Genomic DNA, 57,671 nt, shown 5'->3' on the forward strand with positions numbered 1-57,671 from the left:
CCTCGCTGGCTTCCGGCTTGAGGAGTGTGTGGTCGATGTAGGCGGCGATGCTAGCAGGGGCGACGGCTTCGTAGCTCATGGGATCCTTCCGTGCAGGGCGTGGCCGGCCCGGTGGCCGCAGGGTTGTCACAGCCCTTCAGATGACCATCTTGCCACACCTGCCATGGTGGATTTGGGCGACGCCGGACGTTCTCACGCCGCTTGAAGGGCCTCCCGTTCGGCACCCATCGCAGCTGACAGGATGCCCGAAGCGCACAGCATCGCCGAGGACTCCGCTGAGAGGAGCAAACCGAGCCGGAAGCCGTCACAGGACGCGGCATCGCCGATAGCCCAGATTCCAGGCAGAGAGGTGGCGAGGTTGCGCCCGACTGCGATGCCGCCGTCGTGCCCGATGTCGAGGCCGGCACTCAAGGCGAGCTCATTGCGGGCGACTCTTTCCTCGGCGATGACCACAAGGTCGCCCTTCATGCTGCTGCCGTCCTCGAAGAGGATGCCAGTGGCCCGGGTAGCGGGAACGACCTCGGGAACCGCTGCGGAGTTGACGACGGCGGCTGGCCGAAGCGTTGTCCGCACGGGACGGACGCCGCGGGCCCGCAACACAGCCTCGGCCTGGCCCGCAGCCGGTCCGGTGCCAACGAGGATGCCCAGAGGTCGGCGCCCCACGGTGCCGGCGATGTCCTTCACAGCCTCGCCGAGGCCGGCGGCGTCGTCGATGGTGGAGTAGCTGAGGCCTGCCTCGGCACCAGCCACCGGTGGGAGCACGGGCGCCGAACCGGTGGCGATGACGAGCTGATCGTAGGAGAACTCCATTCCGTCAGTTGTGGTCACGATCTTGGCCCCTGCATCGATGAAGCTTGCTGCCTGGCCGAAGCGGACGGAGACGTGGGGAAGTTCCGCGATTTCAAGGAGGGCCTGCGGGTAGTCGTCCCTGTTGCTGAGCAGCGTGATGCTTCCCCTGAAGGTGCGGTCGCCGCCGTCGGCTGTTCCTGCGAGCCTCCGCACCAAAGCCTGCGCGGCGGGACCCGCCCCAGCAATGACGACGTGAGGAAAAACTTCGGACGGGGTAGCGGACATGTCTGGCCCTTTCGCTATGACCTGTTTGGTGCTGTTGGTCATCAGCGTAGGGGGACTGCTTTTCGCGGGTGTTTCCGCGCTGTTGCCATTGATGGCCGGTCCGTAGTGAGTTGTTTACCCGGCGGTAATAAGCTGCGTCACACCGCTGCGTCAGGCGGCGACGGGGACTATGCGACGGGGACTATTCGTAACGCAGGGAGTCGATCGGATTTTGGCGCGCGGCACGGGCAGCCGGAAGCGTACCGGCGATGAAAGCTATGGCCATGACCAGGATGATCACTCCGGCCACGGGTGCGGGAGCGAAGCTGAGGATCTGCAGTCCGGAGAGATCGCTGAGCGGGCCACGGGCGAGGACGCCGCTGACCACAGTACCCAGGCCGATAGCTACGGCTGATCCGATCAGGCTGCCCAGGAGCCCAATGAACGCGGCTTCCGTGCTGAACAGGGCAAAGACAGATCCGCTGCCCATCCCCATGGCCTTCATGAGTCCGATTTCGCGGGTGCGTTCCTGAACGGACATCAGCAAGGTATTGACGATACCGAACCCTGCGGCCACCAGCGCGATGATCGCGAAGGCGTCCAGGACGCCGATGATTCCATTGATGACCGTTTTCACGGTGCCGATGCGGTCATCCAACGTCTGGGCCGTGTATCCAGCGGCACTTAGTTGGGACTTCATGTCGTTGACGGCGCGCGAATTGGTGGGGGTGAAGGCTGCTGTGGCGGCGGTCCAGGTCTGGAGTCCGACGGCGGCCGCGCCGGTGTTCTGCGCGCCGGCGAGCGCGGTCGTGAGTGCCTTGTTGGCAAGGGCGCCGCCGCTGCCGAGCAGGGCGTTTTCTTCCACGCCCTGGATTGTGGCCGTCACGGTGTGCATGGTGCCGGTGGCGTCCAGGATCCCGATGGTGATGTTTTGGCCGATCGCGTGGGCGTTGTCAGTAAGCCCCAGTGGCACCACGTAGTTGGAAGGAAGGGTGATCTGGGACTGGCTTCCGGTGTCGTCCATGGCCGTGCCGGCGGCCAGCGGGGGATGGGCTCCGGCCAGGGGACTGATGCTGAGCTGGTACTTGTCTTTGTTGTTCCACTGGATGTAAGCGGTGTTGAGCCGGGTGACGGGGGAAACGCTGGTGATTCCCGGAATGGTGGCCATTTTGTCGAGGTCGGCTTGGGTGAGGGCCAATTCGGTGGATCCTGGCCTTCCGCCGACGGCGATGACCCTGGTGTTGGGGTCGTACTTCTTTGGTCCGGATCCGGCGTCCGTGCTGGTGTCGGTCTTGGTAACGGTGAAGGCGTTGCTCGGCCCTACGGCAGCAATCTGGGCGTCTATGTAGTTGGAAATACCGGTGCCCAGGCCGTTGGTGATGGTCAGGGTGAAGGCTCCGACGAAGATGGCCAGTATGGTCAGCGTGGTGCGGAGCTTGCTGCGGAAGCTGTTGGAGATTGCTGTTTTAACTGTTTCAAGCGGTTTCATGCCGCGTGCTCCTCATCGGTGGTGATCAGCTTCCCATCGCGGATGAAGAGGCGTCGGTTGAAGCGGGCTGCGAGGTCGTGGTCGTGGGTGACCGTGATCAAGGTGATGCCCTGGTTCTGGTTGAGGTCGAAGAGGATGTCTTCGACGATCCGTCCGGTGGCGGTATCGAGGTTTCCGGTGGGCTCGTCGGCGAAGAGGACCTGTGGGTTGTTTGCGAGGGCGCGGGCGATCACCACCCGCTGCTTTTGGCCGCCGGAGAGGTTGCCGGCCTTATTCCGGGCCTTGTCTGCCAGTTCAAGCTGTTCCAGGACGGTCATGCCGCGGATGCGCCGTTCCCGCGCGCCAACGCCCGCAATTTTCAGTGGCAGGACCACGTTCTCCAACACGCTGGAGGCGTGGTTGAGGAAGAACTGCTGGAACACGAAGCCGAACATCTGGTTCCGAAGGGTATTGAGCTTGCGCGCGGTCAAGGTCTTGGCGTCTGTCCCGTCAACGTGGACTTCACCTCCTCCGGGCGTATCGAGCAGGGCGAGCAAGTGCATCAGGGTGGACTTGCCGGACCCACTCTTTCCCACGATGGCTACGGAATCACCACGGTCGATCTCGAGGGAGACGCCCTTCAGAGCGTCGAAGCGGTCCGGACCGCGACCGTACGTCTTAGTCAGGTCGCGGGTGGACAAAATCGGTACAGGCACAGAGGTTCCCATCAGGAGTCGCAAGCACTGGAAACAAGCAGTACCAGAGCAGTAATAGGTAACCTACACGGCGAAACTTTCAGAATCCTGAGGGTTCCGAACCTAGGCCCGCAGCCGGTACCCGCGCTTCACCACGGTTTCAATGAGCTTTCCATCCGGGAGCGCGGAGCGGAGCCGGCTCACGGTCATGTCCAAGGCATGCACTGAACCGCGCAGATCCAGAAGGTCGGAGAGGGCCTCCCTGGACAGCACGGCACCGCCAGCCCCCAGGAGCGCCCTAAGGAGCAAGAGGGGTGCAGGGGCGAGTTCCACTGCTTCGCCGTTGATCCGCAGGCACCTCCCGCGCAACTCGATCGTGGAGCCCTTGGTCTCCAAACGGCGCACATGGTTCAACGAGAGATGTTCGGTCACCAGGCGGATGAGTGCACCCATCCGGTAGCGGTCGGGGATCAGTGGCGCCAGTCCGGCGTCGAGCAGTGGCTGCGCGGTGACCGGCCCGACGGCGGCAACGGTCACCGGCCCTTTGAGGGCGTCCACGAGTTGGCGGTACAAGCCCATCTCGTGCGCGGTGCTCCACATGGCGTCCACTGCGGGAGCGCTGGTGAAAGTCAGGACGTCCAGATTCCCGCTGCAGACGGCCTCGATCAGGCGGGGGAGTTTGTCCTCGCCGTCGGGCTTGACCCAACGGTAAGGCGTCACTGTCAGCACCGTGGCCCCGGACATCCGGAGCCGCTCCAGCTGCCGGACGTCGGTGTAGCCATGGAGCTGGACGGCCACGGTTTTGCCGCGGACTCCCTCCACCAGGAGCATGTCAACGAGCGTTGCGGTGGTTTCGTCGCTGCTGATTCCGACGTCGGCAAGGCCTGCCGCGCGCACGGCACCGCGGGCCTTTGGTCCGCGAACGAACATGCGGCACGCGGACAGTGTCTCGAGGAGTTGTTCGCCGATTCCAAAGGAGTCGGCAGCCTCGCACCAGCGGCGCATTCCGTAAGCCGTGGTGGCGATGCAGATGTCCGGTTTGGCTGCGATGATGGTGCGCGTGTCCTCGATCAGGACCATGTCCTCCTGGACGGGGGCGATCTTGAGCGCGGGAGCGTGGAGCACAGCCGCGCCACGGCGTTCCAAGGCCTCGATGAGGTCTTGGGAACGGCGGTGCGAGGTTACTCCGATGCGAAACCCGTCCAGCGGCAGGTCCGCGGGTTCGGCGAGTGCGGGAGTGGTGGCAGGGCCGACGGCTTCGAGGACGCGTGCAACAGTCATGTGTTCTTACCTTCAGGCTTCAATGAGGGAAGCCGCGAGCCGGCTCAGTTCAGCGGATGCTTCGGTGTGGTTTCGGTTGGCTTCGGGCACCCTGACTACCTCGCCGATAACCAGGACGGCCGGGTTGCTGCAGCCGCTCGCTGCCGTTTCAATCGTACCGAGATCGGCAATGGTGGTGCGTTGCCCGGGCCGGTAGCCTCGCTCCACTACGGCCATCGGCATCTCCGGTTTCATCCCGGCGCGGCGAAGGCCTGCCGCCAGTTGCGGAAGCGTGCCAATACCCATGAGCACCACGATCGTGCCGCCGAGCCCGGCCAGATGGGTGAGTTCCTTCTCGGACAGTGGCGCATGGCCGGACACCACCGTGAACATGTGGCTGACTTCGCGATGGGTCACAGGGATACCCGCGGCCGCCGGGACCGAAATGGCGCTGGTGACGCCGGAGATGACCCGTACCGGCACACCGGCGGCGATGCAGGCGGCCACCTCCTCACCGCCGCGACCGAACACATAAGGATCTCCACCCTTGAGCCGGACCACGTTCTTGCCCAGCAGGGCAGCCTCAACCATGAGCTTCTCGATGTCCCGTTGCGTCACCCTGTGCAGCCCCGGCTGCTTGCCCACATCGACCAGTTCCGCGGATGTCAGGGCATCAAGTTCCCGGTAGGGCGCCAACCGGTCGTAAAACACGACGTCGGCATCCCGCAACGCCTCGACCGCACCGACGGTGAGAAGGGCCAGGGCGCCAGGTCCGCCACCGACCAAGGTCACGTGTCCTTCCGCGCCGGCGGGAGGTTCAAAGGCCACCGGGACTCCGGCCTCGCGGCAGTGCTGCACCAACGGAACCCAGCCCGGATCGCCGTCGTCCACTAGCGCGACGAGGAACGGCCTCTGGGGGAGGGGCCCGGCGTCCCCCATCCCGGGGTTCGATAGGCGATGCACCACGGCGCCGGCGTGTTCGTAACGGCGGACGGCCTGCCGGGCGGCGCGGTCAGATCCGGCGACCCAAACGTTGCGGCCGGTGAGGTCAATGGTGAGCTGCACGGTTCCCCCTAGTTTTCGCCGGCGCTGTTTTGGATGGCGCTGTTTTGGATGCCGCTGCTTTGGCGGATCGGGATGCTCGACGCGATGAGCACGCCGCCCTTTTCTTCCTGAGTGGCAGGCCTGATCTGGCCACGCTCGGGAACAAAGGAGATGGATTCGTCCTTCTGGTCGGGTGCGTTGACGAAGGACCGAAAACGGCGCAGGCGCTCGGGATCCTTCAGGGTTTCGGCCCACTCATCCTGGTACGTGTCGATGTGTTTGGCCATGGCGGCTTCGAGCTCTTCGGCGATTCCCAACGAGTCATGGACCACCACCTCCTCGACGTGTTTGATCCCGCCGTCGAGCTCCTCCTGCCAGCGCGCGGTGCGCTGGAGGCGGTCCGCGGTACGGATGTAATACATGAGGTAGCGGTCGATGTACTTGAGCAGGGTCTGGTCGTCCAGGTCCTTCGCGAGGAGCTGCGCGTGCGCCGGGGTTGCCCCACCGTTACCACCCACGTACAGGTTCCAGCCGTCGGCCGTGGCAATGACCCCAACGTCCTTTCCGCGGGCTTCTGCACATTCGCGGGCGCAGCCGGAAACACCCATTTTCAGCTTGTGGGGGCTGCGCAGGCCCCGATACCGCAGCTCCAAGGCGATCGCCATCGCTACCGAGTCCTGCACTCCGAAACGGCACCACGTGGAGCCCACGCAGGACTTCACCGTCCGCAGGCTCTTGCCGTACGCCTGGCCGGACTCGAAGCCGGCATCCACCAGTTCTTTCCAAATCTCCGGGAGTTGTTCCAAGCGGGCACCAAACATGTCGATGCGCTGGCCTCCGGTGATCTTGGTGTACAGCTTGTACTTCTCGGCAACGGCCGCGATCACACCGAGGCCCTTGGGCGTGATCTCGCCACCGGCAATGCGGGGGACCACGGAATAGGTGCCGTCTTTCTGCATGTTCGCCAGCGCCCGGTCGTTGGTGTCCTGCAGCGAGCCGCGGCCCTCATCAAGGACGTACGCGGAGTGCTGGCTGGCCAGGATGGAGGCAATGGTCGGCTTGCAGATATCGCAGCCCGCTCCGGTGCCGTACTTGGCCATGATGTCCTCGAACGAGGTGAGCTCCAAGACGCGGATGGCGTCAAAGAGTTCCTGCCGGGACAAGCTGATGTGTTCGCACAGCGCCTTGGAAACCTCGATGCCGGACTTGGTCAGCTCACCTTCAAGGAGCTTCTTCAGCATCGGCACGCACGAACCGCACTGCGTGCCGGCGCGGGTGCAGCCCTTCAGCTCGGCCAGTTCCCGCACCGGGGACTCGCCCTCGCAGGCACCGCAACCGTTGATGGCGTCACGGATAGTGCCCGCAGCCACGTTGTTGCACGAGCACAGGATCGCGTCGTCCGGGAGTTCGGTTTCCGGCGCTTCCCCTCCACCGGCAGCGCTCAGGTATGCCCCCGGCTCGGCGGGAAGCTCACGGCCCAGAAGCGGGCGCAGGCTCATGTACGGGGAAGCGTCGCCCACGAAAATGCCGCCCAGCAGGGTCTTGGCGTCATCGGTGGTGACGATCTTCTGGTAGACCCCACGGGCAGGGTCGGCGTAAACGACTTCCAGGGCGTGCTCGGTCCTGGCGAACGCGTCACCGAAGCTGGCAACGTCGACGCCGGACAACTTGAGTTTGGTGGCCGTGTCAAAGCCAGGGAATGTTGCTTCGCCACCGTGAAGGCGGTCGGCAACGATCTCGGCCATGGTGTTGGCCGGCGCCACGAGGCCCAGGCACATGCCCCCGTAGTTGGCCACCTCACCGATGGCCCAGATGCCGTCCACCTCCGTGGCGCAGAAGTCATTGATGACCACGCCGCCACGCTGACCCAAGCTGAATACCTGTTCTTCGCCCTCAGCCGCACGGAACAGGTCATCGCGCGGCCGGACGCCGATAGCGACGATCACGAGGTCCGCCTCGATGGTCCTTCCGTCCGCCATGAGGACACCGGTGACCTGGCCGTCGTCGTCCGTCAGTACCTCCGAGGGGAACACGCCGCCGTGGACTTCAAAGCCCTTGGCCTCGATGAGACGGCCCAACGCCTGTCCGGCACCTTGATCCAACTGCGTGTTCATCAGCCACGGTGAGCCGTTGATGACAATCGGCGTCGCCCCAAGCTGTTCAGTGCCGGCGGCAGACTCAAGGCCCAACAACCCACCGCCAATGGTGACCGCTTTGGCCTTCCGGCCCAATCTTTGGCGGAGCTCGGCGAGGGCCTTGTTGATGGCCCACACGTCCTCCAGCGTCCGGTACACGTGGGTGTGCTCCGCCCCGGGAATGGGGAGGCGGGCAGCGTCCGAACCGGATGCCACAACCAATTGGTCGTAGTGGTATTCATTGCCGGCGGCGGTGAGGACGCTCTTGGCAGCGGGATCAATCCTCACGGCGCGCTCGCCGGTGACCAGGGTCAAGGCATCGTGGTCCCACATGGAGGCCTGGCCCAAGGTGAGGTCCACGTCCGCTTCCGTCAGTGCCCTGCTCAGTGCTACGCGGTCGTAGGGCAGGTGGGCCTCTTCGGTCAGCACGGTGACCTGCCAGCCGTCAAGGCCTCGGTTGTACATGGCGTCAACAAAGCGGTGGGCAGCAGGGCCGCCTCCGACGACGACGATGCGGCGCGGGTTCCCTGCGCTTGAGGTGTGTCCGGTCACTGGTGGGCCTTTCGCAAATGCTGCAGACGGTTCTCCGCAGCTTGTGTTCCAGCCTAGGGACGGGCAATTTCGCTTCAGTTTCCCTTGTGTTTCGTGATCTTAACTTCTGCATCACGAACGCATTTCCGGGGGTGTGAGGTCTCTTTTACCCACCCGACACAAACACGCACCGCTGGTGAAACACCCGGGTTTTAGCGTGGAGGTGTGGCCGCGACCGTGGCCGATGTCCCGGAATTGACGGCAGGAACGGCCGGCGTCCGGGCCCAGTGAGAGGGGCTGCAATGACCATAATTCTGGACCGCGCAAAGGACCTGGAAGCAACCGCTACGTGGCACCGCGTGTGCCCGCTCGATGAATTGGAGCTTGCGTGGGGCGAAGCGGCCCTGGTTGCCGGCCGCCAAGTTGCGCTGTTCCGCACCGCGGACGGCACGGTGTCCGCCGTCGCCCAACAAGACCCCGCCACCCTGGCAAACGTCATGGCGCGAGGCATCGTTGGATCCCGCGGGAGCAGGCCAACCATCGCATCGCCGCTGCATAAAGAGGTGTACGACCTCCACACCGGTGAGTGCTTGACGCGCCCGGACCTGACGTTGCCTACGTTCGCCACCCGGCTGGTGGACGGCTACGTGGAAGTGGAACTTTAGGCCTGGTTCATCACAAGCCTGGTTCATCACAAGCCCAGTTCATTACAAGCCCAGGGCCTCGCTGACGTCCCGCAGGACGTCGTCCAAGGACGCCCGCGCAGCCTGCCGGGCAGCGGGAAGTTCCGCTGCGGACTCCACGGGTTGGATGACTTCGAGGTAGCACTTCAGCTTCGGTTCGGTGCCGCTTGGCCGGATGATCACGCGCGTCTGGTCCCGCGTGAGGTACAGCAGCCCGTCCGTTGGAGGCAGGGCATCGCTGCCTTCGGCCAGGTCCGTGAAAACTTCGACGGCGGAACCCGCGAACGCTTCCGGCGCATTGACCCGCAGCCTGTTCATCATCGCGTCCAAGAGTCCCAGATCAGCCACGCGGATGTTCAACTGGTCGCTCGCATGCAACCCGTGGACCAGGTACAGGTCATCCAAAGTGTCGAAAATTGTCCGTCCTTCAGCCTTGGCCGTGGCGGCAAGCTCTGCGATCATGACCGCAGCCGAGATGCCGTCCTTGTCGCGGACCAGGTCCGGTGCCACGCAGTAGCCCAGTGCTTCCTCGTACCCGTAGGTCAGGTCCGGCACGCGGGAGATCCATTTGAAGCCGGTGAGGGTCTCTTCATGGGCGAATCCTGCGGATGCGGCGATCCGGGCCAGCAGCCGCGAGGAAACGATCGAGTTCGCAAAAACCCTCGCACCCTGCTCCGCCTCTTCCCGGACGGCCAGCCGGGCAACGATGTGAGCACCCAACAGCGCGCCCACCTCGTCCCCGCGCAGCATTCGCCAAGTCCCCGTCGCGGGGTCCAGTGCGGCGACTGCAGCGCGGTCGGCGTCGGGGTCGTTGGCAAGGACAATGTCCGCGCCCGACTCCGCAGCGGCCGCCAAGGCCAAATCCAGTGCGCCCGGCTCCTCCGGGTTGGGGAAGGCCACGGTGGGGAAGTCCGGGTCCGGCTCCGCCTGTTCGGCCACCAATGTGACGTCCGTGAAGCCGGCAGCCGAAAGCACCGAAACCGCAGTCTCCCCGCCCACTCCGTGCATCGGGGTCAGCACGATCTTGAGGTCCCTGGCGGGGAAGTTCTCCCGGTCCACCAGTCCTGCCATGGCTGTTTTGTATTCGGCGGCGATGGACGCCGGCAGCACCGTCCAACCATCGTCTGCCAGGGTGATCGAGTCGAGCGTTCCGACGGCGTCGATCTTCGCCGCGATACCGGCGTCGTACGGCGCCACGATCTGCGAGCCGCGGCCCGACTCCGGGACGGCGTGCCGTCCCAGGTAGACCTTGTACCCGTTGTCCTGAGGCGGGTTGTGGCTGGCGGTGACCATCACTCCGCCGTCACACTCCAGCTTCCTGACCGCGTAGGCCAGCAACGGCGTCGGCAGCGCGGCGGGCATGAGGAACGTCTCGAAGCCTGCAGCCGTAAAAATGGCCGCTGTTTCTTGGGCGAAAATATCCGAGTTGTAGCGGGCATCGAAGCCGACGACGGCGCGCGGCCGGGTCCCCGGGGCAGCAGCGGCCACGGCTTCGGTGAGGAAAGCCGCCAAGCCTGCCGCTGCCCGGCGGACCACCACCCGGTTCATCCGGTTGGGTCCGGGCCCGAGCGCTGCGCGAAGCCCAGCCGTGCCGAATTGCAGGGTGCCGTTGAAGCTGTCTGCCAGTTCCTGCCTCGCAGCCGCGTCACCAGCGGCGGCGAGGTCGGCCAGCTCCACGAGCGCGGCCGCGGTCACCGCATCGGGATCTTGGGCCGCCCACTTGCGGGCGTCGGTGAGTAGTTGGTCGAGGCCGGCATCGCTTGATGTCATAGGGACCAAACTATCCTCATTGGCCACCTCAACAGCAACGAGGGGTGAGATCCCGCCCTTATGAGTGGTCTTAAAGGGTGAGATCCCGCCCCTCGGCGGGAGGTTAGAGCTTGGCGATGATCTCCGCCAGCAGCTTGGAGATGCGCTTGCCGGCAGTGTGGCCCGCCTCCAGGACTTCGGCGTGGCTCAGTGGCACGGGGCTGATTCCGGCGGCGAGGTTGGTGACAAGTGAGATGCCGAACACTTCCATGCCGGCGTGTCGCCCGGCGATGGCCTCCAAGGCTGTGGACATGCCCACCAAGTCCGCGCCGATCCTCTTGGCGTACTGGACTTCTGCCGGGGTTTCGTAGTGTGGGCCCGTGAACTGGGCGTACACGCCTTCTTGCAGCGAGGGGTCGACCTCGCGGGCCAATCCACGCAGGCGGGACGAGTAGAGATCGGTGAGGTCAACGAACGTTGCTCCCTCAAGGGGGGACGTGGCCGTGAGGTTGATATGGTCGCTGATCAGTACCGGAGTGCCCGGGGCCCAGTCCTCGTTGAGGCCGCCGCACCCGTTGGTGAGGACCAGGGTTTTACAGCCCGCGGCGGCCGCGGTGCGGACCCCGTGGACCACGGACCTGACCCCGCGGCCCTCGTAATAGTGTGTCCGGGCGCCAAGGACCAGTGCCCGTTTTCCCTCTTTGGTCAGTACGGACCTGATGGTTCCCACATGGCCCACCACGGCTGGTTTGTGGAAGCCGGGAACTTCCGACGCGTTCAAGGTGGCAGTCGTTTCGCCAATGAGGTCGGCAGCTTCGGCCCAACCCGATCCGAGGACCAGCGCTACGTCATGGGACTCGATCCCGGTCTCGGTTGCTATGAAGTCGGCGGCCGTGCGGGCGGCTTCGAAAGGGTCAGTGTTCATCAGCTCAGTGGTACTCACTGGTACAAGCTACCGTGCCCGCGAGGTACTTTGGTAGGCGCGGAATCACGGTCCCGGGTGGGCTGAGTGGCAGCGGACGGTGCAATGAGCAAGAATTGGGGATTGTGACCACCCAAGTTGATTTCAGTGCCCCCCGTATCGCGATCCTTGGAGGTGGTCCCGGCGGATATGAGGCCGCTATGGTGGCCGCTTCGCTTGGCGCACACGTCACCATTGTTGAGCGGGCCGGCCTCGGCGGCTCCGCCGTCCTGACCGACGTCGTGCCTTCCAAGACCCTGATCGCTACCGCGGACCTTATGACCCGGGTCGGTGAGGCCGATGAGCTGGGCGTCAAGTTCGACGGCGACGGCGGCAACTCCAAGCCCCGCGCTGACCTGAAGCACATCAACAACCGTGTGCTGAATTTGGCCCGCGGACAGTCCAACGATGTCCGGGCGGGCCTGGAACGCCTCGGCGTGGAGATCGTCATCGGCTCCGGCAAGCTCCTGGACAACAACACCATCGAGGTGCTCACCATCGACGGCACCCGCACCATCGACGCGGACGCCGTCTTGCTCGCCGTCGGCGCCCATCCCCGCGAACTGCCCACTGCCAAGCCCGACGGCGAACGCATCCTCAACTGGGCGCAGATCTACAACCTGGACGAACTTCCCCAGGAACTGATCGTGGTAGGTTCCGGTGTCACGGGCGCCGAGTTCGCTTCCGCCTACAACGGCCTCGGCTCGAAAGTCACCCTCATTTCCAGCCGCGACCAGGTCCTTCCGGGTGAGGACACCGACGCCGCCAAGCTTCTGGAAGGCGTCTTCGAACGCCGCGGCGTCCGCGTTTTGTCCCGCACCCGCGCCAACGCGGTTGAGCGAACGGACGACGGCGTCAAGGTCACCTTGGGCGACGGATCGGTGGTGACCGGCTCGCACTGCCTGGTGTGCGTAGGCTCCATTCCGAACACCGCGGGCCTGGGCCTGGAAGAAGCAGGGGTTGCCCTGACCGAGTCCGGCCACATCAAGGTCGATGGCGTGTCCCGCACCACCGCCCCCAACGTCTATGCCGCCGGAGACTGCACCGGCGTTTTCGCCCTTGCCTCGGTTGCCGCGATGCAGGGCCGGATCGCCATTGCACACTTCATGGGCGACGGCGTGAAGCCGCTCAAGCTCAACCAGGTGGCGTCCAACATCTTTACGTCCCCGGAGATTGCCTCGGTGGGTGTCTCCGAGGCCGACCTTGCCTCCGGAAAGTACCAGGGCGACGTGGTCATGTTGTCCCTCCTCAGCAACGCCCGGGCCAAGATGCGCAACAGCAAAGACGGTTTCGTCAAGGTGATTGCGCGCAAGGGATCAGGCACTGTGATCGGTGGGGTAGTGGTGGGCCCGAATGCCTCCGAGCTCATCTTCCCGATTTCCTTGGCCGTGACGCAGAAGCTCCACGTGGATGACCTTGCCAGTGCCTTCACGGTGTACCCGTCGCTCACAGGATCCATCTCCGAGGCTGCACGCCGCCTCCACGTGCACATGTAGCTTCACCGCTTGCAGCCCGTTTCGGGGCTCCGCTGCACAGGATGCCGTTCGCACGGCTCATTCTGCAGCGAGCCATCGAAACGGGCTCTGCAGGACACCTACGGTTGCAAGGCCGCGATGGCCTGGGCCAAGGACATGTGCAACGCGGGACCATGTCCGGGCAGGATCACGTTGGCTTGGATCCCCTGCAAGTGCCGGGCCGATGCCAAGGCCCCGGCCGGGTCCCAGTGGTACATCGTGTGCAGCATCTGCGGCCCGGGCTTGGGGCTGATCGGGTGGCCGCTGACGAACGAATCACCCACGGCGATGGCGTTGGCACCGGGCAGCAACAGGGCAATGTTGCCGGGTGTGTGGCCGGGAAGCAGTATGGCTTCGGGGTAGCCGGGCAGGCTCCGGAGCTGGTCTTCGCTCCAGCCTTTGGCTTGCGCCGCCGGCTCTGCCTGCAGGGCCTTGGCCTTGATGACGTGCAGCAACCACCGGAACACCCGGGGCCGCCACGCCCGAGCCAGCACCTGCCCTATGGTCACTTGGTGCTTTTCTTCGCCGCGGACGTGGGCAAGTTCCTCGGGGGAGCACAGGATGGGGGTGCCATAGGTTCGGGACAGGTACGCCGCGCAACCGGTATGGTCCACGTGGCCGTGGGTGATGAGCATGGCTTTAGCGTCCGCGGGGTCCAGGCCCAGCCCGCGAATGGATTGCAGGACCAGGTCACGGTCCGCAGGGTATCCGCCGTCGATCAGTATGAAGCCTGAGGCGTCACGGACAATGAGCCAGTTGGAGGCAGGCCCCTCCACGAAGTGGACGCCGGGAGCCGGTTCGGAGATGTTCACTCGGGAATTCTAGTGGGCCGCAGTCGCTTGGAAGTGCTTCTCGATGAACCCTTTGATGTCATCATGGCAACTTCCACAGCCTGTGCCCGCGCGGGTGGCCTTGGAGACCTCGGCAACGGACGAGCACCCCTCCAGCACAGAATCCTCAATGCCGGCCGCGCTCACCCCGGCACAACGGCACACCGTCCGCTGGGGATCGTTGCTGGTGGCGCCGGCGTCGAGCTGGTCGGGGCCATCCAGACGCAACAGCAGCGAACGGTCGGCGGGCAACTCCGAGGACCGCTCAAAGAGAAGCACAAGCTCAGCGGCAGTCCGCGGCATGCCCACCGAAACGAACCCTTCGAGCACCCCGCCGCGGGTGGTCATTTTCACGTATCGGCCATGCTCGGGATCCGCCCACTGGGAGACCTGCCGGCGGGGGCGGCCGGACGCAGCGCCCGCTTCCAACAATTCCTCGTCCCAGGGGTCGGCAAGGTTGTCGCCGGCTACGGCAAGGTCAATGCCCCGGGCCTTCAACATGACGACGCCGGGTTTCTCCTTGGGCAGTGCCTCAAGGGCATCCGCGGCGGACTGTCCATCCCGCGCCAGTACCACGAGGTATTCGGCCAACCATTCCGCCTGGCGCCATCCGGGACCCACTAAACCGGAAGGACCATTGGCCGTTCGGCAGTCGATGCAGGAAGCGTCTTGGCAGCGGACCTCAGCGCAGTCGCCGATCGCGAACATGTGGGGCTCGTGGTAAGTCCGGAGGTGGTGGTCCACCAGGATGCCGGTGCCCACGGGAAGGCCACAGCCCTCGGCCAGTTCGGTCCGGGGGCGGACACCACAGGAGAGCACCAGCAGGTCCCCGTCAATGGCCGAGCCGTCAAGAAGCAGGGCAGAGAATGAACCGCCCGGTCCGGCAGTTTCGACGCCGGTAGAGCGGGCGTTGCCTGCCACGCGCACACCTCCGGCGCGCAGACTCGCGGTGAGCACCGAGCCGCTGCCGCGGTCGATGCTGCGGCCCAAGGGGAAGGGTCCGTTGTGAACCACCGTGGCCTGCGCACCTTCCTCAGCGGCCGCGAGGGCAGTTTCCAGGCCGAGCACGCCACCGCCTAACACCACCACGCGTTGTCCGGCAGCTACCGCGGAGCGGAGTACCCCGGCGTCGCGAAGGTCCCGGAGGGCAGTGACTCCCGGAGGCAGCACAGGTCCGGTGGGGTCGGGATTCAGGCCAGTGAGGTTGGGAACCACGGGACGGGAGCCGGTGGCGAACACCAACCGGTCATAGTGTTCCGAGGTCCCATCGGCGAGCACCACGTGCTGCCGGGCCCGGTCGATCCGCTTCACCGCCACGCCTAACCGGACGTCGACGCCGTCGGACTCCAAGGCCGAAACGTCGGCCATCGCCAGGGCGTCGGCGGTGGTACGCCCGACGCCAAGCTCGGCCACCATCACGCGGTTGTACGCGGCCTCGGTCTCTTGGCCGACCACAAGCAACCGGACGAGCCCAGTGCGGACGGCGGGGAGGAGATCGTCCACGAGCCGGGCAGCCACCGGCCCGAAGCCCACAACAACAATGCGCTCGCTCATGAAGCCTCCTTGGCGTGCAGCGGCAGTCCTGTTCCGGCAAGAACGGCCTCGTGAGCGACTGATGCCTTCCGGACCCACGCTCGGCTGGTCTTGAATTCCGGCATCCCTGAGATGGGATCCGTGATCGCTTCGGTGAGGCGGTTGGCGCTCTCCTGGCCGGGGAAGTGGAACGGCAGGAAGACGGTGTCCGGCCGGACGGTGGTGCTGAGCTCGGCGCGGCACAGCACTTCGCCCCGCTCGTTGGCCACTGTGACGTAGTCGCCGTCGGAAATGTGCCTGCTTGCTGCCGTGCCGGGATGGATGAGGAGCCTGGCTTGGGGCTGCGCCGCCAACAACTCATCAACCCGGCGGGTCTGGGCGCCGGACTGGTAGTGCTCCAGGAGCCGTCCCGTTGCCAACGCGAGCGACCCGTCCGCGAAGGACCGCACGCGCTTGGACGGAGTCACTGGAACCATCACGGCCCGGCCGTCCGCGTGGGCGAAGCCGTCCCCAAAGAGCCTCGGCGTGCCGGTGCTCCCCGCCGGGTAGGGCCAGTAGGCGGCCTCGCCGCGGTCCAGCATGGCGTAATCGATGCCGGAGTAGTCGGCCGGGCCCCCGGCAGAGGCCAAACGCAGCTCTTCGAAGACCGTCTCGGGATCGTCGCTGAACGTCGAAGGAGCTTCAAGCAGCTTGGCCAGCTGCGCCATGAGCCACAGCTCGCTCCGGACGCCGGGGGGAGGCATCAACGCCCGGCGGCGCCGGATGACGCGGCCCTCAAGGTTGGTGAGCGTCCCTTCTTCCTCGGCCCACTGGGTCACCGGCAGGACCAGGTCGGCTTCGGCGGCGGTCTCAGACAGGAAGAAATCGCAGACCACCAGGAAGTCCAGGCTGCGGAGACCCTTGGTCACGGCATGGGCGTCCGGGGCCGACACCACCACATTGGCACCGTGCACGAAGAGGCAGCGGACGCCGTCGGGCTGTCCCAGCGACTTCAGAAGTTCGACGGCGGGCAGCCCGGGTCCCGGGATCAGGGACTCATCGACTCCCCACACCCGGGCGACGTGGGCACGCGCGGCAGGATCGGTGATCTTGCGGTAACCGGGGAGCTGGTCCGCCTTTTGGCCGTGTTCGCGCCCGCCTTGGCCGTTGCCTTGCCCCGTGAGTGTGCCATAGCCGCTGCGGGAGGAGCCCGGCAGGCCCAGAAGAAGGCTGAGGTTGATCGCTGCTGTGGCAGTGTCTGTTCCGTCCACGTGCTGCTCCACGCCGCGTCCGCTCAGGATGTAGCTGCCGCCGGCTTTGGCTCCTTGGGCCAGGAGGCGGGCGGTGTCACGGATGAGGTGTGCCGGGACGCCGGTGAGGGACTGGACACGTTCTGGCCAGAAGGCAGCCAGGCTGCGGACGACGGCGGCATACCCGGACGTGCGTGTGGAGATGAAGTCGGGGTCCGTGAGTCCTTCGTGGACCACGACGTGCGAGATGCCCAAAAGGAGCGCCAAATCGGTACCGGGCGTCGGCTGGACGTGGAGGCCGCCGCCGTCGGACGTCAACGCTGCAGTAGGGGAGCGGCGCGGGTCCACCACAATCAAGCCGCCAGCGTCGCGCGCACCCTGCAAGTGCTGGACGAACGGCGGCATGGTCTCGGCAACATTGGAGCCGAGCATGAGGACCACCGAGGCGGTGTCCAAATCTGCCACCGGGAACGGCAGCCCGCGGTCCACGCCGAACGCGCGGTTGCCCGCAGCGGCTGCCGATGACATGCAGAAACGGCCGTTGTAGTCGATGCGGGAGGTTCGCAACCCCAGCCTGGCGAACTTCCCCAGCATGTATGCCTTCTCGTTGGTGAGACCGCCACCGCCGAAGACTCCGACGGCGTCGTTCCCGTACTCTCGCTGGGTTTCTTTGACCGTCGCGGTGATGAGCTGGAGCGCCTGGTCCCAGGAGATCGGCTGATGGACGCCGTCGGATCCTTTGAGCAGCGGCTCGGTAACCCGGCCGGTGTGATGCAACAACGACGCCGATGTCCAGCCCTTGCGGCACAGCCCGCCCCGGTTGGTGGGGAAGTCGCGCCCGGAAACGTCCAGGATCGCAGCCGGGGCCGCGGCCGGGCCCCCAGCCTGAGGTGGGGCGGGGGTCAACGTCATGCCGCACTGGAGCGCGCAGTAAGGGCAGTGGGTATCGGCGCCGTTGGGCATCTAGATGTGTCCGATCGTATTGCGCTTCCGGGCCGGGCGGATGTAGCAGGCCCAGCAGACGGCGAGCATCAGGATGTACGCTCCCACGAACCCGTAAAACGCCGGAGTGTACGAGCCGCTGACGGTGGTGGAGGCGTTGAGGACCTGGGGGATCACGAATCCGCCGTAGGCACCGATCGCGGAGATCAGCCCGAGCGAGGAAGCTGCCAATCGGGCTGTGGCCGCAGTGCTGGCTCCGGTGCGGGCTGCCCGGCTGGACGTTGCGAAAATGACCGGGATCATGCGATACGTGGCTCCGTTCCCGAAACCGCTGGCTACGAACAGGACCAGGAACAAGGTGAGGAACAACCAGAAGTTCTTCAGCGGCAACGTCCAGATCATGGTGAGGGTGACGATGGCCATGGCGGCGAAGGACGTGATGGTCATCCTGGCGCCGCCCATGCGGTCCGCCATGCGTCCGCCGTACGGCCGGGCGAGTGAGCCCACCAGTGGGCCCAGGAAGGCCAGTGACAGCGCCACCGCGCCGACGTGGATCGATGAGAAGGCGGGAAAGTAGTCCTTGATCAGCTTGGGGAACACACCGGCAAAGCCAATGAAGGAGCCGAAAGTGCCGATGTATAGGAATGCCATGACCCACAAGTGCGGTTCCTTAAGGGCGGCAAGGGAACCTGCAACATCTCCCTTGGCACGGGTGAGGTTATTCATGTACCGGTAGGCCCCAAACGCAGCCACCACGATCAACGGAATCCAGATCAATCCGGCGATGGGAAGGTTCACGGTTCCGGCCGCCAGCAACGTGACGGCGATAGGCACGATCAACTGCGCGACGGCGGCACCGAGGTTTCCGCCGGCGGCGTTCAGTCCCAGTGCCCAGCCCTTTTCGCGAGCGGGGTAGAAGAAGGTGATGTTCGCCATCGAGCTGGCGAAGTTGCCGCCGCCGAATCCGGCCAGGGCTGCAACCAAGAGCATGACACCGAACGGGGTTGCGGGGTTGGATACACAGATAGCCAGGCCTGTTGTGGGGATCAGCAGGAGGAGGGCCGAGACGATGGTCCAGTTGCGGCCACCGAACCTGGGAACCATGAAGGTGTAGGGGATGCGCAGTGTCGCACCCACCAGGCTGGGGATGGAGATGAGCCAGAAGATCTGGTTGGTATCGAACTTGAACCCGGCTGCCGGGAGTTGGACCACCACGATGGACCAGAGTTGCCAGACTACGAAGCCGAGGAATTCGGCGAAGATGGACCACGAGAGATTGCGTTTGGCGATGGACCGGCCTTCGGTCTCCCACTGGTGCGTGTTCTCGGCATCCCAGTTGCCGATCCAGCGGCCGGGGCGGTGTTCAAGGCCTGCGGTGGGAGCTGCGGTGGGAGCTATGGGGCGGTCTACTGCGGTGGGAGCTATGGGGCGGTCTTCTACGGTGGGGTCAACGGTCACGGAGTGCCTCCTTGGTGGGGGACGTTGTCCTTCCACGCTAGGTTTGGCGCGTTTCGCGGACTGTCGATGTTTGTAAACGTGCTGTGACATTCCCCTATCCGGGCTTTCACGGCAGCGTGAGCCGATGGTGAGGTTGTCGGTCACCGACCAAGCGATGAGACTCCCGAGCGCGTCCGCATAGTGGACCTGTTTGTCCAGCGAGTGGACGGCGGGAACTATTATTGAACTCTCGAATAATCCTTCGCCGTGCAAGCTCTACGGAGCATCGGCGCGTGAACGAAAGCTGCCACTACATGTCTTCCACCGCCATCTCGAAGGAGGGCGAGTCCACCCAACCCGTGAACTCACGGGGCCGGGTCATCTTCGCCAGCCTCATCGGCACATCCATCGAGTTCTACGACTTCTACGTCTACGCCACTGCCGCGGTTCTGGTGTTCCCCAAGCTGTTCTTCCCCACGGCGGACGAAACCACGCAGCTCCTGAGCTCGTTTGCCGTCTTCGGCGTAGCGTTCATCGCCCGTCCCCTCGGATCCATTATTTTCGGCCACTTCGGTGACAAGTTCGGCCGTAAGGGCACCTTGGTGGCTTCTTTGCTCACCATGGGTATTGCCACGTTCCTCATCGGCTGCCTGCCCACGGCGCAGGTTGCCGGGTGGACGTTCCTGGCCCCGATCCTGCTGGTGGTGCTGCGTTTCGCGCAGGGGCTGGCTTTGGGTGGTGAATGGAGCGGCGCGGCCCTCCTGGCCACGGAGAACGCTCCCGCCAACAAGCGGGCCATCTACGGGACGTTCCCGCAGCTCGGCGCTCCCATCGGCTTCATCCTGGCGAACGTCATCTTCCTGGTGTTCAGCTACACCCTGACGCCGGCGGCGTTTGCCGCCTGGGGCTGGCGTGTACCTTTCCTTCTTAGCTCCGTCATGGTGGTCCTGGGCCTGTACGTCCGCCTCAAGCTCATCGAGACACCTGCCTTCACCAAGGTGGTCGAGTCCAACGAGGTAGCCAAGCTGCCCATCGGCCAGGTCTTCAAAAAGAGTTGGCGCCAGCTCATCCTGGGCACCTTCATCATGCTCGCAACCTACGTGCTGTTCTACCTCATGACCACCTTCACGCTGACGTACGGCACCAAGCCCACCTTGGCGGGCGCGCAGGCTGCGGCGGTCAAGGCGGGCAAGCCAATGACGGAGGCCGCTTCGGCTGCGTTTGTTCCGGGCTTGGGCTTTACCCGCAACGAATTCCTCTGGATGCTGATCGCCGGAGTGGTCTTCTTCGGTATCTTCACGTTGGTCGCCGGGCCGCTCGCGGAGAAATTCGGGCGCCGAAAGACGCTGATCGCGGTCACGGCCGGGATCCTCGTGTTCGGCCTGCTTTTCGTCCCGTTCTTCGCTGGCGGATTCGCGGGAACCATGGCCTTGCTCATCGTTGGCTTTACCCTGATGGGCTTGACGTTCGGCCCCATGGGCGCGCTCCTGCCCGAGCTGTTCCCCACCAACGTCCGCTACACAGGCTCAGCCGTGAGCTACAACGTCTCCAGCATTCTTGGTGCGGCCGTGGCCCCGTTCATCGCTGTGTGGCTGTGGGAAGTCGGCAAGGGAAGCACTGTGCTGGTAGGTGTGTACTTGAGCGCCATGGCGGTCCTGACGCTCATTGCGCTGTTCCTGTCCAAAGAAACCAAGCATACGGACTACGAGAACAACGTGGCGTAACGCTTCTGGATCACCAGCTGCCAAGCACCAGCTGCTAAATTACCAAGTCGGCCCCGCACCAAACGGTGCGGGGCCGACGTCGTAATGCCTGCTTGGTCTTAGTCTTCGATAGTTGCGATCACTGCACCGGCGGCGACCGTCTGCCCGGCGGCCGCTGCGAGTCCCCGCACTGTGCCTGCCCGGTGGGCGGTGAGGGGTTGCTCCATCTTCATGGCCTCAAGCACCACGATCAGATCACCCTCGGCCACAACGTCGCCCTCCGCAGCAGCCACTTTGACGATGGTGCCCTGCATGGGGGACGTCAGCGCGTTGCCGCCGGCGGCAGCCGCTGCCTGTCCAGTGGAACGTGAGCGCTTCTTTGACTTGCCGGCTTTGGCGCCTGTTCCGCTTCCGGACACTGCGATGCTGCCACCGAGACCCGATGGCAGGACGACCTCAAGCCGCTTGCCGCCGACCTCGACGACGACGCGCTGGCGCTCGCCGGCGTCGGCCGGTTCCGTGGGGGTGCCCGCGGACCAGGCTGGAATGTGGTTGACGAACTCGGTCTCGATCCACCGGGTGTGAACGGTGAACGGTCCCTCCGCAGGAGCGAACGCAGGGTCCGTGACCACGGCGAGGTCAAAGGGGATTACCGTGGGGATACCCTCAACCACCATTTCCTCAAGCGCCCGGCGCGAACGCTGGAGGGCCTGCTCCCGGGTGGCGCCGGTGACAATGAGCTTGGAGAGCATGGAATCGAAGTTGCCGCTGATGACATCGCCCTGCTCCACGCCGGAGTCGATGCGCACGCCGGGTCCCGTGGGGTTCTTCAAGGCGCTGATGGTTCCCGGTGCCGGCATGAAGTTCCGGCCCGGGTCCTCGCCGGTGATCCGGAATTCGATGGAGTGGCCGCGAACCTCGGGGTCGTCGTACCCGAGTGCTTCGCCACGGGCGATGCGGAACTGCTCCCGGACCAGGTCTATGCCTGTCACTTCCTCGGAAACACAGTGCTCCACCTGGAGCCGTGTGTTGACCTCAAGGAAGGAGATGGTGCCGTCTTGGCCCACCAGGAACTCGCAGGTTCCGGCGCCCAGATAGTTAGCTTCTTTAAGGATCGCTTTGGAGGACTCGTAGAGGCGCTTAACCTGTTCTTCGCTCAGGTAGGGTGCCGGGGCTTCCTCTACGAGTTTCTGGTTGCGGCGCTGCAGCGAGCAGTCACGCGTGGAAACCACAACAACGTTGCCGAAGGAGTCTGCCAGGCATTGGGTTTCAACATGGCGCGGGGCATCCAGGAAGCGTTCTATGAAGCATTCCCCGCGGCCGAAAGCCGCGGTGGCTTCACGGACAGCGGACTCGTAGAGCTCGGGAATTTCGTCCATGGTCCGGGCTACCTTGATACCGCGTCCACCGCCGCCAAAGGCAGCTTTGATGGCCACGGGCAGCCCGAATTCTTCAGCAAACTTCAGGATCTCGTCCGCAGATTCCACAGGGTCTGCGGTACCGGGAACCAGTGGGGCGCCCACCTTTTCGGCGATGTGCCGTGCTTGGACTTTGTCTCCCAAGGCGGAGATCGCCTCGGGGGAGGGGCCGATCCAAGTGATGCCGGCGTCGATGACCTTCGCTGCAAACTCAGCGTTTTCGGCGAGGAACCCGTAGCCGGGGTGGATGGAGTCCGCGCCGGATTGCTTGGCGGCGTCGATGATCTTGTCCATCACCAAGTACGATTCGGCCGCCGTGTTGCCGCCCAATGCGTAGGCTTCGTCGGCGAGGCGGACGTGGAGGGCGTCGCGGTCCGGGTCTGCGTAGACGGCGACGGAGGCGAGGCCCTCGTCCCGGGCAGCTCGGATGATGCGCACCGCGATCTCGCCGCGGTTGGCTATCAAGACCTTGGTAACAGGGCTGGAAATGGGCTGCGCCGGGTTAGCTGACAAGTTGTTGACTCCTTCTGTCCTTGAGGAGCGTAGCGCGATTGTGAGGGTTCCGCCCATATTGATGGGGGATTCCGTGTGTGAGGCGTTGTTCCTTTGTAGGGTTGCTACAAAGTGGTTCTACGCGTTGCCCGCTTGCCACAGGTCGGTGATGGGCACGTTGGCGTGGCCCAGCAGGTCCCGGAGCGTGGAGATGGAAAGCCCGACGACGGCGTGCGGGTCGCCGTCCACCTTGCGGATGAAGGCGCCTCCCAGGCCGTCGATGGTGAACGACCCTGCACAGTGAAGGGGTTCCCCGGTGGCGATGTAGGCGTCGATTTCATTCTCGTTCATTTGGGTGAAGTGGACCTCGGCACTGGAAACAGCCCCGACGGTGGCTCCTGTGCCCTCGGGTGTCCCGTGCTCGGCGTCGTCCTCATCTGCCTCTGCCGCCGTGTCCCGGCAATCGACCAACCAATGCCCGGTGTGCAGGACGCCCTGGGAGCCGCTCATTCGCAGCATCCGCTCGCGGGCTACGTCCTCCGTGTAAGGCTTGCCGTGTGATTCGCCGTCGAACTCGAAGACCGAGTCGCAACCGATCACCAAGGCGCCGTCCGATTCCGGCAATGCGGCTACGGCTTCGGCCTTGGCGCGGGCCAGAAGCAGTGCAGTATCGTGCGCGTCGGTCACACCGTACTTGGCCTGCACCGCGTCTTCGTCCACATCAGATACAAGGACCTCATGCTCGATGCCCGCTTCGGTGAGCAGCTTGGTGCGGGCGGGGGACTGGGAGGCGAGAATCAATCGGGTCACGCCTCCCACCCTAACGTCCCGCGCCCGCAACCGAGCTAGTGGACCAGTTCCTCCGAGCTCGCCTTCGCCCGGTCCGAACGGTCCAGCTTGGCACCTTCGACGTCGACGTCCGGCAGGATGCGGGACAGCCACTTCGGCAGCCACCACGCTTTTTCGCCCAGCAGGTACATCACTGCCGGGACCAGCGTCATCCGGACCACGAAGGCGTCAACGAGCACGCCGAATGCCATGGCAAAACCGAGTGGACGCACCATGGTGAGGTGGCTGAAGATGAAGCCGGAGAACACGCTGACCATGATGATCGCGGCCGCAGTGACAACAGCTGCGGCGTGGCTGAATCCGGACCGGACAGCATGCTTGGCCGATTCCCCGTGCATGAATGCTTCGCGCATGCCCGAGGTGATGAACACCTGGTAGTCCATAGCAAGGCCGAACAGCACACCGATCAGGATGATCGGCAGGAAGCTCAGCACGGCGCCCGGGTTCGGGACATCGAAGATCCCGCCGAGCCAGCCCCACTGGTAAACGGCAACAACGGCACCAAACGCGGCAGCGAGGGACAGCAGAAAGCCGCCGGTAGCAAGCAAAGGCACCACGATGGAGCGGAAGACCAGCAAAAGCAGGATCAGCGAGAGCCCGACGACGATTGCGAGGTAGGGCGGCAAGGCTGCCCCAAGCTTGGCTGAGACGTCGATGTTTCCGGCCGTCTGCCCGGTGAGGCCAATGGTGACCCCGAGGTTCTTGCGGATGTCGGCGCCCTTTGCCCGCACCTCGGAGACCACCTGGACCGTGCTGGCACTTGCCGGACCATCCTTCGGAATCACCTGGAACGCTGCAGTCCTGTGGTCATCGCTGAGGGCGAACGGGACCGCTGCGGTGACGTTTGGGACAGCGCGCAGCTGATCGGCGACGTCGTACTGTTTGATCTTGGCGTCGTTCTCGTTCAAGCCTTCGGGGAACTCGGCCACCACCACGATCGGGCCGGTGACGCCTTCACCAAAGCTGGTACGGGTCAGGTCGTAGGCCTTGAACGCCTGCGACTCCACGGGCTCGGACCCGCCGTCGGGCAGTGCCAGCCGCAGCTGGGACGCAGGCAGCGCCACCGCCCCGAGCAGCACGATGCTGGCCAGCAGCGAAACCCACGGGTGCCGCGTCACCATGCCGCCCCAGCCGCCGCTGCTGCGCTTCTCTTCCCGCGCGCGGTCAGCGGCCTGGTAATCGGGTTCAGCATGGTGCCTGGTGGCTTTCGCCCATGCCCGTTTGGAGATGATCCTGCGTCCGATCATCGCCAGCACGGCGGGGGTCAAGGTCAGGGCGACGACGACGGCGACAGCGACTGTCGCTGCGGCAGCAACACCCATGACGGCGAGGAACGGCAATCCCGGCACCACAAGGGCCGCCAGCGCGATGATCACGGTGAGGCCGGCGAACAACACCGCGTTACCTGACGTCCCCGTGGCAAGGGCCGCCGATTCCTCGGGATCCATGCCGGCAAGGAGTTGCGTGCGGTGGCGGTTGACGATGAAGAGCGAGTAGTCAATGCCCACGGCAAGTCCCAACATCAGGGCAAGCATGGGGGAGATCGAACTCATGTCGATCACGCCTGTCAACGCAAAGGTACCGCCCACGCCCACGGCAACGCCGATCAGGGCCATCACCAGCGGCAATCCAGCAGCAACCAGCGTCCCGAGCATGAGGATGAGGACGAGGGCCGCCACCGCGACGCCCACAATCTCGGCAATGCCGAAGATCTCCGAGACGTCCTCGGTGATTTCCTTGCTCGCATACGCAGTAACGCCAGCGGACGAGACCCCGTGGACGATGTCCTGGACTTGCTGGCGGACCGCTGGGTCAACGGCGTTGATGGACGTTTTGAACTGCACTTGCGCGATCGCGGCCCTGTTGTCCTCGGAGACGAAACGCAGGTCCTTTGAAGCGTCGAGTTGCCGCTTGGCCAGTGCAAGGGTGGTGGCGCCGTCGGCAGCTTGCTTGGTCCCGGCGTCGAGCTTTGCCTTGGCGGCGTCCAGTTGAGCGCGTTGCGGGGCAAGCTGGGCATCAATCTGCGCCTGGGGGAGGCCGGCGGCAGCCATCTGCTGTTGGGCGGCCGTGAGTTGGGCCTCGCCCGCTGTCAGCTGGGCTCGGGCGGCGTCCAACTGTGCCTGCCCTTGCGCTGCTTTGGCCTGGCCCGCGGCAAGATCACTCCCGGCCTTGGCCAACTGCTCCTGGCTGGTGAAGGGGTTGATGGTCCCTTGGACGGCAGGCAAGGTTTGGAGTTTGGTCAACGCTGCGGCAACAGCCGCTTTCTTCGCCGGATCGAATCCGGCTGTTCCGGCGTCGAAAACTACTGTGGCCGAGCCGCCCGAAGACTTGGGCAGGGCGTCCTTGAGCTTGTCCGCCATCTTCTGGGTTTCCGTCCCCGGAATGGTGAAGTTGTTTGACATGGCGCCGTGGAACGCAGCGGCCGAACCGCCCACGGCAACCAGGACCACCAGCCATAGGGAGATGACAAGCCAGTGGCGGCGATACGAAAATTTGCCGAGGCGGTAGAGGAACGAGGCCATGTCAGAACCGATCTTTGGTGGTTGGAACAGAGGATGGGGCTTGTGCGGCCGCCGCTTGGCGGGAAACGTTCGACGGCGGTGCGAAGCCCGCCCCCAGGAGGCCCATGGCGTCGATGAGGTGCTGCCGGAGGGCCGCGAGTGACTTAGCCGATAGGTCAGGGCCATGTTCGGTGAACCACACGGTCATGGCTGCTTTTCCGCACGCAATCACCGAGCCGGCCAGGGCATGGAGGTAGAGCTCGCTGATTCCCGGGCCCAGCCGGCTGCGTGCTGCATCGATGATTTGTCCGGTGCAGTGATCCCAGGCTTCGAGCTCTGACCTGGCCAGCGAGCGGTTGTCTTGGGTGAGGGTGAACAATTCGGCCATCGGAGCCACGGACATGGGATCAGCCAACGCCATCAGGGCATGTTGGGCGGATTCGAGAATGGACTCCTCGGCGGGCCGGAGCCGGAATTGTTCCAGCGCGTGGTCCATGAATCCGTCAGCCACGGACGCCAAGGAGGCCTCGAGGGTGGGGAAGTAATTGAAGAAGGTCCGCCGGGAAACACCCGCGGCAGCTGCTATGTCTTCAACCGTGAAATTGCCCGCGCCATTGGTACGCAGCAGCTCCAGGGCGGCCGAAGCTATGGAACTGCGCGTGGCGGCCTTGTTGAGTTCACGGCGCGACGGAGCCGCGTAGTCGGCTGGCTCGTCAGGGTTGTCGGAGGAAGAGCGGACGCTGGAGGAAGTCACATACTTACACTAAGTGCAACTTTGCACTGTGCGCAACTGAATCAGGGAGAGGGCCTGCTCAGGTAGGCGGTTTGCTGAGGAAAATGGACTGCCCGGTGGCACCAGGCTCGCCTTCAGCCAAGGGCAACACGTACACGGCCGTGCCGTAGGCGCACACTTCGGTCCAATTGTTGCCCATCTCGGAAGTGTCGAACCGCATGGCGACGATGGCATTGGCTCCGCGCTGCTGCGCCTCAGTGACCATGCGTGCCATCACTTCCTGGCGGCTCTCATAGAGGGCTTTGGTCATTTCGGGAAGCTCGCCGCCACCGAGGGAGCGGAAGCCGGCCAGCATCTGGGAGCCGATATCCCGGGAACGGACGGTGAGGCCCATGACTTCGCCGAAGACGGCGTCAATGCGATGGCCAGGGATTTCATTCGAGGTGACAATCAACATGCCCCGAGCCTACCCACCATCACGCCAGAATCTGCACGTTAACGCGGAAATCCCCGGGGAAACTCCCCGGGGATTTCCTGCCCTACACCCTTAGCCGAGCAGTGCCCGCCGCAACACGTCCAAACCTACCGAACCGATGTTGAGGGCCTTGCTGTGGAAGGTTTTCAGGTCGAAGCCTTCACGGCTCGAAAGCTCGGCGCGGATCTGTTCCCACAGCCGCTGCCCTACCTTGTAGGACGGCGCTTGCCCGGGCCATCCGAGGTACCGGTTGAATTCGAATTGAAGCTGGCCTTCGCTGATGTCCAGGTTCGCTTTGAGGAAATCGAAGCCCTTTTCCGGGGTCCAGGTTCCGGTTCCCCAGCGCTGCGGGATGGGCAGCTCCAAATGGACGCCGATATCGAAGACCACCCGGGCCGCGCGCATGCGCTGGCCATCGAGCATGCCCATGTGGTCACCGGGATCTTTGAGGTAACCCAGTTCCAGCATGAGCTGCTCAGCGTACAGGGCCCACCCTTCGCCATGGCCCGAAACCCAGCAGACGTTCCGGCGCCAGTTGTTGAGCAGTTCGCGGCGATAGGTTGCGGTGGCAACTTGGAGGTGGTGGCCCGGAACTCCTTCATGGAACACAGTGGTGGTTTCGGCCCAGGTGGTAAAGGTGTCTTCGCCTGCCGGAACCGACCACCACATGCGTCCGGGCCGGGAGAAATCATCCGACGGGCCGGTGTAGTAGATGCCGCCCTCATCGGTCGGGGCGATCCTGCACTCGAGTGTCTTCATGACGTCGGGAATATCGAAGTGCACGCCGGAAAGTTCGGCTACGGCGCGGTCTGAGAGTCCCTGCATCCAGGCTTTCAGGGCATCGGTGCCCTTGAGCTGCCGGGCGGGATCGTTGTTGAGGATCCTCTTGGCTTCCTCGATGCTTGCGCCGGGCAGGATCTGTGCTGCCACCTTTTCCTGCTCGCCAATGAGCCGTTCAAGCTCCTGCACGCCCCAGGCGTAGGTTTCTTCCAAGTCCACCTCGGCCCCAAGAAATGACCGGGAAGACAAGGAGTACCGGTCGCGTCCCACAGCGTCCTTGGCCGGGGCGGCAGGAAGGAGCTCGTCCCGCAGGAACATAGCCAGCGCAGCGTATGCCTCACGGGCTTGGCGCGTTCCGGCGTCGAGCTTGTCCTGCAGTTCACTGGGAAGCGGTTCGCCCTCCAGGGTGGCGCTGGCGGCCAATTTGGCGAAGAAGCCATCGTCTGCGGCGTAGCGCTCGGCCTGCTCAATCACTATGCCGACCTGGCGGCGTGCGGCCACCGTGCCGCCCTGCTTCGCGGAGCGCAGTGATTCGATGTAACCGTCGATCGCGCCAGGAACGTTCGCCGCACGGCCAGCCTGGTGCTCCCAGTGCTGGTAGGTGTCGGTGGGCATGAGATCAAAGACGGCGCGAATGTCCTGGGCGGGTGAGGCTATGTTGTTCAGGTCCGCGGCGTCCCACCCGGAGTCGTGAATCTCAAGCTCCAGCCCCAGCCGTTCCCGCATGGCGTCCAACGTGACGACGTCGGTTTCGTCGGTAGGCTGCAGTGCCGCCAAGGAGTCCAGCGCGGAGCGCGTTGCCCTGGCGTGTTCCTCGGCGCCGACGGGGGAGTAATCGGGGTATTCGGTTTCGTGCCCCGGAAGTCCCAGCGTGGTGGCGAAGCTTGGATTGAGCTCGATCAGCTTTTCCGTATAGGAGTTGGCTACGTCGTCGATGGCCGTGGCGGGGCGAGCGGGGATGTTTGGAGTAGTCACCCCCAGAGCCTAACCGCGCGGGCTTCTATGTGAAAGGGTTGCTGAACTCTTGAACGGCAGCCCTAACCGCGACTACGCTTCCACGCACCCGGGCCGGGTGTCGGGTCCAAGCGCAGCTGCTGCCGGCGCACCCAGTGCCTTTGCGTTGGGGGCGCAGCCGCTGCCTCTTGCTCCCCACTCAAAGACAGTACGACGGCGGCAAGCGCCGCGAGCTCTTCGGCGGACGGTTCACCCTTGACCACCGTGAACAGAGGTTCGACGGCGGGGGTGTCCGCGGGCTGTTCCGGACCCTGATGGGGGGCCTGCTCCGCACTCACAGCGGGATGTTTCCGTGCTTTTTGGTGGGCAGGCTTGCGCGCTTGTCGCGAAGTGCTCGAAGGCCGCGGATGATCTGCAGGCGCGTGTCCGATGGTGCGATGACGGCGTCGACATAGCCCAGCTGGGCTGCCTGGTACGGGTTGAGTAGCTCTTCCTCATAACCCTGGATGATTTCAGCGCGCTTGGCCTCGACGTCCCCACCGGCCTCGGCAACTGCTGCCAAATCGCGGCGGTAGAGGATATTCACTGCGCCTTGGGCACCCATGACGCCGATTTGGGCGGTGGGCCAGGCGAGGTTGAGGTCGGCTCCGAGCTTCTTGGAGCCCATCACGATGTAGGCGCCACCGTATGCCTTACGGGTGATCACGGTGACCTTGGGGACGGTGGCTTCCGCGTAGGCATACAGGAGCTTGGCGCCGCGGCGGATGATGCCTTGGAATTCCTGGTCCTTGCCGGGAAGGAAGCCCGGAACATCAACAAGGGTAAGGATGGGGACGTTGAAAGCGTCGCAGTGCCGGACGAACCGGGCCGCTTTTTCCGAGGCGGAGATGTCCAGCGTGCCTGCGAACTGCATGGGCTGGTTGGCCACGATGCCAACAGTGTGGCCTTCCACGCGACCGTAACCGATGATCACGTTGGGAGCGTACAGGGATTGCATCTCCAGGAAGTGGGCATCGTCCACGATCTGCTCGATGACCTTGCGCATGTCATAGGGCTGGTTGGCCGAATCGGGGATCAACGCGTCCAGGGCGAGGTCGTCGTCGTTGAGTTCCAGTTCCTGGTCGTGCTCTGTGAGGGGAGCCTCGGACAGGTTGTTCGAGGGCAGGAAATCCAGCAACTCACGCACGAACTCGATTGCATCTGCTTCGTCGGACGCCAGATAGGTGGAGGTGCCCGTGGTGGCATTGTGCTGCCGTGCGCCTCCCAGCGTTTCCATGTCAACGTCCTCGCCGGTGACGGTCTTGATCACGTCCGGTCCGGTGATGAACATGTGTGAGGTCTTATCCACCATCACCACATAATCAGTGAGGGCGGGCGAGTACGCAGCGCCGCCCGCGCACGGCCCCATGATGAGGGAAATCTGCGGGACCACGCCGGAGGCATGGACGTTGTTGCGGAAGATGTCCGCGAACATAGCCAAGGAAGCGACGCCTTCTTGGATGCGCGCGCCACCGCCGTCGTTAATTCCTACAACCGGGCAACCGTTGCGGAGGGCGAACTCCTGGACCTTGACGATCTTTTCGCCATTGACCTGGCTCAGCGAGCCGCCATAAACGCTGAAGTCCTGGCTGTAGATAGCGATGAGGCGGCCATCGACGGTGCCGTATCCGGAAACAACTCCATCGCCGAGCGGCTTCTTCTTTTCCATGCCGAATGCGGTTGAGCGGTGGACTGCCAGGGCATCGAACTCGACGAACGAATCGGGATCCACCAGCAGGTCGATGCGCTCGCGGGCGGTGTTCTTGCCCCGTGCGTGCTGCTTCTCGATCGCTTCCGGGCCGGAAGGCTGCTCGGCACGGCCCTGGCGGTCGCGGAAGTCGGCAATCTTTCCCGCTGTCGTTGTCAGATCGTGGCTCATCAAGTGTCTCCGGCTCTGTAGCTGATGGTCGCTGGCGCAATTCGTTGCAGGACAGCAGCCACTTTAAGTAGCTTCCGTACAAAGAACAGGCCTCGATGGCCAGTCTAGTAACGCATTTGCCGCGAACCGCTGTAGAAACCCTACAATTTTCCGGGCCTTAGCCAAAGAAATAACTATGTTACCCGTGAGTAACATAGTTGAGTTAGAGTGTCACCATGACCTCCAGCAATGACTCTTCGGCCGCCTCCGGAATGAACCGGGCGAGCACCAACAGCCCTTACGTGGCAACGGGTTCACTCAAGGGCAGGACCATCCTCATGTCCGGCGGGAGCCGGGGGATCGGGCTGGCCATCGCCATGCGTGCCGCCCGCGACGGCGCAAACATCGTGCTCATGGCAAAGACGGGTCAACCGCATCCCAAGCTGGAGGGGACCGTCTTCAGCGCAGCCGAACAACTCGAAGCTGCGGGCGGCCAAGCGTTGCCGTTGGTCGGGGATGTGCGCAACGACGAGGACGTCGCGGCCGCCGTTGCCGCCGCCGTCAAGCGCTTCGGAGGCATCGACGTCGTGGTTAATAACGCCTCTGCGATCGACCTGTCCCGAACCGATGCTGTGGACATGAAGCGCTATGACCTCATGCAGGACATCAACGTGCGCGGCACATTCCTGCTGTCCAAGCTCGCCTTGCCTGCCCTGCGTGAAGCGGGCGCGCGCTCGGGCCGCGCCCACATCCTTACGTTGTCCCCGCCTTTGAACCTTGATCCCAAGTGGGCGGGCATGCACCTTGCGTACACGATGGCCAAGTACGGGATGAGCCTGACCACGCTGGGGCTCGCCGAGGAACTGAAGGACGACGCCGTTTCGATCAACTCACTGTGGCCATGCACCCTCATCGACACGGCCGCGATCCGCAACATGCCGGGAGGAGCGCAGATGGTCCAGGCGGCGCGCGGGCCGGAGATCATGGCAGACGCCGCCCACGCCATCCTGACCGGCGGCGCAGCAACGGGAAACTTCTATACAGATGAACAGGTGCTGCGGGCCGCGGGTGTCACGGACTTCGCTCCGTACAGCCTCGGAGCCCCGGAAGACCGACTGGTGGCGGACATCTTCCTTTAGTAAATCCAAACACCAGCGGTCCCCAATCTGCCAATTAGTGGAGTTCTTTGGGCGACGCAAGGCCGCGACTGGCTAAGATTCAGTTATGGATGCCGAACAGCCGGGGCTCAGCGGACCCGTCCCCTCACTCGCCGGGCAGGAACGCGCAAAACTGGACAGTGAATCACTGCTGGACCCGGATTTTCTTTCGGCAACAGGCATCGCACAATTGAGCGTCGTGGAGTCCACGGGCTCCACCAACCAGGACCTGGTGGGGGCTGTGGCCTCAGACCCTGCGCGGTGGCCGGACCTTTCCGTCCTGACGGCGGAACACCAGACGGCTGCGCGCGGGCGCCTCGACCGACACTGGGAATCGCCGGAGCGTTCGGCGGTTTCGGTGTCCATGGTGTTGCGCCCGGTAACCTCCGACGGCGCGCCGGTGCCGACCCAAAGCTACTCGTGGCTGTCACTCTTGGCCGCAGTTGCGCTCCGCGAGGCCTTGCAGGACACGGCCGGAGTCACGGCAGATATTAAGTGGCCCAACGATGTCCTTGTCAACGGCCGCAAGATCGCCGGCATCCTCGCCCAGATGACACCCTTGGGGGACGGCACCGTTCCAGCCGTGATCCTGGGCATGGGCCTTAACGTGACCCTGACCGAGGAAGAGTTGCCCGTACCTACTGCAACCTCGCTGGTCCTGGAAGGGGCCACGACCACGGACCGAACAGCGTTGCTGAAAAGCTACCTCTCCCGTTTCGCCAGGCTCTACCGGAGCTTCTGCAATTCCGAAGGAGACCCGGCAGCCGGCTTGGCAGGTGGCTCGTCGTTACACAAGCGAGTCGAGACGGCCATGGTCACTTTGGGTAGGGAAGTCCGTGCACACCTGCCGGGCGATAACGAGCTGGTGGGGCACGCGTCCCGGCTGGACGAGGACGGCTCCTTGCTCGTTGTTGACCACGGCGGCAGGGAGCACACCGTGACGGCCGGGGACGTGGTGCACTTGCGCGCCACAGAAAGCGGTTATGCGTAAAGAATTGCTTCCGGGGGAGCAGGTCATCACCATCACCCGGCCGCAAGCGCGCTCGTTGTTGTTCCCGCTGCTTACGTTCATCGTGGTTCCTGCGTTGGCGGCCTACGCTTCAGCGTGGGTTGCACGGGGAAACCCGCAGCGCCTGGCACCATTCGTCACCAGCGCATGGACGCCGTGGCTGATGGGTGCTTGCGTAGCGCTGGCGGTGTGGTTCTTACTGGGGTACAGCCTCAAACGGGTGCTGCGCTGGCGCTCCATCAGGTACATCCTGACCAGCCGACGAATACTTGCCAAATACGGAATGTTTCGGCGGGACGACTGGCAGGTTTCGCTGATGGCCGTCCGCGACGTGGGGTTGCACCAGAGCCTCCTTCAACGGTCATTGCGGTCCGGGAATATATCCTTGGATACCGGGCACTCCGGAACGGCCGTGCTGGCCGATGTTCCTGAGGCCCAGAAGTTCCGCGGTTTCATCCTGGATGCCATGGATGAGCTCCCGCGGGGCGAAGGATTTGAGCGTGGAATAGTGCCGGAATTTGATGTGGTGCCGTGGGAGTCGAGAGAAGGTGGAAGAGATGAGCGTTGAGGATCAGCAGTCCAGCGAGGACCTGGAGCAAGAGTTCGACGCCGAAACCGAACCTTCCGTGGATGAGGACACCGACGCTGAGTCCGCACCGGCTACGGTCCCAGGGCCACCCACCAGTGTGATGTCCGGAGAGCGCGTGGCTATCAAAGCGCTCGAGGCGAAGCTCCTTGGTGGGGAACGCAGGCTCCGCCGTCGTGAAGTTGCCGCAGGCGCGGGCGTGTCCATCCTGTCCGCGCGGAAGGTGTGGCGCGCCCTCGGTTTCCCAAACTTCGGGGACGAAGACGTTGCCTTTACTGAGCGCGACCAGGCCGCGCTGACGAGGATCCTCGATTTGGTTCGTGCCGGGCTCCTCACTGAGGAAGCCGCGATTTCGGTGACCCGTTCCATCGGCCAGATGACGGACCGCATGGTGGTTTGGCAGGTTGAAGCCCTCGTGGAAGACATGGTGTCTGAGCAAGGCATTCCGGACGCCGTGGCCCGCAAGCAACTGGTGGCCCAACTGCCTGCGCTGGTGGATTCCTTGGAAGAAATCCTCGTCTATTCGTACCGCCGCCAGCTCAATGCCGGGATCCAGCGGCTGGCTGTTCGCGCCGAAGCCGGGCTGCAGGCCAGCGAAGAGGGACGCGAGGGGGACGAAGACGATTCTCCGCTGCCCTTGGCCCGGGCAGTGGGCTTCGCTGACTTGGTCTCGTACACCAGTCTTTCGCGCCGCATGAACGAGAAAACGTTGGCCCAGTTGGTGCAGCGCTTCGAAAACAAGTGCGCTGAAATCATCTCTGTCGGCGGTGGCCGCCTGGTAAAAACCGTGGGCGATGAAGTGCTTTACATTGCGGAGACGCCAGCCGCCGGGGCCGAAATATCGTTGGCGTTGGCGCAGGCCTTCACCGAGGACGAAATCCTTCCGCAGTGCCGGGTATCCATGGTGTGGGGGCGCATCCTGTCCCGGCTGGGCGATATTTATGGTCCAACGGTCAATCTGGCCGCCCGCCTCACCACGCTTGCGCAGCCGGGCACGGTCCTCGTCGACGCGATGACCGCCGCGGCGCTCGGACAGGATGATAGGTTCGTGCTGGTTCCGCAAAAGTCGGAAAATGTCCGTGGCTTCGGGGAGATCCATCCGGTGATGCTCGCCCGCGGACGCGGCAAGGGCCTGGTACTCGATTAAGAAACCGACCCCGACAGCGAGGACGCGCATGAATTCACAGCCGACCACCCCGGCAAGTTCAGCATCAGATCGGGCCGGAAGGCCGACGTCGTTCCTGCTGACTTACGGCTATGGAACCGATCGGGGCCTGCGGCGTGAACTGAACGAGGATTCCTATATCGTGGCCGACCCCGTTTTCGCCGTCGCCGATGGCATGGGCGGCCACGAAGCAGGGGAAATCGCCAGCGCGGTCTGCGTCAAGACGCTAGGCAGTGCGCCCGAAGTAGCGCCCGGCGTGCGGACGGCCTCTCCAGCGGAGCTGCAGTCATGCCTGCTGAAAGCCCACCAGGCCATCCGGGAAGCCACCGGTGCCAAAGCCGGAACCACGCTGTCCGGTGTGGTTGTCGTGGAGCATCTGGGCCTGCCGTATTGGCTCGTGATGAACATTGGGGACTCCCGGACCTACCGCATCAGTCAAGGTCGCTTCGCCCAAGTAAGCGTGGATCACTCAGAAGTTCAGGAACTGGTGGATTCCGGCCATATCACCGCGGAGCAGGCTGCCGTCCACCCCCGCCGCCACGTGGTGACGCGGGCGCTGGGCACCGGAGATGAGACAGAGGCCGATTTCTGGTTGTTGCCGATCGAACCGGGGGACCGCGTCTTGGTGTGCTCGGACGGCCTCAACGGCGAGCTTGAGGATGAGGACATTTTCGGCATCCTGAGCACCGTCGCCGATCCCCAGGAAACAGTGGACACGCTGATTCAGGCAGCGCTCCAAAGTGGGGGACGGGATAACGTCACGGCGCTTGTGATAGACGCCAAAGCGGTTTGATCCAGGCGGCAGCGGATTTGCATGGGCATGGAAGGATGTAGGAGGATTTCCGGAAAAGCCCTAACTCCCTGATTACTCGAGGCACCCCAACCCCTCGTAGAGGTTTACACCATGCGACACTCTGTTGTCCCTGCTCTCCTGTTGACTGCCGGGCTGCTTGCTGGCCCTGCCGTCGCTGCCCAGGCGGCTCCGTGCACCGACAAGTCCAAAGTTGCGTGCGGCCAGGTGGAAGTCCCCACCCAACCGGCTGCCCCCGCACAGCCGGTAGCCCCTGCCCCCAGCAAAAAACCTGTTCCAGATCCTGTCCCGACCCAGATCCACCAGCCTGTTGCGGTCCCGGCGGTTCCGGCACCGCCTGTTCGGGTTCCGCAGCCGGCCGTCGTGGAGCAGGCTCCCGCCCCCGCAGCACCTGCGCTAAACGATCCGGTTCCGGCGTCGTCCGAACCAGTGCCCGGACAGGACGCAACCAGCGCGGCAGCAACGCCGTCGGCCACTCCTTCGGTGAGCCCCAGCTCAGCGAGCCCCAGTTCAAGCCCGTCCACCTCATCCAACTGGGATACGCCGGTGCAGCAGGGGCAAAAGACAGCGGCCGCAATACTCGTGGCAAACCCCGGGCCAGGCCCCAATGTGCTCGGCCTTGTAGGCATCTTGGGTGGTGTTCTGTTGGTGGGCCTGGGCGGATTGGCTTTCGCGCTGTGGAGCAAGAACCGGCTGTCCTCCCACTAGCGCCACATTTTTGTCGGTGCCTTGCGGCAAGATAGAGCTGTGAGCACACCAGAGAATCCTGATCCGGTAGACACCACGGTCCACGGCGCGGCTGCCGCCGTCGCGGCACAAGACGGGCCTTCGCCGTCGGCGTCCTTGCGCGACGAGTACGAGCAACTGTCGGACCTGGTCCGCAAATACCGGTATGCGTATTACCAGGAAGACGCACCCACGGTGTCAGACGCCGAGTATGACGCCCTCTACCGTCGACTGGAAGAACTCGAGGCGCTCCACCCGGAGCTTGTCTCCAACGATTCCCCCACCCAGGAAGTCGGGGGCGAAGTTTCCTCCGCCTTCGCCGCAGTGGAGCACCTGCAGCGGATGTACAGCCTGGACGACGTCTTCTCGTTGGAAGAACTGGAAGCCTGGGTCCGCAAAGCCGAGGCCTCTGTTGCGAAACTGGGTGACTCCGTGCCGCCCATTGCTTGGTTGACCGAGTTGAAGATCGATGGCCTCGCCGTGAACCTGCTGTACAGGGATGGCAAACTGGTGCGCGCGGCCACCCGTGGCGATGGCACCACGGGTGAGGACATTACCCACAATGTCCTGACCATCAAGGAGATCCCCCGCGAATTGAAGGGCTCCGGGTACCCGTCGGAAGTGGAAATACGGGGCGAGGTATTCATCCCCTCCAAAGCGTTCCTCGAGTTCAATGAGAAGCTGGCGGCTGCAGGGAAGGCTCCTCTGGCAAACCCCCGGAATGCCGCAGCCGGTTCCCTGCGTCAAAAAGATCCTGCGGAAACCGCCAAGCGTCCCCTCAGCATGTATGTCCACGGAATCGGCGCCCGCGAAGGGCTGGATGCCGCGAGCCAGTCCGAAACCTACAAGCTCCTGGAGGCGTGGGGGCTTCCCATCAGCCCTTATTTGAAGGTCCTGGACTCGTTCGACGACGTGCTGAAGTTCATTGCCCATTATGGCGAACACCGGCACGATCTCGCCCACGAGATCGATGGCATCGTGGTGAAAATTGATGACTTCGCCACTCAGCGTGCCCTCGGCAATACCTCCCGCGTCCCCCGATGGGCCGCTGCGTACAAGTACCCGCCGGAGGAGGTTCACACCAAGCTCCTGGACATCGCGGTCAATGTGGGCCGGACTGGGCGCGTCACGCCCTTCGGCCTGATGGAGCCCGTCAAGGTAGCCGGTTCCACGGTTGGCATGGCCACCCTCCACAACCAGGATGTGGTCAAAGCCAAAGGCGTGATGATCGGCGATATCGTGATCCTCCGGAAGGCCGGCGATGTGATCCCGGAGATCGTGGGGCCAGTGCTGGCGTTGCGGGATCAACAGGATCCGCCCGTCCGGGAATTCGTGATGCCCACCGAATGCCCCAGCTGTGGAACCCCGCTGGCGCCGGCAAAGGAAAGCGATGTGGACATTCGCTGCCCCAACGCCAAGTCCTGCCCGTCACAGCTGCGTGAGCGCGTGTTCCATGTTGCGAGCAGGGGCGCGTTCGATATTGAGGCACTTGGCTGGGAGGCCGCTGTTGCCCTGACCCAGCCCGCAGAGCCCGAGACCCCACCGCTGACCAGTGAAGCAGGGCTCTTCAGCCTCAAGCGCGAGGATCTTGCAGATGTCCTGATCCGCCGGGAAAAGCGTTCCAAGGGAGTGGGAACCGGCGAGTACGAGCTCGTTCCGTACTTTTACACCAAGGGAACAGCCAAGTCGCCCTCGAAGCCGACCGCTACCACGGAGAAACTCTTCGCGGAACTGGAGAAGGCCAAGAAGCAGCCGTTGTGGCGCGTGCTGGTGGCGCTGTCCATAAGGCACGTCGGCCCAACTGCCTCCCGCGCCCTGGCCACGGCGTTCGGCAGCATGGACGCAATCCGCAATGCCACCGAAGAGCAAATGGCACACGTGGACGGTGTGGGACCCACCATTGCTGTGGCGCTCAAGGAATGGTTTGCCGTGGACTGGCATAACGAGATCGTGGACAGCTGGGCTGCTGCCGGGGTCCGGATGGAAGACGAACGGGACACATCCGTGCCGCGGACACTTGAGGGTCTGACCGTGGTGGTCACCGGAACGCTGCCCAATTTCAGTCGGGACGAGGCGAAGGAAGCCATCATCATCCGTGGCGGCAAAGCCTCGGGGTCCGTGTCCAAGAACACCAGCTATTTGGTGGCCGGCGAGAGCGCTGGAACAAAGTTGGACAAAGCAGAGGCGCTGGGCGTGCCCGTATTGGACGAGGACGGCTTCCGCGAGCTTCTCGCGAACGGGCCGGTTGCGGCCGAGGCTGCAGCTGCACCCGCAGACGAAGCCCCACCCGCAGAAGCGGTTGCCGAGGACCTCATGGAAGCAGACGCGGAATGACCGATTCGATGGAACTCCTCGCTGTCGCCAAACGGGCTGCAGCGGCCGGGGCTGCCGTGCTTGCCCAGCGCTCCGCCAGCGGCACCGGTGGCGAAGGCCTCGATACGTCCAACAAGGGCGAGGCCGGCGACTGGGTCACGGCTTTCGATGTCGCCGCGGAGAACGCGGTCCGAGAAGCAATTGCCGCTGAACGCCCCCAGGACACCATCACCGGGGAGGAACACGGCACAACCCGCCCTGCAACTCCGTCGGGATATCGCTGGTCCATCGATCCCTTGGACGGAACCACCAACTTCATCCGCAACATCGTGTACTACGCCACGTCCGTGGCGGTAGCGGACGCCGACGGCGCGTGGTTGGCGGGCGTGGTCCATGCACCCGCGTTGGGACGGGTCTACTCGGCTGCCCGCGGTCACGGAGCGTGGCTTGAGATTGCAGGAGGGGAAACGCAATTGTCCGGTCCGGTGACCGGGCGGACAGGCCTCATCCTGGCCACCGGCTTCAGCTACGATCCTGCCACCCGCGCGGACCAGGCGGCCGGACTTGCCGGGCTGATGGACGGGTTTGCCGATGTGCGCCGGCTGGGTTCGGCAGCGTTGGATCTTTGCCTGGTGGCGGACGGCACTTTCGACGCCTACGGGGAACGTGGCCTCAACGAACATGACTTCGCCGCAGGTGCGTTGATCGCGGAAGAGGCCGGTTGCTGGGTGCGCCGCCCTCGGCTGCAAAGTCCGCTCGACGGCGGCCCCACCACCGATGACCGCCTGGCGGCGTGGATGTGTGCAGGACCATTGGAGCTATCAGGCAAATTCCCCTTGTGACGTCCCCATGATCCGCACTCTTGCCATTGCCAACTACCGGTCCATCCGTGAATTGGCCGTGGAACTGCACGGCTTGGACGTGGTGACCGGCGAGAACGGCAGCGGAAAATCGTCGCTCTACCGTGCGCTGCGGTTATTGGCAGAGTGCGCCGGGGGAGCCTCCGGGAATATAGTCGGCTCGTTGGCCAAAGATGGTGGCTTGTCATCTACGCTTTGGGCTGGCCCCGAATCAATCAGCGAAGCCATGCGGCGTGGTGAGGTACCGGTGCAGGGAACGGTGCGGCGCGAGCCCGTGAATCTGAAGCTGGGTTACTCCGGTGATGACTTTGGTTATTTGGTTGACCTTTGGATGCCAACCCCTAGTGGCTCGGGCTTTGATCCGGAAACAGGGCGGCCCCGCCGTTCGGCCTTCAGCTTGGATCCGGAAATCAAACGGGAACAAGTCTTCTCGGGGATGATCGCGAGGCCGGGTTCACTGCTGGTGGACCGCAAGGGTAACGTCGCCAAGCTACGGGGCCCCGATGGCGAATGGACCGAGCTTTCCCGTCGGTTGGATACGTTCCAGAGCATGCTCACGGAAATTTCGGATCAGGACCGGGCGCCGGAAGTACTTCAGGTCCGTGACGCTGTTCGCTCCTGGCGCTTCTACGATCACTTCCGCACGGACCCGGATGCTCCGGCGCGGCAGGCTCACATCGGTACCCGAACTCCGGTAATGCATCACAGCGGGAAGGACCTCGCAGCGGCCTTGCAAACCCTTCGTGAAGTTGGCTTCGAACGGCAGCTGGATGCCGCCATCGAGCACGCATTCCCGGGAAGCAGGGTAGGAGTTGCCGTCACCGATGGCCGGTTCAGCGTGGAACTGCGTCAGCCTGGCATGCTGCGTCCAATGCAAGCGGCCGAGCTTTCTGACGGCACACTGCGGTTCCTGTTACTGACTGCGGCTTTGCTGACTCCCCGGCCCCCGGAACTCATGGTTCTCAACGAACCCGAGACAAGCCTTCACGTGGATCTGATGCCGGCACTTGCCGAACTGATTGTTCAAGCCAGCGGCAGCAGCCAGATGATCGTCGTAACCCACTCGGAGGCGCTCCTGAAGGCTCTCCGGGACAGCGGCGCGGCGCACGAGCACGTGTTGTATAAAGATCTGGGCGAGACCCGAATCAAAGGCCTCGGAACCCTGGAAGGGCCACCGTGGAGCTGGCCCAAGAGATGACCCGGGCCAGCTGCCTGCCTCCCTAGAACGCAGACCCGATCGAGGTAAGTTCCTTGGCTTCCGCTCCCGCGTAGCGGTTCCCGGGGCGATCGAGTCCGTAGTGTCCCCGTAGCGTTGTGGCCGTGTACTCGGTCCGGAACAGGCCGCGCTGCTGCAGGATGGGCACAACGTGGTCCACAAAGACCTCCAACCCGGAGGGCAGCACGGGAGGCATGATGTTGAAGCCATCCGCGGCTCCGGCGAAGAACCATTCCTGGATGGCGTCGGCTACCTGATCGGGGGTTCCCGAGAACGTTCGGTGCCCACGACCGCCGCCGAGCCGGCCGATCAGCTGCCGAACGGTGAGTTGTTCGCGCCGGGCCAATTCCACAATGAGCGTGTACCGGCTCTTGGCTCCTTCAATCTCGTCCTCGGAGGGGAGGTCCGCCGGTAGCTGGCGGTCCAACGGGAGATCGTCGGGGGACAGCCGGAGGGTTTTAGCCAGCTGCTCCCGTGCGTACTCCGGCTTGATGAGCTCGTCCAGTTCGCGCTCAAGCTTGATCGCTTCGGCCTCGGTGGAGCCGATGACGGGCACAATGCCCGGCAGGATTTTGATGCTCTCGGGGTCGCGTCCGGCAGCTGCCGTCCGCGCCTTCACGTCGGAGTAGAAGGCCTGCGCGCCATCCAAGGTTTGGTGGGCCGTGAAGACCGCCTCAGCGTACTGCGCCGCCAAGTTCTTCCCGTTCTCGGAGGACCCTGCCTGCACGATCAGGGGGTGGCCTTGGGGTGAGCGGGGCACATTCAAGGGACCACGGACCCGGAAGTGCTCTCCCTCGTGGTCTATCACGCGGATCTTCGTATCGTCAGCCCACACTCCTTCGGCTTTATCGGCCCGGACGGCGTCATCGTCCCAGCTGTCCCAAAGCTTCTGGGCGACTTCGATGAATTCGGCTGCGCGTTCGTAGCGGACGGCGTGGGCCGGTTGGTCGTCCACGCCGAAGTTGCGGGCAGCATCCGGTCCTGCCGTTGTCACAACGTTCCATCCCGCACGTCCACCGCTGACCCAGTCCACCGAGGCAAAACGACGGGCCAGGTTGAAGGGATCGTTATAGGTAGTGGACGCCGTGGCAATCAGCCCGATCCGCTGTGTGGCGGCCGCAAGAGCCGTTAGCAACACAGTGGGCTCCAGTTTTCCTGCAGGGCGGCGGCCCACTTCACCAAACAGGACGGGGGAGTCCGCAAAGAAGATGGAGTCCAGCTTGCCGCGCTCGGCCGTCCGGGCCAGGTGCTGGTAGTGCTCCACTTTGGTAATCGCAAGGGGATCGCTCTCGGGCAGGCGCCATGAGGCTTCATGGTGGCCCGTGCTCATGAGGAATGCATTGAGGTGCAGCTGGCGGTCTGGCGGGGTCATGGGTTCTCCTCAGTTGGGGGTCTGTCAGTCAGGATGTCGCAACTCAAGCACCCTCCTGCCGCCCCCGCCAGCGGCCCGACATGTGCCCGCAACAGCGCGAAACGGGGGTTCATGACGCGCAACGGAGCTCAATTCAACGCCACGCAACGCAACGCTGAAGCAGTGGCACGCTTGCCTCTCGGAACAGCGGCACCCGGCCGTCCGACGTCGTGGGTTCGATCCGTGACTGATAGTTCCATCACGGAAAGGCCGGTTTGCGGCCTTGTGCGCCTGCCGGGCGACTACCATTGGTAGGTGCTTTCCCCGATTACCGTCCGTCCCGCCCTGCCGGAAGACTACGACGCCGTTGCCCGGATTACGCAGGATTCCTACGTCACGGCGGGCTACTACGGCGACGCCGACCACCCGTACCTGCAGAAGCTCCAGGACGTGGCAGGGCGCGCGGAACACGCTGAGATCCTGGTCGCTGAGCGTGACGGCAGGGTCATTGGTTCCGTGACGGCAGCCCCGGCCGGGGGAGGGTTCTCCGACATCGGGCTCGATGACGAGCTAGAACTACGCACCCTGGTGGTGGACCCGGCGGTCCAACGGTCCGGTGCGGGCCGCGCCTTGGTGCAGGCCGTCGTTGACCAAGCCAAAGCGATGGACGGCATCAGGGCGGTCTCGCTCACCACTGGCGCAACGTGGGAAAGCGCGAATGCCCTGTATGCGCGGACCGGCTTTGACCGTGCTCCGCACCGCGACTGGTTCGTTCCGGGGACGGACATAAAGCTGTTCGTTTACCGGCTGGAGCTCACGCAGCCGTAACGGCTAAGCCTCCAGGTCAGCCGGGCACATTAGCCCGGCACCCCGTAGCGGTGTTCCGGACGGCCCGTGGTTCCGTAGCGAAGTTGGATCTCGACGGCGCCATCGTCCGCGAGCGAGGACAAGTACCTTTGCGCTGTGGCCCTGGAAACGCCCACGCGTTCGGCGACTTCCACAGCGGAGTACGGCTCTCCGGGCTGCAAGGCCTCCAAGACCGCCGCCTCGGTCGCGGACCGCGGTTTCGCCGACGGCGTCACATCGCCGGGGATGAGTGCCCGCTTGGCCCGCTCGATGCTGCCTTGGTCCACGGTGGCTTGCCGGCCAAGAATCCTGCGGTACCGGGCGTAGGACCGTAGTTGCTGGGACAACGATTCCGCGGTGAACGGTTTCAGCAGGTAGCCCAGAGCGCCCCGGCGAAAGGCCGTCCGGATGGATGGAGCGTCGGAGGCCGCCGTCAGGATGATGGCATCGATGTCCAACTGCCCCAATAGATCAAGCCCTGAGCCGTCCGGTAAGTAGACATCCAGCAAGACCAGGTCGGGCCGGAGGCCGTGGATGGACTGTAGCGCCTGCGACACCGAACCTGCCGGGGCCAAGGCCATGAAACCGGCCACGGAATCCACATAGGCAGCATGGAGCCTTGCAACGTGGAAATCGTCGTCCACAATCAGAACCCTCAAGTCCTCAACCACTGCTGTCCTTTCCCGACGTTTCCCCGGTCTTAGCCCCATTCATCACACCGGGGACCGTCGCCATGAAGACGGCGCCCGGTCCGCCTTGCCTACCAGACTCCAGCACGCGAACTTCACCACCACGGCGCCGTGCGAGTTGGCGGACCAGTGCCAGGCCAAGTCCTTGTCCGGCCCCCGGCCGGGCGGCGTGGGTGGCGGTGGTGAATCCCTCGGCAAAGACCTCCTCGGGTTCCAGGTTTCCCAGGCCATCGCCGGAGTCGCCCACCACGATGTGGAGCGTGCCGCCGTCGTCGTCAGCGTCCAGCAGTTCCACCTCCACCCAGCGATCCGCGGCGGAACCGTCGACGGCGGCGCTGACCGCGTTGTCGATCAGGTTGCCGAGCACTGTGGTTACGTCTTGGGGATCGGCCACGTGTCCGCGAACCAGTGTTTCAGGGCCTATCCGTAAGGCGACGCCGCGCTCCGAGGCTTCCATGCTCTTGGCTCCCACAAAAGCCTGCAGGTAGGCGTCCTGGAGGAGTTCGGCCTGTTCCACGGGAAATTTGAGCGGACCTGTTGCCGAGACACGGGCCAGGTACTCTTCGGCTTGCCGGTGCTGCCCCATGCTCATGAGCCCGGCGATGGTGTGGAGTTGGTTGGCGAATTCGTGGCGCTGGGCGCGGAGTGCCGCGCTCATGGTTCCAACCGCGTCGAGCTGGCGGGTCAGCTGCTGCAGTTCTGTGCGGTCGCGCAGCATGACCACCCAGCCGAGGTCCTCCCGGCGGTGCCACGCTTTCCGGGCGCTGGCAACCAACACACGGCCACCGGCCACGATCTCGACGGCGTCCGCGTCCTGCGCGGCAGGTTTGGTCATCGCCTTCAGTTGCCCAGGTACTGCTGCGCCGGACCACGCTTGGCCGGTCACATCGGGAATGCCGAGGAGCCTCGATGCTGCCGCGTTGAACACGGAGATTCTTCCGTCCGCGCTGATGCCGATCACGCCGTCGTCCACTCCTTGGAGGACCGCGACCTGGTCGTGGACAAGTGTGCTGATTTCCTCCGGCTCCAGGCCGAGGGTCAGGCGCTGCAGTCGTCGTCGAAGGAGGAACGATGCCAGGACACCGGCAAGCAGGGCGCCGCCGGCAGTCAAAGCAATCGGGGTGATGTCGCTGGCCAGGCTCTTGGTCAGCGATTCCACGGAGTAGCCAACGCTCACCTCGCCAACGATCGTCGTGGACGAGGCCGGCGCATACACCGGGACCTTGGCTCCGGCAGAGGGCCCCAGTGTGCCCGTGTTGCGGGTGGTGATCTCCGCCCCGCCAAGGGCCACGGACGGGTCCGTGCTGACGCGCTCGCCCAGCCTGGCGGTGTCAGGATGCGCCAGCCGGAGCCCCGTTTCATCCGTGATGACCACGAACAGCGCTCCTGTCCGGGCGCGCACCGATTCGGCGGTCGCCTGCAGGGGACCCGCAGACAGCACCGCCGGGGGAGGCGTGCCCACCTCCCTGCTGATTTCCTGGACGTCCGTCCTGACCGTGGGGTCGGCAGCCACCGTCCGGGCGAGCGTCAACGCCTGGTTTTCGGCCTCGCTGCCGATGCGTTGGTAGACCAGCCACCCGTGCACAACGCCACTGAGCATGACCACCAACAGGACCACGCCCAGCTGGAGGAGGAGCGTTTGGGTAGAGAAGCGCATGCTGATCCTGGGCACCTGCCCTCCTTTCCTCCTGCTCCATTGAAGCACTGAGCACAATGCGCACAACGTCCGGAATGAGCAGTATTCCGAACAAATCCCGGAAACCCCGGCCCGTGATCCTCGCCACTATATGTTCCGTAGTGCGCATCACACCGCTGTGGTGCCATTCACAGTTGTAAAGGAGCCGGCCATGCTGGTTTTGCTTGGATTCGCAATGATTGCGGTATTCATGGTCCTGATCATGACCAAAAAGATGACGCCGGTCTTGGCGCTGATCATCATTCCCACCGTCTTTGGACTGTTCGCCGGCGCGGGCCTGGGCATTGGCCCCATGGTCATGGATTCGATGAAGTCGATGACATCCACGGCAGCGTTGCTGATGTTCGCCATTATCTTCTTCGGGATGATGATCGACGTCGGCCTGTTCGACCCCCTGGTGAAATTCATCTTGCGCAAGCTGGGCAACGATCCGGCCAAGGTGGTTCTCGGAACGGCCATTCTTGCTGCTGCGGTCTCCCTCGACGGCGACGGCTCCACGACGTTCATCCTCACCACTGCGGCCATGCTCCCGGTGTACCTGCGCCTCAAGATGAGCCCGGTCGTGTTGACCTGTGTGGCTGGCTTGGCCAACGGAACCATGAACATCCTTCCCTGGGGTGGCCCGACGGCCCGCGCCGCAACCGCGTTGAAGATCGACGTGAACGACGTCTTTGTCCCCATGGTCCCGTCATTGATCGTGGGGCTGGTTATTGTGATGGTCTTCGCCTGGCTGCTCGGCCTTCAGGAACGCAACCGCCTGCGCGCTGTGGCACCGGAGATGTGGGGCGAAACAGCTGAGGCTGGTGGCACCTTTGGTTTTGGCCGCAGCGCACGCAAACCCGTCGACGGCGGAGGTTCCGGCGTCGCGCTCTTGGGAAACGAAACTGTAGCGACCCTCGTGGATTCCCACGACGCCGCCATGGCACATACCGCCCTGGACCCCAACCGCACAACGCTGCGGCCCAAGTTGTTTTGGTTCAACCTGGTGCTGACGGTAGCCGTGATGGTGGTCCTGGTGGCGAATGTCATTCCGCTCCCGTTCGTGTTCATGGTGGGCTCCGCCATCGCGCTGCTGGTGAACTTCCCCAAGGTCAAGGAACAAGGCGCCCAGCTCGTCGCCCATGCACCCTCGATCGTCGCCGTCGTCAGCATGGTCATGGCCGCTGCAGTCCTCACCGGTGTCCTTAACGGCACCGGCATGGTCAAAGCGATGTCCACGTGGCTGGTTCAGATCATCCCTGCGGACATGGGCCCGTTCATGGCAGTCATCACCGGGCTGCTCAGCATTCCGATGACGTTCTTCATGAGCAACGATGCGTTCTACTTTGGTGCGCTCCCGGTGTTGAGTGAAACGGCAGCACACTATGGCGTCGGAGCGGCGGACATGGCCCGCGCATCGATTACGGGCCAGCCCTTCCACCTGCAGAGTCCCTTGGTCCCGGCCATCCTCCTGTTGGTTTCCCTAGCGAAGGTGGAGCTGGGCGATCACCACAAAAAGGTCCTCTGGCGCACGGCGGTTATCTCGCTGGCCATGCTGCTGGTTGGCGTCCTGACAGGCGCGATCGGAATCGGCTAAGCGAGTCTTCCTCCAGCCGATCACCCCGCCGCCATCAGCCGGCGGGGTTGGTTGCCTGGCAGGTCTGGTCGTTGCCCGTCTTGGCTGCGATGCCCGCTGGTGCGGCCGCAGGCAGGACGGGCTTGTCGCCGGTTGCGAAATCTTCGCCAGCGTAGAGCTGCACACCCTGAATGTTGTTGACCTGCTGGATGTTCGCTGCAGGGAGGCCGAACTGAGCTGCTATGTCGGCCGCGACGTCCTCAAAGCCGGCTTGGTAATAGACCATGGTGGTGGGCCTGGCGTCTCCTTGGAGCCGCGTGACCTTAGTGTAACCAGCCGCCGTGACCATTGCCGCGATGGCATTGCTCCTACCCGAGACGCTGGTTCCATTGGCAACACTGATGGGCTGCTGCGCCTTGTCGAAGGAAGGCTTAGGCGCCGCGGTAGTGGGGGCGGCCGACGGGCTTCCGGCCTGGGAAAGGTCTGGGCTGTTCCGCAATGCGGCAAAGAGGTTCGAAGCAGCAGGCTCGTCCAATTCCAGCCTGTTCGGATCAGAAGCGGCAGGAACCGTCGGGACCGTCACGAAATCCACCTTGGCGGGGTCGATGTTCTTGAGCCGGTCCGCGAGGGTCAGCAGGGCGGGAATGGAGGCCAGGCCATTATCCACCGTCAGGTTCTTGGTCATTGTGTCGGCGATTGCCAAGACTTTTTGCGGATCGCTCAAGGTGCCTTCGGACTTCACCTTGCGGGTCAGGGAGGCCAGGAAAGACTGCTGAGCGGCAATGCGGCCAAGGTCGCCACCGTTGGCGAAAGCGTGGCGGGTGCGAAGGAACGCAAGGGCCTGGTCGCCCTGGACTTGCGAGGTTCCTGCGGGTAGGTGCAGTCCGGACTCCGGGTCATCCACAGCGGAGGCAACGCAAACTGACACGCCGCCTACAGTGGACGATAGCTCCTTGACAGCGTTGAAATCAGCCATCATGAAGTGGTCAACCTCCAAGCCCGTGAGCTTGTTGATGGTGTCCACAGCGCAGCCGATTCCGGCTTCGGCCATGGCGCTGTTAATCATCGCAGCCTGCCGCGCGGGATGTTCCTGGCCGTTGCTCTGGTCCTTGCACGCTGGCACGTCAACCAGCAAGTCCCGGGGGAAACTGATCACATTAACGTGGTTGTTGTCCGCGGAAATATCCACCAGCATCATCACATCGGATTGACCGTAGCCCGAGGACTGATCGACGGAGCCGTACTGGCCGTTCTTTCCGCTCCTGGTGTCACTTCCCAAGACGAGGATCTGGAGGCGGTCTTTGCTGTCATTTACCGGGCCTTCGGTCCGAACGCCGCCGGCCCCCAGCGCAGTCGCCGAAATGTTCGATTGCAACCGCCATACCCAATAGCCGCCGAACGCTACCACTCCCAGAAGGAGGGCAGCTACCACAATGACGGTGACCCTTAGCCAGCGGCGGCGTCCCCGTGGGCGGCCGTGACGACCCAGGCTGCCTTCAACGAGGGTGCCTTGGCCGGGGTAGCGGGCCTGATCCGCAACTGGGGAGTTGGGGTCGGGACTTTCGTGACGACCGAACACAACAATGACCTTTCCTCAGGGTACGGACTGGCCCATGTTACTTACTGAATCTGAGAACTTCCCTGATTTGCCCAATATACGAAGGTCCGGGCCGCGAACCCATCCTCCCCGCGGCCTCCCATCTGCACGCGCTATCATTGCGGTGTGCCGCCCTTTGACGTTCTTGGTAGCGCCTGGCGGATTGACTGGGCAGCTGTAGTGATGATCTGTGTTTCCGGTGTGCTCTATGGGCTCGGCCTGAGGGCAGCTGCTGCCAACGGTCAACGCTGGCCGCTTTGGCGAACCCTGGCCTTCTACTTCCTGGGTCTCGGGTCCCTTGCCGTCCTCACGTGTGGCTTCCTGGGCGTCTACAGCGCTGAGCTGCGCTGGGCCTTTACCCTCAAGGTTTCCCTGCTCCTCTTTGTTGTCCCCCTGTTAGTGGGCTTGGGCCGGCCCATCTCGTTGGCTCGCGCCGCCCTGTCGCAGGCCGGAATCACCAGGCTCAACGCCGTGCTCGCCCATCGCGCCGTCAGGTTCGTCAGCAACTCCTTGGCAGCTCCCCTTTTGGGCTTGGCCTTGTTCTCCACCTTCCTGACTCCCGCGTTTTATACCTTGCGCGCAGATCCGTTGGCCGAAACGCTGGTGACCCTCCTGGTTCCGTTGCTGGGCCTCCTGATGGCGCTTCCGATCATCGAAGAATCGGACTTCCAACGTTCCAGCACCTACATCACCTTGGAATTCGTTTTCGTTTTCATTGAGCTGTTGGTGGACGCTGTCCCCGGCATCCTGCTTCGACTCAACGGACAGGTCCTTGACCACGTGGTTGCGAGGCAGTCCTCGTTGGCGTGGTTCCCGGATCCGCTCCGCGACCAGCAGTTGGCGGGCGATGCCCTGTGGTTCGTCTGCGAGATTGTGGATCTGCCGCTCATCATCTTGATGTTCATGCGTTTCTCCAGAAGTGACAAGCGCGAAGCCAAGAGCTTCGATGACCTCACGGACCAGGAATTGGAAGAGCTGAACGCCCAACATCTGCGCAGAAGCCAGTAAGGTTACTTTTCAACTGCCCTGGGGACGTTTCAGCGGCGCTGGTAAGAGGGAATGATCGTTCGCTCCGGCTATTGCAAAGGAGAATTCCATGCCTGGCAACCGCCCTGGTTTGGCATCGCTGTGGACTGACGGGCTGGGCCGTGCGAGCATTCGAGCCCTGCAAGTCCTGCTTGTCACCGCGCTGGCGTGGCTGGTCATCTGGGCGTTGACGCGAGTCCCACTGGTCTTGATTCCCGTGCTCATCGCACTGATCCTTGCCTCGGCCATCTCGCCGCTGGTGCGGTGGCTTGCCCGGCACAGATGGCCCCGCGCCCTTGCCGTCCTGGCCTCATTTGTCGCGATACTCGCCGTTTTTGGCGGAGTGGTCACAGGCATCGTCTTTCTCGTCCGTGCCCAGTCGAAGGACCTGACGGCGAAGGCGGTAGCCGGTATCGACCGGCTGCATGACTTCCTGAAATCCGGTCCGGTCCCTGTCAGCGATGCCCAGATCACGGCAACGAAGAACTCCGTGCAACATTTCCTGACCTCGAGTGCGTTCGGAACTGAAGCGCTCACCGGGGCGCGTACCCTGGGGGAGATCCTCGCTGGCGTAGTGCTCATGGCTGTTATCTTGTTCTTCTTCCTCAAGGATGGCCACAAGATCCGGAATTTCCTGATCGGTTTCCTTCCCGCGGACGGCCAGTCCAATGCGCACCTGGCCATGGAACGGAGCGCCATAGTCCTTGGCGGTTACGTCCGCGGCACGGCCGTCGTCGCGGCGACTGACGGTTTGATCGTTGGCGTTGCCTTGGCGTTGACCGGTGTTCCCTTGGCGCTTCCGCTGGGTGTTTTCGTCTTTATCGGCGGATTCATCCCGATCGTGGGCGCGACGGCGGCCGGAACTTTGGCTGTAGCTGTTGCCCTGATCTCGAACGGCCCGGTGGCCGCCCTGGTGATACTAGCCGTCGTTATCGGTGCCAACCAGTTGGAGCACCATCTCCTGCAACCGCTCTTGATGGGCAGGGTTTTGAGCATTCACGGGCTGGTGATCCTACTGGCGTTAGCGGCAGGGACCATGCTCGCCGGGATTGTTGGCGCACTCCTCGCGGTTCCAGTGACCGCAGTAGGGTGGACCGTCATCAAGACCTTGTCCGGGAATACCCCTGCCCATGAAGGCCGCGCAGAAGCAAGCGTCGTGGAGGAACGGCCATGATCAGGAGCAGATTCCGGGCCTTTGCCCACAGATCGTTGGTGCGCTTGGTGGTGATGGTTATCGTTGGGCTGGCAGTAGCCCTCGCCGTCGGAAGTTTCGGGGCATGGGCTTACGCTCCGGCACTTGGCTGGGCAGCGGCGTCTTTGACTTACCTCATTTGGGTGTGGACTGCCATTCACGGCCTGGATGCTGAGCAGACGGCCACCCATGCCCGGGCCCGTGAAGAGGACCCCGGCCGTGTTTGGTCGGACGTTCTGGTCTTGGTTGCCGCCATGGGCAGCTTCGGTGGTGTTGCCTTGATCCTGTTGGAGGCAGCATCGGCTCAGGGTGGCCCGAAGGCAGCAATCATTGCTTTGGCCTTGGGCAGTGTGATCCTGTCCTGGCTGTTGGTACATACCCTCTTCACCCTCCGGTACGCCACGTTGTACTACCGCGACTCCAGCGGTGTGGACTTCAACAAGCACAAGCCGCCGTGCTACAAGGACTTTGCCTACCTCTCTTTCACCATCGGAATGACCTTCCAAGTTTCCGATACAGACCTCACTACGGACGCCGTCCGTTACACCGCGCTCCGCCACGCACTGCTGGCGTACCTGCTCGGCGCAATTGTCCTGGCTACCGTCATCAACCTGGTTTCAGGCTTGATCCACTGACTCGGGCGGCCAAACAGGCCGTCCGAGCGTGCCCGGTTGGCCAGTAGACTGGACCGGAAAACCAATTGAACTTTGCAGGGGAGATCCATGGCTGCGATCAACCGTGACGACGTCGCGCATCTTGCGCGCCTGGCTCACATTGAAATGAGTGCCGAAGAACTGGACAGGATGGCCGGCGAGCTTGCCGTCATCGTGGATTCAGTGAAGTCAGTGAGCGAGGCCGCGGGGGAGGACGTACCTGCTACGTCGCACCCGATTCCGCTGACCAACGTGTTCCGTGAGGACGTTGTGGGCCACACCTTCACCGCCGAGCAGGCGCTCTCCGGGGCTCCGGATGCTTTCGAGAACCGTTTCAAGGTCCCGGCAATCCTGGATGAGGACTAACACGATGACTGATCTGAAGAATGAACTCATCCGCCACTCTGCTGCCGATCTCGCGGCGAAGCTGGCGGCGGGCGACGTCTCCGCCGTCGAGGTGACGCAGGCGCACCTTGATCGGATTGCCGACGTCGACCCCCAGGTGAATGCCTTCCTGCACGTCAACAGTGAAGAGGCTTTGGCAGTAGCTGCCGAGGTCGACGCCACGCGCGCCGCAGGCGGTTCGGCCGCCGAGGAACTCCACGCCCTGGCCGGCGTTCCGATCGCGGTGAAGGACCTGATTGTCACCATCGGCCAGCCCACCACTGCAGGTTCGAAGATCCTTGAGGGCTGGCACAGCCCGTACGACGCCACGGTGGTCAAGAAGCTGCGCGCGGCCAAGATGCCCATCTTGGGCAAGACCAACCTCGATGAATTCGCCATGGGGTCTTCCACCGAGCACTCAGCGTATGGGCCTACCCGGAACCCTTGGGACCTGAACCGCATTCCCGGCGGTTCCGGCGGCGGTTCCGCTGCCGCCGTCGCCGCTTTCGAAGCGCCACTGGCGCTTGGGACTGACACCGGTGGTTCCATCCGCCAGCCCGGTGCCGTCACCGGAACCGTGGGCATGAAGCCCACGTACGGTGCCGTTTCCCGCTATGGCGCGATCGCCATGGCGTCCTCATTGGACCAGATCGGCCCTGTGGCGCGAACGGTACTGGACTCGGCCCTGCTGCAGGAAGTCATTGGCGGACATGATCCCTTTGACTCCACGTCGTTGACGGACCCTTTCAATAACCTCGTTGCCGCTGCCCGCGTTGGAAACGTTGCGGGCATGAAGATCGGCATCATCAAGGAACTGCACGGCGAAGGCTACCAAGCCGGCGTCGAGAACCGCTTCAACGAGTCCCTGCAGCACCTCAAGGATGCGGGGGCCGAAATCGTCGAGGTTTCCTGCCCCAACCTGAAGTACGCCTTGGGTGCCTACTATCTGATCATGCCGTCCGAGGTTTCAAGCAACCTGGCAAAGTTCGACGGCGTCCGCTACGGCTTGCGCGTCCTGCCCACCGAGGGTCCCATGACCATCGAACGGGTCATGGGTGCCACCCGTGCCGCCGGATTCGGCGACGAAGTCAAGCGGCGTATCATCTTGGGCACGTACGCCCTGAGCGCCGGCTACTACGACGCCTACTACGGTTCTGCGCAGAAGGTCCGTACGCTGATCCAGCGGGACTTTGACGCTGCCTTTGCGCAGGCCGACGTCTTGATTTCTCCCACTGCTCCCACCACCGCGTTCAAGTTGGGGGAGAAGCTCGATGATCCGCTTGCCATGTACCTGAACGATGTCGCCACGATCCCGGCCAACCTTGCCGGGATCCCGGGCCTGTCCTTGCCTGGTGGCCTGGCTGATGAAGACGGTCTGCCGGTCGGTATCCAGTTGTTGGCTCCTGCCCGCGAAGATGCACGCCTGTACCGTGTGGGTGCTGTCCTCGAATCCATCCTTGAAGAGAAGTGGGGCGGCCCGATGCTCTCCAAGGCGCCGGATCTGAAAAGTGCTGCCCTTGGTGCCGTTTCCAACTCCGCCGGAGGTTCCAACTAATGTCCGTTGACGCAACCCTGAGCTTCGAAGAGGCCATGGAGAAGTACGATCCCGTCCTGGGGTTTGAGGTCCACGTGGAGCTCAACACCAAGACGAAGATGTTCTCCTCCGCGCCGAACGTGTTCGGTGATGAGCCGAACACCAACGTCAACGAGGTCGACCTCGGCATGCCGGGCGTCCTCCCGGTCGTGAACAAGGCCGCCGTGGAGTCCTCCATCAAGATCGGCCTTGCCTTGAACTGCAAGATCGCCGAGTCCTGCCGGTTCGCCCGGAAGAACTACTTCTACCCGGACACCCCCAAGAACTTCCAGACCTCGCAGTACGACGAGCCCATTGCCTATGACGGGTACCTCGATATTGAGCTTGAGGACGGCACCGTCTTCCGCGTGGAGATTGAACGCGCCCACATGGAGGAAGACGCCGGAAAGCTCACCCACATGGGTGGCGCCACGGGCCGTATCCAGGGCGCCGACTACTCCTTGGTGGACTACAACCGTTCGGGTGTTCCGTTGGTTGAGATCGTCACCAAGCCGATCGAGGGCGCCGGGAGCCGCGCGCCGGAATTGGCCAAGGCGTATGTCGCAGCGGTCCGCGAGATCGTGAAAAACCTCGGTGTGTCCGATGCCAAGATGGAGCGGGGAAACGTCCGTTGTGACGCCAACGTCTCCCTCCGCCCGCATGGCCAGGAACGGTTCGGCATCCGGTCCGAGACCAAGAACGTGAACTCGCTGCGCGCCGTCGAGCACGCCGTCCGTTACGAGATCCAGCGCCACGCTGCCGTTCTGGATTCGGGGCAGCCGATCATCCAGGAGACGCGCCACTGGCACGAGGATACGCGTTCGACGACGTCGGGCCGGCCCAAGTCCGACGCCGACGATTACCGCTACTTCCCCGAGCCGGACCTGGTCCCCGTGGTCGCCTCGCGCGAATGGGTGGAAGAACTGCGTGCGACCCTTCCGGAGCCTCCGGCCGAGCGCCGCAAACGCCTCAAAGAGGCATGGGGCTACTCGGATCTGGAGTTCCGCGACGTCGTCAACGCCGGCGTCATGGACTCCATCGAGGAGACCATCGCAGCCGGTGCCTCGGCAGATGTGGCCCGCAAGTGGTGGATGGGTGAGATCGTGGGCCGCGCCAAGGTGGCCGACGTCGAACCCGCCGAGCTCGGTGTCACGCCGCAGGTGATCGTTGAGCTGAACAAGCTCGTCGAAGACGGCAAAATCAACAACAAGATGGCCACCCAGGTCCTGGACGGCGTACTCGCCGGCGAGGGTGCCCCGGCCGAGATCGTGGAGAAGCGCGGCCTCGCGGTTGTGTCCGACGACGGTCCGCTCTTGGAGGCGATCGATGCAGCCCTGGCGGCGCAGCCGGACGTAGCGGAGAAGATCCGTGGCGGCAAGGTGCAGGCCATTGGCGCCATTGTGGGCGGGGTTATGAAAGCCACCCGGGGCCAGGCTGATGCAGGTCGCGTGCGCGAGCTCATCCTCGAGAAGCTCGGAGTGCAGGGCTAAGTCCCAGCCAGCCCACCCAAGTTGGTCAGGCTGGCCTGGAAAGCCCGGTCATGACGGTTTGAAGTGATTCGCAAACCGTCATGACCGATTTCCTTTTCAGGGTTTCGGGCCGGGCCAGGATGTCGATCTTGCGCACCGAGTTCACTCCGGACAGCGGCCGCAGCACCACACCGGCGTCGAGCACCCGGCGGGCGGTGAAGCGCGGCAGTAAGCCGATCGCCCCGCCCGCCGAGACGAGCGCCGCGACGGTCGAATAGTCGTTGATCCTGTGCAGGACCTCTGCTGGCCTGCCGCTGACGGCAACGACCGCGGCAAGGACGTCGGCGGGGGAGTAGCCATCGCGGCTGGTCACCCACGGTTCGCGGACGACGTCGGACGGGTTCAGGTGTGGCCGGGTGGCCAATGGGTGGCCTGCCGGCAAAGCGACGTCCAACGGCTCGTCAGCCAACGGGATCACAGCCACCTTGTCCTCGGGCCACGGCGGGCTGTTGTCCATCCGGTGTGCCAGGACAAGGTCATACCGCGCAACTAAGCCGGGGAATTCCTCCTGTGCCACGTCCTCGTCAGAGAGGCGAAGCCTGGGCGACTTACCGCCGTCGGGCCCCGTTCGTGACGCCAGGTGCGCCGCCAATGGCGCGAACAGCGCCTGCCCCGCGCTGTGGAAGGCGCTAACACTCACCGGTGCGTCGGGGGCATCGTGGTAGGCGCCAATAGCCGCGCGGGCATCTGCCATGGCGTTCACGACGGCGGCCCCCGCCTCAGCTAGGACACGGCCGGCGTCCGTCAGCACCAGGGCACGTCCTTCCTTGCGCGTCAAAGGTACATCTACCGATTTCTGCAGCAGGGCAAGCTGCTGGGAGACGGCGGATGGAGTCACCATGAGGGTCTCTGCCACGGCCTTGACGCTCCCAAGGTCCCCGAGCTCGCGGAGCATCTGAAGCTGATGGATTTCCATTAGTAAATCCTAAATCGTTGATTGAGAAGAATCTAGTTGTGCTAAATCGTCAGCGGCGCTTCAATGGTCTCAGCAGCAGTGCCGCAGCCCATCAGTGAGGAATTCCATGAAGGCTCTCTATAAATCCGGACCCCACGCAGGGTTTGAACTCGTTGACCGCCCCGAACCGGAAGCCGGTCCCAGCGACGTCAAAATCAGGGTCATGACCACTGGTATTTGCGGCACGGATCTGCACATCCAGAACTGGGACGCGTGGGCGCAGTCCATGATCGAGGCACCCCTGATCGCCGGCCACGAGTTCTACGGCGAGGTGGTGGAAATCGGCGAGGACGTCCGGGACGTCAAGGTCGGGGACAGGGTTTCGGGCGAGGGGCACGTCGTTTGCGGGATCTGCCGCAACTGCCGGGCCGGTCGGCGACAAATGTGCATCCACACGGTCTCGGTTGGCGTGCAGCGCGATGGTGCCTTTGCCGAGTTTGTTGTCATCCCCGAGACGAACGTATGGGTCCACCAGGACGAGTCCGTCACGCCGGAACTGGGAGCAATCTTTGACCCGTTCGGTAATGCCGTCCACACGGCGCTCAGTTTCCCGCTGGTGGGCGAGGACGTCCTGATCACCGGTGCCGGTCCTATCGGGCTCATGGCAATCGCCGTCGCAAGGCATGCAGGAGCCCGAAAAATCGCTATCACTGATGTATCCGCTCCACGCTTGGAGCTGGCCCGCCACATGGGTGTGGACCTGGCCGTGGACGTCTCCAAGATGCGTGTGCGCGACGCGCAGCGCGAACTGGGTATGCGTGAAGGATTCGACATCGGACTGGAAATGTCGGGACACCCCACGGCGCTGCCTGAGATGATCGACAACATGAACCACGGTGGCCGGATTGCCATGCTCGGCCTTCCCAGCCAATCCATCGACATCAACTGGGGCAAGGTGGTCACCCACATGCTCACCCTCAAGGGCATCTACGGCCGGGAGATGTTTGAAACCTGGTATGCGATGAGCGCCATGCTCTCATCCAACCCCGTATTGCACCGGAGCATCTCCGCGGTGGTGACGGACACCTTGCCTGCAACCGAGTGGGAAAAGGGCTTCGACATCGCCCGCAACGGCGTCGGCGGCAAAGTGGTCCTTGACTGGACTGCACTGTAAATCCCGAAACGCGAGCCCCCGAAACCCGGGAATCCCGAGACCCTAGAAACCTCTCCACGAACTGAGGAGCACGTATGTATTCAGCCATCAAAGACCAGTTGGTAGGCGAGCTGGACGAGATCCGCACTGCCGGACTCTTCAAGACCGAGCGCCACATCGATTCACCGCAGGCAAGCCACATCGCAGCAGGCCAGTTGGGGCAGCCGGCCAACAAGGTCCTGAACTTCTGCGCCAACAACTACCTGGGCCTTGCCGACCACCCGGACATCATCGCTGCCGCCAAGTCCGCCATGGACGAGCGCGGCTTCGGCATGGCGTCCGTGCGCTTCATCTGCGGGACACAGGACCTTCACCTTGAGCTGGAGGCCCGTGTTTCACAGTTTTTGGGCACGGAAGACACCATCCTCTTCTCCAGCTGCTTCGACGCCAACGGTGGCGTGTTTGAGTCACTGTTCGGCCCCGAGGATGCCATCATCTCGGACTCGCTGAATCACGCGTCCATCATTGACGGGATCCGGCTGAGCAAGGCCAAGCGTTTCCGCTACGCCAACCAGGACATGGCAGACCTTGAGGCCAAGTTGGTGGAAGCGTCCGGTTCGCGGCGCAAGATCATCGTCACGGACGGCGTGTTTTCCATGGATGGTTACCTTGCCCCGCTGGAAGCTATCTGCGATCTCGCCGAAAAGCACGATGCCCTGGTCATGGTGGACGACTCACACGCCGTCGGCTTCATGGGCTCCACCGGCGCAGGCACTCCGGAACATGCCGGCGTCTCGGATCGGGTGGACATTTACACGGGGAC

47 protein-coding genes and 1 pseudogene (2 of these 48 running past the window's edge) are annotated in these 57,671 nt (G+C 63.8%); 22 read left to right on the top strand and 26 right to left on the bottom strand.

Going from position 1 to position 57,671, the window contains the following annotated elements; translation table 11 throughout:
* The 7 genes from deoC to nirB form a co-directional block, all read right to left on the bottom strand.
* Positions 1-79, bottom strand: partial view of a deoxyribose-phosphate aldolase gene (gene deoC / locus QRN04_RS01830; RefSeq protein WP_284974435.1) — the start only. Its footprint begins 614 nt before the window's first position; the window shows 79 of its 693 coding nt (coding positions 1-79); it begins with the start codon at positions 77-79; the stop codon falls past the left edge of the window.
* A gap of 113 nt (positions 80-192) precedes the next feature.
* Positions 193-1,074 (bottom strand): FAD-dependent oxidoreductase, encoded by an 882-nt coding sequence (locus tag QRN04_RS01835; RefSeq protein ID WP_284974436.1) that lies wholly within the window; start codon positions 1,072-1,074, stop codon positions 193-195.
* A 181-nt stretch (positions 1,075-1,255) separates the two neighbouring features.
* A complete protein-coding gene (locus tag QRN04_RS01840) occupies positions 1,256-2,542 on the bottom strand; it encodes an ABC transporter permease (protein ID WP_284974437.1) in 1,287 nt (428 codons plus the stop codon).
* Positions 2,539-3,249, bottom strand: a complete 711-nt coding sequence (locus QRN04_RS01845) for an ABC transporter ATP-binding protein (RefSeq protein WP_284974438.1) — start codon at positions 3,247-3,249, stop codon at positions 2,539-2,541. The genes QRN04_RS01840 and QRN04_RS01845 overlap by 4 nt, the downstream gene beginning before the upstream one ends.
* Before the next feature lie 90 nt (positions 3,250-3,339).
* Positions 3,340-4,497, bottom strand: a complete 1,158-nt coding sequence (locus tag QRN04_RS01850; RefSeq protein WP_284974439.1) for a uroporphyrinogen-III synthase — start codon at positions 4,495-4,497, stop codon at positions 3,340-3,342.
* Positions 4,498-4,509: 12 nt separating this feature from the next.
* Positions 4,510-5,541 carry a uroporphyrinogen-III C-methyltransferase gene (gene cobA / locus QRN04_RS01855; protein ID WP_284974440.1) on the bottom strand — a complete coding sequence of 344 codons (1,032 nt, stop codon included), beginning with the start codon at positions 5,539-5,541 and terminating at the stop codon, positions 4,510-4,512.
* A gap of 8 nt (positions 5,542-5,549) precedes the next feature.
* Positions 5,550-8,207, bottom strand: coding sequence for a nitrite reductase large subunit NirB (gene nirB, locus QRN04_RS01860; protein ID WP_284974441.1), 2,658 nt, complete (start codon positions 8,205-8,207; stop codon positions 5,550-5,552).
* 281 nt (positions 8,208-8,488) lie between these two features.
* On the opposite strand from nirB, the gene nirD reads away from it, so the two are divergent.
* The gene (nirD, locus tag QRN04_RS01865; RefSeq protein ID WP_284974442.1) at positions 8,489-8,851 is read left to right on the top strand and encodes a nitrite reductase small subunit NirD; all 363 of its coding nucleotides are present in this window, start codon (positions 8,489-8,491) and stop codon (positions 8,849-8,851) included.
* Positions 8,852-8,893: 42 nt separating this feature from the next.
* On the opposite strand, the gene QRN04_RS01870 is transcribed toward nirD, so the two are convergent.
* Together QRN04_RS01870 and QRN04_RS01875 are read right to left on the bottom strand one after the other, a co-directional pair.
* Entirely contained in the window at positions 8,894-10,639 is a 1,746-nt protein-coding gene (locus tag QRN04_RS01870; protein ID WP_284974443.1) for a phospho-sugar mutase, read from the bottom strand.
* 103 nt (positions 10,640-10,742) lie between these two features.
* Positions 10,743-11,543, bottom strand: a complete 801-nt coding sequence (locus QRN04_RS01875) for a purine-nucleoside phosphorylase (protein ID WP_502868750.1) — start codon at positions 11,541-11,543, stop codon at positions 10,743-10,745.
* Positions 11,544-11,665: 122 nt separating this feature from the next.
* On the opposite strand from QRN04_RS01875, the gene QRN04_RS01880 reads away from it, so the two are divergent.
* The gene (locus QRN04_RS01880) at positions 11,666-13,075 is read left to right on the top strand and encodes an NAD(P)H-quinone dehydrogenase (protein ID WP_284974445.1); all 1,410 of its coding nucleotides are present in this window, start codon (positions 11,666-11,668) and stop codon (positions 13,073-13,075) included.
* Between the two features lie 98 nt (positions 13,076-13,173).
* Here QRN04_RS01880 and QRN04_RS01885 read toward each other — a convergent pair whose 3' ends face one another.
* Genes QRN04_RS01885 through QRN04_RS01900 form a run of 4 tightly spaced genes read right to left on the bottom strand, consistent with a single transcriptional unit; the run spans position 13,174 to position 19,052 of the window.
* Positions 13,174-13,905 (bottom strand): MBL fold metallo-hydrolase, encoded by a 732-nt coding sequence (locus QRN04_RS01885; protein ID WP_284974446.1) that lies wholly within the window; start codon positions 13,903-13,905, stop codon positions 13,174-13,176.
* 9 nt (positions 13,906-13,914) lie between these two features.
* Positions 13,915-15,477, bottom strand: coding sequence for an FAD-dependent oxidoreductase (locus QRN04_RS01890; protein ID WP_284974447.1), 1,563 nt, complete (start codon positions 15,475-15,477; stop codon positions 13,915-13,917).
* A complete protein-coding gene (locus QRN04_RS01895) occupies positions 15,474-17,648 on the bottom strand; it encodes a molybdopterin oxidoreductase family protein (protein ID WP_284974448.1) in 2,175 nt (724 codons plus the stop codon). Before QRN04_RS01895 ends, QRN04_RS01890 begins: the two co-directional genes overlap by 4 nt.
* Complete coding sequence (locus QRN04_RS01900) at positions 17,649-19,052, bottom strand: MFS transporter (protein WP_284974522.1); 1,404 nt, start codon at positions 19,050-19,052, stop codon at positions 17,649-17,651.
* Positions 19,053-19,378: 326 nt separating this feature from the next.
* Between QRN04_RS01900 and QRN04_RS01905 the strand changes: the two genes are divergently transcribed.
* Positions 19,379-20,788: an MFS transporter gene (locus QRN04_RS01905; protein ID WP_284974449.1), complete on the top strand. Its 1,410-nt coding sequence runs from the start codon at positions 19,379-19,381 to the stop codon at positions 20,786-20,788.
* 98 nt (positions 20,789-20,886) lie between these two features.
* Here the strand turns inward: QRN04_RS01905 and QRN04_RS01910 are convergent, their stop codons facing one another.
* The 8 genes from QRN04_RS01910 to QRN04_RS01945 all read right to left on the bottom strand — a co-directional run bounded on the left by QRN04_RS01910 (position 20,887) and on the right by QRN04_RS01945 (position 30,887).
* Positions 20,887-22,755: an ATP-binding protein gene (locus tag QRN04_RS01910; protein ID WP_284974450.1), complete on the bottom strand. Its 1,869-nt coding sequence runs from the start codon at positions 22,753-22,755 to the stop codon at positions 20,887-20,889.
* Between the two features lie 60 nt (positions 22,756-22,815).
* Positions 22,816-23,487: a Maf family protein gene (locus QRN04_RS01915; RefSeq protein ID WP_284974451.1), complete on the bottom strand. Its 672-nt coding sequence runs from the start codon at positions 23,485-23,487 to the stop codon at positions 22,816-22,818.
* 35 nt (positions 23,488-23,522) lie between these two features.
* Positions 23,523-26,048: an MMPL family transporter gene (locus QRN04_RS01920; RefSeq protein ID WP_284974452.1), complete on the bottom strand. Its 2,526-nt coding sequence runs from the start codon at positions 26,046-26,048 to the stop codon at positions 23,523-23,525.
* Position 26,049: 1 nt separating this feature from the next.
* Positions 26,050-26,781 carry a TetR family transcriptional regulator gene (locus tag QRN04_RS01925; RefSeq protein ID WP_284974453.1) on the bottom strand — a complete coding sequence of 244 codons (732 nt, stop codon included), beginning with the start codon at positions 26,779-26,781 and terminating at the stop codon, positions 26,050-26,052.
* Positions 26,782-26,839: 58 nt separating this feature from the next.
* Complete coding sequence (locus QRN04_RS01930; protein WP_284974454.1) at positions 26,840-27,217, bottom strand: YbjQ family protein; 378 nt, start codon at positions 27,215-27,217, stop codon at positions 26,840-26,842.
* 90 nt (positions 27,218-27,307) lie between these two features.
* Positions 27,308-28,990, bottom strand: coding sequence for a DUF885 domain-containing protein (locus QRN04_RS01935; protein ID WP_284974455.1), 1,683 nt, complete (start codon positions 28,988-28,990; stop codon positions 27,308-27,310).
* A 62-nt stretch (positions 28,991-29,052) separates the two neighbouring features.
* The gene (locus QRN04_RS01940; RefSeq protein ID WP_284974456.1) at positions 29,053-29,307 is read right to left on the bottom strand and encodes an acyl-CoA carboxylase epsilon subunit; all 255 of its coding nucleotides are present in this window, start codon (positions 29,305-29,307) and stop codon (positions 29,053-29,055) included.
* A complete protein-coding gene (locus tag QRN04_RS01945; protein ID WP_284974457.1) occupies positions 29,304-30,887 on the bottom strand; it encodes an acyl-CoA carboxylase subunit beta in 1,584 nt (527 codons plus the stop codon). The genes QRN04_RS01940 and QRN04_RS01945 overlap by 4 nt, the downstream gene beginning before the upstream one ends.
* A gap of 215 nt (positions 30,888-31,102) precedes the next feature.
* Between QRN04_RS01945 and QRN04_RS01950 the strand changes: the two genes are divergently transcribed.
* From QRN04_RS01950 to QRN04_RS01990, 9 genes and pseudogenes are all read left to right on the top strand, one after another.
* On the top strand, positions 31,103-32,005 hold the full coding sequence (locus tag QRN04_RS01950) for an SDR family oxidoreductase (protein ID WP_284974458.1): 903 nt from the start codon (positions 31,103-31,105) through the stop codon (positions 32,003-32,005).
* Positions 32,006-32,090: 85 nt separating this feature from the next.
* Positions 32,091-33,014, top strand: coding sequence for a biotin--[acetyl-CoA-carboxylase] ligase (locus QRN04_RS01955; RefSeq protein WP_284974459.1), 924 nt, complete (start codon positions 32,091-32,093; stop codon positions 33,012-33,014).
* Positions 33,007-33,600 (top strand): PH domain-containing protein, encoded by a 594-nt coding sequence (locus QRN04_RS01960; protein ID WP_284974460.1) that lies wholly within the window; start codon positions 33,007-33,009, stop codon positions 33,598-33,600. Before QRN04_RS01955 ends, QRN04_RS01960 begins: the two co-directional genes overlap by 8 nt.
* Positions 33,590-34,765, top strand: a complete 1,176-nt coding sequence (locus tag QRN04_RS01965; RefSeq protein WP_284974461.1) for an adenylate/guanylate cyclase domain-containing protein — start codon at positions 33,590-33,592, stop codon at positions 34,763-34,765. Before QRN04_RS01960 ends, QRN04_RS01965 begins: the two co-directional genes overlap by 11 nt.
* 28 nt (positions 34,766-34,793) lie before the next feature.
* Positions 34,794-35,573, top strand: a pseudogene (locus tag QRN04_RS01970) (PP2C family protein-serine/threonine phosphatase); the annotation flags it as partial.
* Between the two features lie 114 nt (positions 35,574-35,687).
* Entirely contained in the window at positions 35,688-36,302 is a 615-nt protein-coding gene (locus QRN04_RS01975) for a hypothetical protein (RefSeq protein ID WP_284974462.1), read from the top strand.
* A 39-nt stretch (positions 36,303-36,341) separates the two neighbouring features.
* Positions 36,342-38,654 (top strand): NAD-dependent DNA ligase LigA, encoded by a 2,313-nt coding sequence (ligA, locus tag QRN04_RS01980; RefSeq protein ID WP_284974463.1) that lies wholly within the window; start codon positions 36,342-36,344, stop codon positions 38,652-38,654.
* Positions 38,651-39,475 (top strand): inositol monophosphatase family protein, encoded by an 825-nt coding sequence (locus QRN04_RS01985; protein ID WP_284974464.1) that lies wholly within the window; start codon positions 38,651-38,653, stop codon positions 39,473-39,475. The genes ligA and QRN04_RS01985 overlap by 4 nt, the downstream gene beginning before the upstream one ends.
* 7 nt (positions 39,476-39,482) lie before the next feature.
* Positions 39,483-40,691 carry an AAA family ATPase gene (locus QRN04_RS01990; protein WP_284974465.1) on the top strand — a complete coding sequence of 403 codons (1,209 nt, stop codon included), beginning with the start codon at positions 39,483-39,485 and terminating at the stop codon, positions 40,689-40,691.
* A 22-nt stretch (positions 40,692-40,713) separates the two neighbouring features.
* On the opposite strand, the gene QRN04_RS01995 is transcribed toward QRN04_RS01990, so the two are convergent.
* A complete protein-coding gene (locus QRN04_RS01995; RefSeq protein ID WP_284974466.1) occupies positions 40,714-42,081 on the bottom strand; it encodes an LLM class flavin-dependent oxidoreductase in 1,368 nt (455 codons plus the stop codon).
* A gap of 294 nt (positions 42,082-42,375) precedes the next feature.
* On the opposite strand from QRN04_RS01995, the gene QRN04_RS02000 reads away from it, so the two are divergent.
* Positions 42,376-42,888, top strand: a complete 513-nt coding sequence (locus QRN04_RS02000) for a GNAT family N-acetyltransferase (protein ID WP_284974467.1) — start codon at positions 42,376-42,378, stop codon at positions 42,886-42,888.
* Between the two features lie 29 nt (positions 42,889-42,917).
* Here the strand turns inward: QRN04_RS02000 and QRN04_RS02005 are convergent, their stop codons facing one another.
* Positions 42,918-43,577: a response regulator gene (locus QRN04_RS02005; protein WP_284974468.1), complete on the bottom strand. Its 660-nt coding sequence runs from the start codon at positions 43,575-43,577 to the stop codon at positions 42,918-42,920.
* Complete coding sequence (locus tag QRN04_RS02010; RefSeq protein WP_284974523.1) at positions 43,570-45,252, bottom strand: sensor histidine kinase; 1,683 nt, start codon at positions 45,250-45,252, stop codon at positions 43,570-43,572. The genes QRN04_RS02005 and QRN04_RS02010 overlap by 8 nt, the downstream gene beginning before the upstream one ends.
* 130 nt (positions 45,253-45,382) lie before the next feature.
* Between QRN04_RS02010 and QRN04_RS02015 the strand changes: the two genes are divergently transcribed.
* Complete coding sequence (locus QRN04_RS02015; protein WP_502868745.1) at positions 45,383-46,867, top strand: CitMHS family transporter; 1,485 nt, start codon at positions 45,383-45,385, stop codon at positions 46,865-46,867.
* Positions 46,868-46,901: 34 nt separating this feature from the next.
* On the opposite strand, the gene QRN04_RS02020 is transcribed toward QRN04_RS02015, so the two are convergent.
* Positions 46,902-48,425 (bottom strand): LCP family protein, encoded by a 1,524-nt coding sequence (locus QRN04_RS02020; protein ID WP_284974470.1) that lies wholly within the window; start codon positions 48,423-48,425, stop codon positions 46,902-46,904.
* 144 nt (positions 48,426-48,569) lie between these two features.
* Between QRN04_RS02020 and QRN04_RS02025 the strand changes: the two genes are divergently transcribed.
* From QRN04_RS02025 to gatB, 6 genes are all read left to right on the top strand, one after another.
* Positions 48,570-49,451 carry a cytochrome c oxidase assembly protein gene (locus QRN04_RS02025; RefSeq protein ID WP_284974471.1) on the top strand — a complete coding sequence of 294 codons (882 nt, stop codon included), beginning with the start codon at positions 48,570-48,572 and terminating at the stop codon, positions 49,449-49,451.
* Between the two features lie 88 nt (positions 49,452-49,539).
* Positions 49,540-50,643 carry an AI-2E family transporter gene (locus QRN04_RS02030; protein ID WP_284974472.1) on the top strand — a complete coding sequence of 368 codons (1,104 nt, stop codon included), beginning with the start codon at positions 49,540-49,542 and terminating at the stop codon, positions 50,641-50,643.
* Entirely contained in the window at positions 50,640-51,296 is a 657-nt protein-coding gene (locus QRN04_RS02035; RefSeq protein WP_284974473.1) for a DUF1345 domain-containing protein, read from the top strand. The genes QRN04_RS02030 and QRN04_RS02035 overlap by 4 nt, the downstream gene beginning before the upstream one ends.
* Positions 51,297-51,383: 87 nt before the next feature.
* Entirely contained in the window at positions 51,384-51,680 is a 297-nt protein-coding gene (gene gatC / locus QRN04_RS02040) for an Asp-tRNA(Asn)/Glu-tRNA(Gln) amidotransferase subunit GatC (RefSeq protein ID WP_211711130.1), read from the top strand.
* Positions 51,681-51,684: 4 nt separating this feature from the next.
* Entirely contained in the window at positions 51,685-53,253 is a 1,569-nt protein-coding gene (gene gatA, locus QRN04_RS02045) for an Asp-tRNA(Asn)/Glu-tRNA(Gln) amidotransferase subunit GatA (RefSeq protein WP_284974474.1), read from the top strand.
* Positions 53,253-54,761 carry an Asp-tRNA(Asn)/Glu-tRNA(Gln) amidotransferase subunit GatB gene (gene gatB / locus QRN04_RS02050; RefSeq protein ID WP_284974475.1) on the top strand — a complete coding sequence of 503 codons (1,509 nt, stop codon included), beginning with the start codon at positions 53,253-53,255 and terminating at the stop codon, positions 54,759-54,761. Before gatA ends, gatB begins: the two co-directional genes overlap by 1 nt.
* 25 nt (positions 54,762-54,786) lie before the next feature.
* Here gatB and QRN04_RS02055 read toward each other — a convergent pair whose 3' ends face one another.
* A complete protein-coding gene (locus QRN04_RS02055; RefSeq protein WP_284974476.1) occupies positions 54,787-55,716 on the bottom strand; it encodes a LysR family transcriptional regulator in 930 nt (309 codons plus the stop codon).
* Positions 55,717-55,822: 106 nt separating this feature from the next.
* Between QRN04_RS02055 and tdh the strand changes: the two genes are divergently transcribed.
* Positions 55,823-56,869, top strand: coding sequence for an L-threonine 3-dehydrogenase (tdh, locus tag QRN04_RS02060; RefSeq protein ID WP_284974477.1), 1,047 nt, complete (start codon positions 55,823-55,825; stop codon positions 56,867-56,869).
* A 74-nt stretch (positions 56,870-56,943) separates the two neighbouring features.
* Positions 56,944-57,671, top strand: the 5' portion of a protein-coding gene (locus QRN04_RS02065) for a glycine C-acetyltransferase (RefSeq protein WP_284974478.1). The gene runs 466 nt beyond the window's last position; only the first 728 of its 1,194 coding nucleotides appear in the window; its start codon is at positions 56,944-56,946; its stop codon lies off the right edge, out of view.

Origin of the sequence: Arthrobacter sp. efr-133-TYG-104, assembly GCF_030208915.1 — a bacterium.
GTDB lineage: Bacteria > Actinomycetota > Actinomycetes > Actinomycetales > Micrococcaceae > Arthrobacter.

What these genes read in the sequence shown, in the direction of transcription:
- QRN04_RS01835 (WP_284974436.1), bottom strand. Translation starts at nt 1,074, where the DNA reads ATGTCCGCTACCCCGTCCGAAGTTTTTCCTCACGTCGTCATTGCTGGG.
- QRN04_RS01840 (WP_284974437.1), bottom strand. Translation starts at nt 2,542, where the DNA reads ATGAAACCGCTTGAAACAGTTAAAACAGCAATCTCCAACAGCTTCCGC.
- QRN04_RS01845 (WP_284974438.1), bottom strand. Translation starts at nt 3,249, where the DNA reads ATGGGAACCTCTGTGCCTGTACCGATTTTGTCCACCCGCGACCTGACT.
- QRN04_RS01850 (WP_284974439.1), bottom strand. Translation starts at nt 4,497, where the DNA reads ATGACTGTTGCACGCGTCCTCGAAGCCGTCGGCCCTGCCACCACTCCC.
- nirD (WP_284974442.1), top strand. Translation starts at nt 8,489, where the DNA reads ATGACCATAATTCTGGACCGCGCAAAGGACCTGGAAGCAACCGCTACG.
- QRN04_RS01870 (WP_284974443.1), bottom strand. Translation starts at nt 10,639, where the DNA reads ATGACATCAAGCGATGCCGGCCTCGACCAACTACTCACCGACGCCCGC.
- QRN04_RS01875 (WP_502868750.1), bottom strand. Translation starts at nt 11,543, where the DNA reads ATGAACACTGACCCTTTCGAAGCCGCCCGCACGGCCGCCGACTTCATA.
- QRN04_RS01890 (WP_284974447.1), bottom strand. Translation starts at nt 15,477, where the DNA reads ATGAGCGAGCGCATTGTTGTTGTGGGCTTCGGGCCGGTGGCTGCCCGG.
- QRN04_RS01895 (WP_284974448.1), bottom strand. Translation starts at nt 17,648, where the DNA reads ATGCCCAACGGCGCCGATACCCACTGCCCTTACTGCGCGCTCCAGTGC.
- QRN04_RS01905 (WP_284974449.1), top strand. Translation starts at nt 19,379, where the DNA reads ATGTCTTCCACCGCCATCTCGAAGGAGGGCGAGTCCACCCAACCCGTG.
- QRN04_RS01910 (WP_284974450.1), bottom strand. Translation starts at nt 22,755, where the DNA reads ATGGGCGGAACCCTCACAATCGCGCTACGCTCCTCAAGGACAGAAGGA.
- QRN04_RS01920 (WP_284974452.1), bottom strand. Translation starts at nt 26,048, where the DNA reads ATGGCCTCGTTCCTCTACCGCCTCGGCAAATTTTCGTATCGCCGCCAC.
- QRN04_RS01930 (WP_284974454.1), bottom strand. Translation starts at nt 27,217, where the DNA reads ATGTTGATTGTCACCTCGAATGAAATCCCTGGCCATCGCATTGACGCC.
- QRN04_RS01945 (WP_284974457.1), bottom strand. Translation starts at nt 30,887, where the DNA reads ATGAGCCACGATCTGACAACGACAGCGGGAAAGATTGCCGACTTCCGC.
- QRN04_RS01950 (WP_284974458.1), top strand. Translation starts at nt 31,103, where the DNA reads ATGACCTCCAGCAATGACTCTTCGGCCGCCTCCGGAATGAACCGGGCG.
- QRN04_RS01955 (WP_284974459.1), top strand. Translation starts at nt 32,091, where the DNA reads ATGGATGCCGAACAGCCGGGGCTCAGCGGACCCGTCCCCTCACTCGCC.
- QRN04_RS01960 (WP_284974460.1), top strand. Translation starts at nt 33,007, where the DNA reads ATGCGTAAAGAATTGCTTCCGGGGGAGCAGGTCATCACCATCACCCGG.
- QRN04_RS01965 (WP_284974461.1), top strand. Translation starts at nt 33,590, where the DNA reads ATGAGCGTTGAGGATCAGCAGTCCAGCGAGGACCTGGAGCAAGAGTTC.
- QRN04_RS01975 (WP_284974462.1), top strand. Translation starts at nt 35,688, where the DNA reads ATGCGACACTCTGTTGTCCCTGCTCTCCTGTTGACTGCCGGGCTGCTT.
- QRN04_RS01985 (WP_284974464.1), top strand. Translation starts at nt 38,651, where the DNA reads ATGACCGATTCGATGGAACTCCTCGCTGTCGCCAAACGGGCTGCAGCG.
- QRN04_RS01990 (WP_284974465.1), top strand. Translation starts at nt 39,483, where the DNA reads ATGATCCGCACTCTTGCCATTGCCAACTACCGGTCCATCCGTGAATTG.
- QRN04_RS01995 (WP_284974466.1), bottom strand. Translation starts at nt 42,081, where the DNA reads ATGACCCCGCCAGACCGCCAGCTGCACCTCAATGCATTCCTCATGAGC.
- QRN04_RS02010 (WP_284974523.1), bottom strand. Translation starts at nt 45,252, where the DNA reads ATGCGCTTCTCTACCCAAACGCTCCTCCTCCAGCTGGGCGTGGTCCTG.
- QRN04_RS02015 (WP_502868745.1), top strand. Translation starts at nt 45,383, where the DNA reads ATGTTCCGTAGTGCGCATCACACCGCTGTGGTGCCATTCACAGTTGTA.
- QRN04_RS02030 (WP_284974472.1), top strand. Translation starts at nt 49,540, where the DNA reads ATGCCTGGCAACCGCCCTGGTTTGGCATCGCTGTGGACTGACGGGCTG.
- QRN04_RS02035 (WP_284974473.1), top strand. Translation starts at nt 50,640, where the DNA reads ATGATCAGGAGCAGATTCCGGGCCTTTGCCCACAGATCGTTGGTGCGC.
- gatC (WP_211711130.1), top strand. Translation starts at nt 51,384, where the DNA reads ATGGCTGCGATCAACCGTGACGACGTCGCGCATCTTGCGCGCCTGGCT.
- gatA (WP_284974474.1), top strand. Translation starts at nt 51,685, where the DNA reads ATGACTGATCTGAAGAATGAACTCATCCGCCACTCTGCTGCCGATCTC.
- gatB (WP_284974475.1), top strand. Translation starts at nt 53,253, where the DNA reads ATGTCCGTTGACGCAACCCTGAGCTTCGAAGAGGCCATGGAGAAGTAC.
- QRN04_RS02055 (WP_284974476.1), bottom strand. Translation starts at nt 55,716, where the DNA reads ATGGAAATCCATCAGCTTCAGATGCTCCGCGAGCTCGGGGACCTTGGG.
- tdh (WP_284974477.1), top strand. Translation starts at nt 55,823, where the DNA reads ATGAAGGCTCTCTATAAATCCGGACCCCACGCAGGGTTTGAACTCGTT.